Below are 56233 nucleotides of genomic sequence, written 5' to 3' on the forward strand. Positions count from 1 at the left end.
GCAAAGGCTTTTCGAGGTTACCGACCCGGTTGTTTGCGTTGCCGCTTGCCGTGTCGATGGAGGCGCATTATAGGGAGTGAATTCGTTCTGGCAAGCGGATAATTTCAAAAAGATGGCTTTCACCATTCGTTCGCTCACAAAGCCACCAATCGGCATATTAAACCGGCGAAATCAGCTTGCTGCAGGCACCGCGATGGCAAAATCATGCAGGTTGTCATAGATGGCATCTGCCAGTGCGCTACCCGTTTCGGTAATCGGCTTACCGGTTCTGACCATGATCTTGTGACCGACCCCGGCATTGCTCGCTGCTTTCAGATCGGAAGGCTTGTCACCCACCATATAGGAACGACTCATGTCGATGTTCAGTTCCTGCTTGGCGAGCAACAACATTCCCGGTTCCGGCTTGCGGCAGTCACAGGGAGCACCGTGATCCGGATGGTGTGGGCAGAAGTAGATACCATCAAGGTCCACATCGCGATCGGCCAGCGACCAATCCATCCACTCGGTCAGGTTCATGAAATCATCTTCGGTGAAATAACCGCGGGCAATCCCTGACTGGTTGGTCACTACAACCAGCAGATAGCCTTTCTTTTTGAGGAGCTGCAGGGCGTCTATGACTCCGGGCAGAAAATGGAAGTCATCGACCTGGCTGACATAACCTGTGTCTTCATTGATGACACCGTCACGATCCAGAAAAATGGCGGGTTTGCTCACGAAAACTACCTCTATCAATGATTTTGCCCAGTATCTCACAGGGCAGATAAAGCCCAAAAACAAAAGGGGCGGCCGAAGCCACCCCTTTCATGTGTGCATTTAAAGTATCGATTAAGCGATAACTTTAGCTACAACACCAGCACCTACGGTACGGCCACCTTCACGGATAGCGAAACGCAGGCCGTCGTCCATCGCGATCGGCGCAATCAGGGTAACAACCATCTTGATGTTGTCGCCCGGCATTACCATCTCTACGCCTTCCGGCAGTTCGATGGTACCGGTCACGTCAGTAGTACGGAAGTAGAACTGCGGACGGTAGCCTTTGAAGAACGGGGTATGACGACCACCTTCTTCTTTGGACAGCACGTACACTTCAGATTCAAACTTGGTGTGCGGCTTGATGGTGCCAGGCTTGGCCAGTACCTGACCACGCTCTACGTCTTCACGCTTCACGCCACGCAGCAGTGCACCGATGTTCTCGCCTGCACGACCTTCGTCCAGCAGCTTACGGAACATTTCAACGCCGGTACAGGTGGTCTTGGTGGTATCTTTGATACCAACGATTTCCACTTCTTCACCAACTTTAACGATACCGCGCTCTACACGACCGGTTACTACGGTACCACGGCCAGCGATAGAGAATACGTCTTCGATAGGCATCAGGAACGGCTGGTCAATCGCACGCTCCGGCTCCGGAATGTAGCTGTCCAGGTGGCCAGCCAGTTCCAGGATCTTCTCTTCCCACTGAGCTTCGCCTTCCAGCGCTTTCAGTGCAGAACCACGGACTACCGGCAGGTCATCACCCGGGAAGTCGTACTCGGACAGCAGTTCGCGAACTTCCATCTCGACCAGTTCCAGCAGCTCTTCGTCATCTACCATGTCACACTTGTTCATGAACACGATGATGTACGGAACGCCTACCTGACGACCCAGCAGGATGTGCTCACGAGTCTGCGGCATCGGGCCGTCAGTCGCTGCTACTACCAGGATCGCGCCGTCCATCTGGGCAGCACCGGTGATCATGTTTTTAACGTAGTCGGCGTGACCCGGGCAGTCTACGTGGGCGTAGTGACGGGTAGCGGTGTCGTATTCTACGTGGGAGGTGTTGATGGTGATACCACGCTCACGCTCTTCCGGTGCCTTGTCGATCTGGTCGAAGGCGAAAGCTTTACCACCGAAGTGCTTGGCCAGCACGTTGGTGATAGCTGCAGTCAGGGTGGTTTTACCGTGGTCAACGTGGCCGATGGTGCCGACGTTTACGTGCGGTTTATTACGCTCAAATTTTTCTTTAGACACGACGTAGTCCTTCTAGGTTAAACCCGCCTACCGTCGTAGGCGGGGAATCTTAAATTACTTGGATTTGCGCTCTTCGATCACAGCCTGAGCAATGTTGTTCGGGGCATCAGCGTACTTACCGAATTCCATTGCGTAGGAGGCGCGCCCCTGAGTGGCAGAACGCAGGTCAGTGGCGTAACCGAACATCTCGGCCAACGGAACCATGGCACGAACAATCTTGCCAGACGGACCGTCTTCCATACCTTCGATCAGGCCGCGACGACGGTTCAGGTCACCGATAACGTCGCCCATGTAATCTTCCGGAGTTTCGACTTCTACTTTCATGATCGGTTCGAGCAGAACCGGGTTGGCCTTCATGAAGCCAGCCTTGAATGCCATGGAAGCAGCGATCTTGAACGCCAGTTCGGAAGAGTCGACATCGTGGTAAGAACCGAAGTGCAGACGCACGCCCAGATCCATAACCGGGTAACCAGCCAGCGGACCAGATTTGAGCTGCTCCTGGATACCTTTGTCAACGCCCGGGATGAATTCGCCAGGAATGACACCGCCTTTGATGTCGTTGACGAACTCGTAACCCTTGCCTTCTTCCAGCGGGTACATGTCGATCACAACGTGACCGTACTGACCACGACCACCAGACTGCTTGGCATGCTTGCCTTCGATGTCTTTAACGGTGGCGCGGATGGTTTCGCGGTAGGCAACCTGCGGCTTACCTACGTTGGCTTCAACCTTGAACTCGCGACGCATACGGTCAACGATGATGTCCAGGTGCAGCTCACCCATACCGGCGATGATGGTCTGGCCAGACTCTTCGTCAGTCCATACGCGGAAGGACGGGTCTTCCTGAGCCAGACGGCCCAGTGCCAGACCCATCTTCTCCTGGTCAGCCTTGGTTTTCGGCTCAACCGCGATGGAGATGACCGGCTCCGGGAATTCCATACGCTCGAGGATGATCGGCGCTTTTTCGTCACACAGGGTGTCACCAGTGGTCACGTCTTTCAGACCGATGGCAGCAGCGATGTCACCTGCGCGAACTTCTTTGATCTCTTCACGTTTGTTGGCGTGCATCTGAACGATACGGCCGAAACGCTCGCGCTTGTCCTTGACGGAGTTCAGCACGGAGTCACCGGAGTTAACAACACCGGAGTAGACGCGGAAGAAGGTCAGGTTACCAACGAACGGGTCGGTAGCGATCTTGAACGCCAGAGCAGAGAACGGCTCGTCATCAGAAGCATGACGCTCGTCTTTGGTCTCGCCGTCCATCTTCAGGCCGTCGATAGCAGCTACGTCGGTCGGAGCAGGCAGGTACTCAACAACAGCATCCAGCATTGCCTGTACGCCCTTGTTCTTGAACGCGGAGCCACAGGTTACCAGGATGATTTCGTTGTTCAGCACGCGCTGACGCAGAGCTTTCTTGATCTCTTCCTCGGTCAGCTCTTCGCCGCCCAGGTATTTTTCCATCAGGTCTTCAGACGCTTCAGCAGCGGCTTCAACCAGATTCATGCGCATTTCTTGCGCCTGTTCCAGCAGCTCGGCCGGCACATCTTCGTAGTCGAAGGTGACGCCCTGGTCAGCTTCGTTCCAGTTGATGGCCTTCATCTTGATCAGGTCAACAACACCCTTGAAGTTCTCTTCAGAGCCGATGTTCAGCTGAAGCGGAACCGGGTTGCCTTTCAGACGGGTCTTGATGTGCTCAACACAACGCAGGAAGTTGGCACCGGTACGGTCCATCTTGTTGACGAACGCGATACGGGGAACCTTGTACTTGTTAGCCTGACGCCATACGGTTTCAGACTGTGGCTGTACGCCACCTACGGCACAGTAAACCATCACGGCACCGTCCAGAACACGCATGGAGCGCTCTACTTCGATAGTAAAGTCAACGTGGCCGGGGGTATCGATGATGTTGATACGGTGCGGTTGGAACTGTTTACCCATACCGGACCAGAAAGCAGTGGTCGCGGCGGAGGTGATGGTGATACCACGCTCTTGTTCCTGTTCCATCCAGTCCATGGTGGCAGCGCCATCGTGAACTTCACCGATTTTGTGGCTTACACCGGTGTAAAACAGTACACGCTCGGTAGTAGTAGTCTTACCGGCGTCAATGTGAGCGGAGATACCGATGTTACGATAACGCTCAATGGGGGTTGTACGAGCCATTGTCATCCTCTTACTAAGGCGCTTGTCCCTAGATAATTAAAGGTGCGCAGAGCCCAAAGACCCTGCGCAAGCGGATTACCAGCGGAAGTGAGCGAAGGCTTTGTTCGCTTCAGCCATACGGTGTACGTCTTCACGTTTCTTGACAGACGAACCCTTGTTCTCAGCGGCATCCAGCAGCTCGCCAGCCAAACGCTGAGCCATTGATTTTTCACCACGTTTACGAGCGGCATCAACCAACCAGCGCATTGCCAGGGCATTGCGACGTACCGGACGAACTTCTACCGGCACCTGATAGGTTGCACCACCGACGCGACGAGATTTAACCTCGACCGCCGGACGAATGTTATCCAGAGCTTCTTCGAATACGGCCAGGTGCTCTTTGCCAGATTTGGTGGCAATGATGTCCAGGGCGCCATAAACAATGGCTTCTGCAACAGATTTCTTACCGTCAACCATTACTACGTTGACAAATTTAGCCAGCAGCTCTGATCCGAACTTGGGATCTGGCAGGATTTTACGCTGACCAACAACACGACGTCTTGGCATTTCAAATTCTCCGTAACTTCAGGGATTACCCAAAACTAGAAAGCTATCTAACTAGAAACGAATTAACGTTTGGCCTTACTTAACGGAGAACCATTAAGCTTTAGGACGCTTCACGCCATACTTGGAGCGAGCCTGCTTACGGTCTTTAACACCGGCACAGTCCAACGCACCACGAACGGTGTGATAACGAACACCTGGCAAGTCTTTTACACGACCGCCACGGATCAGAACAACAGAGTGCTCTTGCAGGTTGTGACCTTCACCGCCGATGTAGGAGGTGACTTCGAAGCCGTTGGTCAGACGTACACGGCACACTTTACGCAGTGCAGAGTTAGGCTTCTTCGGGGTGGTGGTATATACACGAGTGCATACGCCACGCTTCTGAGGGCACGCTTCCAGCGCCGGCACGTTGCTTTTCACAACGAGCTTGATGCGTGGCTTGCGAACCAACTGGTTAATAGTTGCCATCAAAAGGCTCCTGATAATGACTTCATAAACGTGTGGAAAATCCTCCCCGCAGATACGGGGACGCGAAATTTTATGCCCTGTTGTCTGGGGAGTCAAGATTTATACAATTTGCGTCACAAAAGGGCAATTCGGATCCGTTTGCTTTCACGACATCACCTTGAATTTTCTTGAAAATATGCTTCTCAGCCACCCCAGGTGCGCGGGGAACCTTTTTGCGCAATCAGAGCCACCAGATCCGCCATATCGAGCACATTACCCACCCGATGCTGCAAACCGCGAGCTTGCAGATCTTCCTGCATCACATAAAGCGGGAGACCCGCCAGCCGCGCGCTCCACTGGGGAACCGATGCCGCAATCACGGCATCCTGCATCAGTACCAGCTCATCCTCGGGCTGAAGGTATGAGAGCGCCTCTGCCAGAGCCTGACTCTGAAAGGGAGAGTTCAATATCAGATGCAACATGGAGACCTCAAAAGCTGATGTGAGTCGAACACTGTGCCCAGCGCCGAGCCAGTTCCTGGCGCGGCAGACTCTCGACGGGGATCAGCAGATCATCCACTGTCACGCCACGCTCTGCCAGCGAGTCAGCACAAACATAGACCTCTTCGATGTCGTAGAGTTCCAGCATTTTGAAGGTGGGCGCGTAGTGGCGCTGCAAAATGGCGGCAGGCTGCTGCTCCTTGAGCAGTTGCAGCACGCCGTCCCCAATCAGGAAGAGGGCCAGTTCATCGGTCATGGCCGAGGTGGCCAGCAGGGCATCCAGTCCTTCCCGGCCGGCGGCATGGCCATGGGGGCCACGACTGCATATAAAGGCAATTTTCTTGTTCATGACTCCCCCTAGAACTGAACCAGTCGATCGGCGGTGAGCGCAGCCTCGGCCAACTGGCCCAGACCGCTCAGGCAAAATGGCGCTTGCAGATTGAAGTGCACCTGCCCTGCCCCCTTGGCCTCCTGCTCATCGAGCACACCGCGCCGCATGGCGGCGGCGACACAGACGTCGATACGGATCCCCTGCTCTTCTGCCAGCTCTCGCCACAGACGCACCAGGTCAGTCTCATCGGATGCAGGCAGATGCAAACCGTTGCCGTTGCAGACCCCATCCTGATAGAAGAACAGGTGGGACAAGGTATGCCCCTGTGCCAACAGGTTGCGGGCAAAACGATAGGCTGTGCTGGCCGATTGGGTGCCATAGGCAGGCCCCGTGACCAGGATGGCAAAACTCAGACTCATAGCAGGACTCCTGTGCTGACCCGGTCCATTTTACGCCAAAAACAAAAAAGCCCCTGCCAGGAGGGGCTTGATTCGATCTGTTGATCAGAGATGGGCAATCGCCTCGACCTCGACCAGCACATCTTTCGGCAGACGGGCCACCTCCACGCAGGAGCGGGCTGGCGCCGCGTCGCCAAAGTAGCGGGCATAGACCTGATTGAAGGCAACGAAGTTGTTCATGTCGCTCAGGAAGCAGGTGGTTTTGACCACTTTGCTGGCATCGGCACCCGCAGCGTGCAACACGGCAACCAGATTCTTCATCACCCGTTCTGCCTGCTCTTCGATGCCGCCAGCCACGATCTCCATGGTGGCAGGATCGAGCGGGATCTGCCCGGAGGTGAAGATCATCTCGCCAACCTTGGTAGCCTGAACATACGGACCAATCGCGGCAGGCGCCTTGTCGGTTGCAATCACTTCTTTAGCCATTCATCTATCCCCTTCTGAAATGAGTTACTCGTTCTCGTCTTCACCCTGCTTGCGCTGTCGGATGTAAAGATAAACGGTATGTTTTGAAATATTGAGTTTGTCCGCCACCAGATTAATCGAATCCTTGATGTCGAAAATGCCCTTCTCGAACAGCTGGGTCACGATGAAGCGGTTCTTGGCATTGTTGGCCACGGTGGGATCGCGGTTGATCTCGTCGATGGTGTTATCCACCGTCTGTGCAACCAGCTCTTCCACGCTATTGGCGAAGGTCTCTGGTGACTGACGCGCCGCCTGCTGGGGCGTCGGGAAAAATTCGGCCACGAACTCGTGGAAAGGCGCATTGATGTGCAGGTTGATGCAAATAAGCCCCACTACTTGCCGCTCGCTGTTGCGAATGGCGATGGTGCTCGACTTCATCAGCGCGCCGGTACGGCTGCGAGCGAAATAGCTCTGGGTGTAATCCTGGCCTGTGCTCTCGATATCCTTGAGCATGCGCAGGGCGAGATCGGTGATGGGCGCCCCGAGGGTGCGTCCGGTATTGAAGCCGTTGGCGATCTTGATCACCGACTCGTGCAGATTTTCCAGGGAGTGGAGTACCACTTCACAATGCTTGCCGAACAGCTCGGCCAAGCCATCGATGAGCCCATCGTATGAGCGCAACAATTCCCTGTCTTCATCTGTAAAAGTGCGGCTGATCAGCTGTTCTTCGGGAAGCATGGCTTCCTCGATACCGACAGTCATGTTCTACCCCTGTAATAACCATTCAACTTTCCCGAGTTTTAAATTGCAGGGGAGTAAAGTCAACTTTTTTTGATTTTTTACTCTACAACTTTGCTCTGGATCATCCTGAAACCCGCGCTGCGTCTACCTTTGCCGAGGAATTGGCCAACAAAAAGGGCTCCTTGAAGGAGCCCTTTTTAATCACGGATGACGAGTTACTCTTCGTCGAAGCTACCGGCTGCGTTCAGCAGATCCGCCAGGTTCTGCTCCGCTTCATCAGCGGTCACCTGCGGGGTACCAACAGCACGAGCTGCGGCAGCACGCTGGTTGATCCGGCTATGGTGGTAGGCAAAGCCGGTACCAGCCGGGATCAGACGACCCACGATGACGTTCTCTTTCAGACCACGCAGTTCATCACGCTTACCACCAACGGCGGCTTCGGTCAGAACGCGAGTGGTTTCCTGGAAGGAAGCCGCGGAGATGAAGGACTCGGTGCTCAGAGATGCCTTGGTAATACCCATCAGAACATGACGGTAGGTCGCAGGGGTCTTGCCCTCGGCAACCAGCTTACGGTTGGCAATCTTCACACGAGCCACTTCAACCTGTTCGCCTTCGATCAGATCGGTATCGCCAGCGCTCAGGATCTCGCACTTGCGCAGCATCTGACGAACGATGACTTCGATGTGCTTGTCGTTGATCTTAACGCCTTGCAGACGGTATACGTCCTGCACTTCGTTGGCGATGTAGTTGGCGACCGGGCTGATACCGCGCAGACGCAGGATGTCGTGAGCAGACTCAGGACCATCCGCCAGCACTTCACCCTTCTCAACTTTTTCACCTTCGAACACGTTCAGGTTACGCCACTTCGGAATCATCTCTTCGTAGACGTTGCCACCATCGGTCGGGGTAATGACCAGACGGCGTTTGCCCTTGGTCTCTTTCCCGAAGGAGATGGTACCGGAGATCTCGGCCAGAATTGCCGGTTCCTTCGGTTGACGTGCTTCGAACAGATCCGCAACGCGCGGCAGACCACCGGTGATGTCCTTGGTACCGCCGGACTCTTGCGGGATACGCGCTACCGCGTCACCCACGCCCACGTTGGCACCATCTTCCAGGTTCACGATCGCCTTGCCCGGCAGGAAGTACTGGGCGGCTACATCGGTACCCGGGATCATCACGTCTTTGCCGTTCAGGTCGACCAGTTTAACGGTCGGACGCATCTCTTTACCGGCGCTCGGACGCTCGTTGACGTCCAGAACAACGATAGAAGAGAGACCGGTCAGCTCGTCGGTCTGACGAGTGATGGTCACGCCATCGATCATGTGTTCGAACTGCAGGCGACCTGCCACTTCGGTGATGATCGGGTGGGTGTGCGGATCCCAGTTGGCAACGGTCTCGCCAGCACTCACGGCCTGGCCGTCCTTCACTTCCAGCACGGAACCGTAAGGCAGCTTGTGGCTTTCCTTGGTACGGCCCATGTCGTCCATGATGGTCAGTTCGGTAGAACGTGAGGTGATAACCAGTTTGTCATCGCTGTTGTGAACGAACTTGGCGTTCTGCAGCTTGATGGTACCTGTGTTCTTGACCTGGATGCTGCTTTCAGCAGCGGCACGAGATGCAGCACCACCGATGTGGAAAGTACGCATCGTCAGCTGGGTACCCGGTTCACCGATGGACTGGGCGGCGATAACACCGACAGCCTCACCCTTGTTAACCAGGTGACCACGGGCCAGATCACGGCCATAGCAGTGAGCACAGTTACCGAAGTCGGTTTCACAGGTGATGGCAGAACGCACCTTCACACGGTCAACGGAGTTGCGTTCCAGCAGGTCACACAGCTGCTCGTCGAGCAGGGTGTTGCGAGCAACCAGGATCTCGTCCTCGGTACCCGGCTTGATGACATCTTCTGCCACCACACGACCCAGCACGCGTTCACGCAGCGGCTCGACCACGTCGCCACCCTCGATCAGCGGAGTCATCCACAGACCGTCGGTAGTGCCGCAATCGTCCTCGGTGATCACCATGTCTTGCGCCACGTCTACCAGACGACGAGTCAGGTAACCGGAGTTCGCAGTCTTCAGTGCGGTATCCGCCAGACCCTTACGAGCACCGTGGGTAGAGATAAAGTACTGCAGTACGTTCAGGCCTTCGCGGAAGTTCGCGATGATCGGAGTCTCGATGATGGAGCCATCCGGCTTGGCCATCAGGCCACGCATACCGGCCAGCTGACGGATCTGGGCGGCGGAACCACGCGCACCAGAGTCAGCCATCATAAAGATGCTGTTGAACGAGGCCTGCTCTTCTTCTTCACCCAGCGAGTTGACGTTACGCTCTTTGGACAAGTTCTCCATCATGGCCTTGGAGACGCGCTCGTTGGCGCTGGCCCAGATATCGATAACCTTGTTGTAACGTTCGCCCGCAGTTACCAGACCGGAAAGGAACTGGTCCTGGATCTCGGCAACTTCGGCTTCGGCAGACGCGATGATGTCTTTCTTGGCATCCGGGATGACCATGTCATCGATACCAACGGAAGCACCGGACAGCGCCGCGTAGTGGAAACCGGTATACATCAGCTGGTCAGCGAAGATAACGGTGTCCTTCAGCCCCTGCTTGCGATAGCAGGTGTTCAGCAGACGGGAGATGAGCTTTTTGCCCAGCGCCTTGTTGGATACGCATTTGATCCAGTTCTGCGGATTGGCTTCCAGATCGGCCTGCTCGGCAGCAGTCAGCACCTTCGGCTCGTCGATCAGGGCGTATTCCATACCTTTCGGCAGGATCAGGCTCAGGATCGCACGACCAACGGTGGTGTTCTTCATCTCGGTCTTGGCAACCAGCTCACCGGCTTCGTTCTTCACGTACTCGGTGATGCGGCACTTGACGCGAGCATGCAGGTCGGCCAGACCAGCACGGTACACTTTCTCGGCCTCTTTCGGGCCGGACAGCACCATACCTTCACCCTTCGCATTGATGCGGGCGCGGGTCATGTAGTACAGACCCAAGACCACGTCCTGAGAAGGAACGATGATCGGCTCACCGGAGGCTGGCGACAGGATGTTGTTGGTAGACATCATCAGCGCACGCGCTTCCAGCTGGGCTTCCAGGGTCAGCGGTACGTGAACCGCCATCTGGTCACCATCGAAGTCCGCGTTATACGCAGCACAAACGAGCGGGTGCAGCTGGATTGCCTTGCCTTCGACCAGAGTCGGTTCGAATGCCTGGATACCCAGACGGTGCAGAGTCGGTGCACGGTTCAGCAGAACCGGATGTTCGCGGATCACTTCGTCCAGGATATCCCAAACGACAGCTTCTTCGCGCTCCACCATCTTCTTGGCGGCCTTGATAGTGGTCGCCAGACCGCGGGTTTCCAGCTTGCCATAGATGAACGGCTTGAACAGTTCCAGCGCCATCTTCTTCGGCAGACCGCACTGATGCAGACGCAGAGTCGGGCCTACGGTGATAACGGAACGACCGGAGTAGTCGACACGCTTACCGAGCAGGTTCTGACGGAAACGACCCTGCTTACCCTTGATCATATCGGCCAGGGATTTCAGCGGGCGCTTGTTGGAACCGGTGATGGCACGACCGCGACGGCCGTTATCCAGCAGCGCATCGACGGACTCTTGCAGCATACGCTTTTCGTTGCGCACGATGATGTCCGGAGCAGCCAGATCCAGCAGACGCTTCAAGCGGTTGTTACGGTTGATCACGCGACGGTACAGATCGTTCAGATCGGAAGTCGCGAAACGGCCGCCGTCCAGCGGTACCAGCGGACGCAGGTCCGGCGGCAGCACAGGCAGCACTGTCATGATCATCCACTCCGGCTTGTTGCCGGACTGCAGGAAAGCTTCCATCAGCTTCAGACGCTTGGTGGTCTTCTTGCGTTTGGTCTCGGAGTTGGTCTGATCCAGCTCCTCACGCATCGCTTTGACTTCACCTTCCAGATCGATGGCGCGCAGCAATGCCAGGATTGCTTCGGCACCCATCTTGGCGTCAAATTCGTCGCCCCACTCTTCCAGCGCATCCAGGTACTGCTCTTCGGAGAGCATCTGGCTGCGTTCGAGGTTGGTCATGCCCGGCTCGATAACTACGAAAGATTCGAAGTAGAGCACGCGTTCGATGTCGCGCAGGGTCATGTCCAGAAGCAGACCGATACGGGACGGCAGGGACTTCAGGAACCAGATGTGGGCAGTCGGGCTGGCCAGCTCGATGTGGCCCATACGCTCACGACGGACCTTGGTCTGGGTCACTTCAACGCCGCACTTCTCACAGATCACACCACGGTGTTTCAGGCGCTTGTACTTGCCGCACAGACACTCGTAGTCCTTCACCGGTCCGAAGATACGGGCGCAGAACAGACCATCACGCTCCGGCTTGAAAGTCCGGTAGTTGATGGTCTCAGGCTTTTTGACCTCACCGAATGACCAGGAGCGGATCATGTCAGGAGAGGCCAGACCGATCTTGATGCTGTCAAACTCTTCGGTCTTGGTCTGAGCCTTCAAAAACTTGAGTAAGTCTTTCACGTGTTTCCCCTGTCAGGAGTCTAACCTCGGCGCCCCGGCTGCCAAAACAGCGGGGCGCCCACGTCAATTCTCGAACAATAAGAGCGAGCTCTTACTCTTCGTCCAGCTCGATGTTGATACCCAGAGAGCGGATTTCCTTCAGCAATACGTTGAAGGATTCGGGCATGCCCGGCTCCATACGGTGGTCGCCATCCACGATGTTCTTGTACATCTTGGTACGGCCATTCACATCGTCAGACTTGACGGTCAGCATCTCCTGCAGGGTATATGCCGCACCGTAAGCCTCCAGGGCCCACACTTCCATCTCACCGAAACGCTGACCACCGAACTGAGCCTTACCACCCAGCGGCTGCTGGGTAACCAGGCTGTAAGAACCGGTAGAACGCGCGTGCATCTTGTCGTCGACCAGGTGGTTCAGCTTGAGCATGTACATGTAACCAACGGTTACTTTACGCTCGAAGCGGTTACCGGTACGGCCGTCGAACAGATCAATCTGACCGGATTCCGGCAGATCGGCCAGCTTCAGCAGGGCTTTGATTTCGCGCTCTTTGGCACCATCAAACACTGGAGTAGCAACCGGCAGACCCTTACGCAGGTTACCCACCAGGGTACGTACGTCGTCGTCAGACAGTTCGGCGATGTTCACTTGCTGGGTGTCCTTCTCGCCCAGGTCATAGACCTGTTGCAGGAAGTTGCGCATCTCGTGCAGCTCGCGCTGCTCTTTGACCATGCGATCGATCTTCTCGCCGATACCCTTGGCCGCAAGGCCCAGGTGCACTTCGAGGATCTGACCGATGTTCATACGGGATGGTACGCCCAACGGGTTCAGTACGATGTCGACCGGACGGCCGAACTCGTCATGAGGCATATCCTCGACCGGACAGATCTTGGAGATAACACCCTTGTTACCGTGACGGCCCGCCATCTTGTCACCCGGCTGGATGCGACGCTTGACTGCCAGATAAACCTTGACGATTTTCAGTACGCCCGGTGCCAGATCATCACCCTGGATAATCTTGCGACGCTTGTTCTCGAATTTCTTGTCGAACTCGGCTTTCAGCTCAACGTGCTGTTCAGCGATCTGTTCCAGTTCGGTCTGCTTGCCTTCGTCTTCGATGGCCAGTTCAAACCACTTGGAGCGATCGAGCTTGTTCAGACGATCTTCGCTGTAACCGGCGGCCAGCAGCAGGTTGCGGGAGCGGCCGAAAATGCCGTCTTCCAGGATCTTGAACTCTTCGGTCAAGTCCTTCTTCGCTTCCTTCAGCTGCATCTCTTCGATTTCTTTGGCGCGCTTGTCTTTTTCCACGCCATCGCGGGTAAAGACTTGCACGTCAACCACGGTACCGTACACACCGTTCGGTACACGCAGGGAGGAGTCCTTCACATCGGACGCCTTCTCACCGAAGATGGCGCGCAGCAGCTTCTCTTCCGGCGTCAGCTGGGTTTCACCTTTCGGGGTTACCTTACCGACCAGAATGTCGCCGCCCTTCACTTCGGCACCCACGTAGACGATACCGGACTCGTCCAGCTTGGACAGAGCGGCTTCACCCACGTTCGGGATGTCAGCAGTGATCTCTTCCGGACCCAGCTTGGTGTCACGGGAGATACAGGCCAGTTCCTGGATATGGATGGTGGTCAGGCGATCTTCCTGAACAACACGCTCGTTCACCAGGATCGAGTCTTCGAAGTTGTAACCGTTCCACGGCATGAACGCGACGCGCATGTTCTGACCCAGCGCCAGTTCACCCAGATCGGTGGACGGGCCGTCAGCCAGTACGTCGCCAGCCATGACCGGCTCACCCAACATCACGCAAGGACGCTGGTTGATACAGGTGTTCTGGTTGGAACGGGTGTATTTGGTCAGGTTGTAGATGTCGATACCGGCTTCGCCTGGCATCAGCTCATCTTCATTGACCTTCAGGACGATACGGGAGGCATCGACATAGTCGATTACGCCGCCACGCTTGGCCACTACGGTTACACCGGAGTCAACGGCCACAGCGCGTTCCATACCGGTACCTACCAGCGGCTTGTCAGCACGCAGAGTCGGTACAGCCTGACGTTGCATGTTTGAACCCATCAATGCGCGGTTCGCGTCATCGTGTTCCAGGAACGGGATCAGAGCGGCTGCCACAGATACGATCTGCTGCGGGCTCACGTCCATATACTGGATCTGGTCGGCGTTCATAAAGGTGGATTCACCTTTGTGACGGCACGGGATCAATTCATCTTTCAGACGGCCATCTTCGGTGGTCGCGGCGTTAGCCTGTGCGATCACGTACTTGCCTTCTTCAATAGCAGACAGGTAGTCCACTTCGTCGGTGATCACACCGTCAATGACCTTGCGGTACGGGGTCTCGAGGAAACCGTACTCGTTGGTACGAGAGTACACGGACAGAGAGTTGATCAGACCGATGTTCGGACCTTCAGGAGTCTCGATAGGGCACAGACGACCGTAGTGGGTCGGGTGTACGTCTCGGACTTCAAAGCCGGCACGCTCACGAGTCAAACCGCCCGGGCCCAGCGCGGAAATTCGACGCTTGTGGGTCACTTCGGAGAGCGGGTTGTTCTGGTCCATAAACTGGGACAGCTGGCTGGAACCAAAGAACTCTTTGACTGCGGCGGAGATCGGCTTGGCGTTGATCAGATCCTGCGGCATCAGGGTGTCCAGGTCGCCCAGGGAGAGACGCTCCTTGACCGCACGCTCGACACGCACCAGACCGACGCGGAACTGGTTTTCAGCCATTTCACCGACAGAACGGATACGACGGTTACCCAAGTGGTCGATATCGTCCACTTCGTCGTTACCGTTACGGATGTCGATCAGGCGCTTCATTACATCGACGATATCGTCTTTGGTCAGTACGCCAGCGCCAGTCTCGTCTTCACGACCCAGACGGCGGTTGAACTTCATCCGACCTACGGTAGACAGGTCGTAACGCTCGGCAGAGAAGAACAGGTTTTCGAACAGCTGCTCTGCTGCTTCACGTGTCGGCGGCTCGCCCGGACGCATCATGCGGTAGATTTCTACCAGCGCTTCCAGACGGTTGGTGCTGGAATCGACGCGCAGGGTCTCGGACATGTAGGCACCGTGATCCAGTTCGTTGGTGAACAGAACCTCGAAATGCTTGAAGCCGGCCTGGGACAGGTTGGCAATCGCTTCCAGACTCAGCGCCTGGTTGGCTGCCACTACCAGTTCGCCAGTTTGCGGATGTGCGTAGTCCTTGGCTGCAACTTTGCCAACAACGTACTCAACCGGTACCTCAATCTGGGTAACGGCGTCTTTTTCCAACTGACGGATGTGACGGGCAGTCACACGACGACCGGTTTCAACAACCACGGCACCATTGGCCACGATGTCGAAGGTCGCAGTTTCGCCACGCAGGCGCTCCGGCACCAGATCCATCATCAACTTGCCATCTTTGACCTCGAAACCGATGGTTTCGAAGAAGGTGGCCAGGATTTGTTCGGAAGTGAAGTCCAGGGCGCGCAGAATAATGGATGCCGGCAGTTTGCGACGACGGTCGATACGGACAAACAGGTTGTCTTTCGCATCGAACTCGAAGTCCAGCCAGGAGCCACGGTAGGGGATAACGCGAGCGTTATACAGCACCTTACCGGATGAATGTGTTTTGCCTTTATCGTGGTCGAAGAAGACGCCCGGGCTGCGGTGCAGCTGGGAAACGATAACCCGCTCGGTACCATTGATAACAAAGGTGCCGTTCTCGGTCATGAGCGGAATTTCGCCCATGTATACTTCTTGTTCCTTGATGTCTTTGACGGTGCCGGCAGCTGCTTCACGGTCGTACAGAACCATACGAAGCTTGACACGCAGCGGCGCGGAGTAGGTCACTCCACGGATCTGGCATTCTTTTACGTCAAATACCGGCTCACCCAGGCGATAGCTGACATACTGAAGCTCAGCACTACCGGAGTAACTGGTGATCGGGAAAACGCTACGGAAAGCGGCCTCTAGGCCATATTCACCTTCCGGGTCAGCCTCGATGAACTGCTTGAAGGAGTCCAGCTGAATGGACAACAGATAAGGCGTGTCCAGTACCTGGTCTCGCTTACCGAAGTCCTTACGAATGCGTTTTTTTTCGGTATAAGAGTAAACCATAGGGTTCCTCAGCTCGCTGATAAGTGACCCACTCTGTCCCGCGGGACAGCTCTGTCTCAACACCGTTTTGTGTTGGCCCGGACGAAAGAAGACAGTCCGGATTGCTGGTGCACCGAGAGTCGTAAACGGTGTGAAATGCTCTCAGTCTACAGCGCAAAAAGGCTGGTGAACAAAAATTCACCAGCCCTAGCCTGTTTTATCAGGCTAATCTACATAAATGCAGATTATTTGATCTCAACAGAAGCACCGGCAGCTTCCAGCTCTTTCTTCAGAGCTTCAGCTTCGTCTTTGGAGACGGCTTCTTTCAGGTTAGCCGGAGCAGCTTCTACCAGATCTTTGGCTTCTTTCAGGCCCAGACCGGTAGCGCCACGAACGGCTTTGATGACGGCAACTTTGTTGGCACCGGCAGCAGTCAGAACTACGTCGAACTCGGTCTTCTCTTCTACTGCTTCAGCGGCCGGACCGGCAGCAACAGCAACAGCGGCAGAAACACCGAATTTCTCTTCCATAGCTTCGATCAGCTCAACAACTTCCATTACGGACATGGAAGCAACGGCTTCGATGATTTGGTCTTTAGTGATAGACATGACAAAAATTCCTGATGTTGAATAAACTCAAACAGCCTAAATAGGCGAGAATCAAGCAGCAGCTTGCTTCTGATCACGCACAGCAGCGATGGTACGAACCAGCTTGCCAGCAGAGGCTTCTTTCATAGTAGCCATCAACTTCGCAATTGCTTCGTCGTAGGTCGGCAGCGTGGCCAGACGATCAATTTGTGCTGCGGCGATAAACTCACCGTTAAAAGCGCCAGCCTTGATTTCGAACTTTTGGTTCGCTTTGGCAAACTCTTTGAACAGACGAGCAGCAGCGCCCGGGTGTTCGTTAGAGAAAGCAATCAAGGTAGGACCGGTAAATGCGTCGTTCAGGCACTCGTATTCGGTACCTTCTACCGCGCGACGCAGCAGGGTGTTACGCACAACGCGCATGTACACACCGGCTTCACGAGCGGTTTTACGCAGGACGGTCATCTTGTCTACAGTGACACCGCGAGAATCGGCAACAACTGCAGAAAGAGCGCCTTTGGCAGCTTCGTTGACTTCAGCAACAATTGCCTTTTTGTCTTCGAGTCCCAATGCCATTGGCTTAACTCCTGGATTGAATCCGGGTCAAATGACCCAGTACTGACACATCCCCCCTACCTTTACAACAGAGGGGAACGATGCGGTAGCAGGATTCCAGAAGAGAAAGAATCTTTCTCGCTGGGTTTCCGGCACCGTCTACGCAGGAAACATTAAGGCTTTACAGCCTCCTGCGGTCTTGGACGGAGGTCGAAACCCCCAACCAATCAAGGCGCAAAATTATAGATTAAATTTTGCGCCTTGTAAAACCCATCAATTAGGCCTGAGCTTCCAGAGAAGCTTGGTCTACGGCAACACCGGCACCCATGGTGGTGGAGATGCTGACTTTCTTGATGAATTGACCTTTGGCGGAAGAGGGCTTGCCTTTTTTCAGGGCAACCAGCAGAGCTTCCAAGTTTTCTTTCAGCTGAACTTCGTTGAAAGAAACCTTACCCAGAGTGGTATGGATGATACCATTCTTGTCGTTACGGTAACGAACCTGACCAGCCTTGGCGTTCTTGACAGCTTCGGCAACGTTAGGAGTTACAGTACCAACTTTCGGGTTCGGCATCAGGCCGCGCGGGCCCAGGATTTGACCCAGTTGACCAACAACGCGCATGGCATCCGGGGATGCGATAACTACGTCGAAGTTCATCTCGCCTTTCTTAACCAGATCGGCCAGGTCATCCATACCTACCAGGTCAGCACCGGCAGCTTTAGCTGCTTCGGCATTGGCACCTTGGGTAAATACGGCAACGCGTACATCACGACCGGTACCGTGCGGCAGTACAGTAGCACCACGTACGTTCTGGTCAGATTTACGAGCGTCGATACCCAGGTTGACAGCAACGTCAACGCTTTCAACGAACTTGGCGGTAGCCAGTTCTTTCAGCAGGGCAATGGCTTCGTTGATGGAGTACTCTTTGGTACCGTCAACTTTTTCGCGAATAACGCGCATACGCTTGGAAAGTTTAGCCATTGTCTTAATCCTCCACTACCAGACCCATGGAACGAGCGGAGCCTGCGATGCAACGTACTTTTGCATCCAGATCGGCACCGGTCATATCCGGTTCTTTGGTCTTGGCGATTTCTTGCAGCTGGGCTACGGTCACCTTACCAACCTTGTCTTTGTTCGGCTTGGCAGAACCAGACTTGATGCCAGCAGCTTTCTTCAGCAGGAAGGAAGCAGGCGGAGTCTTGGTTTCGAAGGTGAAGGAACGGTCGCTGTAAACGGTGATCACGACCGGGGTCGGTGAACCTTTTTCCAGCTTTTCTGTACGAGCGTTGAACGCCTTACAGAATTCCATGATGTTAACACCGTGTTGACCCAGTGCAGGACCAACGGGAGGAGACGGGTTGGCTGCACCAGCAGCAACCTGCAGCTTGATATAAGCTGTGACTTTCTTAGCCATTAGGAAATTACCTCAAAAATGGGTTCTAGCGCCTCGGAGACATGCTCCTGCAAACGGCTCCCCAACTAATAAAGGGGCAGCGAATTATAGAGATATTCGCTGCCCCTGACAACTGTTGAGTGAACAGAAATCAATCAGCCCTTTTCGACCTGACCGAAATCCAGCTCAACGGGAGTAGAACGACCGAAGATCAGTACAGAAACCTTCACGCGGCTCTTCTCGTAGTCCACCTCTTCAACGGTTCCATTGAAGTCGGCAAACGGACCATCGGCAACCCGCACCATTTCACCCGGTTCAAACAGGGTTTTCGGACGCGGCTTGTCGTGGGCATCCTGCAGACGGTTCAGGATGGCATCGGCCTCTTTGTCGGAGATCGGTGCCGGACGGTCGGAAGTACCGCCGATGAAGCCCATGACGCGCGGTACGTTACGCACCAGGTGCCATGTGGTTTCATCCATGATCATCTGAACCAGGACATAGCCCGGGAAAAACTTGCGCTCACTCTTGCGCTTCTGGCCTGCACGCATCTCGACCACTTCTTCGGTCGGGACCAGTACTTCACCGAACATGTCTTCCATGCCATGCATCTTGATATGCTCGCGCAGGGATTTGGCGACACGGCCTTCATAGCCGGAAAACGCCTGCACGACATACCATCTCATACGCTGTTCACGTTGTTCAGTCATGGCTTATCCTTACACACCGGTAATCAGGTTGACCAACCAGACCAAGGCGCCGTCCAGAACGAACAGCAGCAGCCCCATCACGGCGGTCACCGCCAGCACAATCAGGGTTGTCTGAATGGCTTCCTGACGGGTTGGCCATACGACCTTGCGGACTTCCAGGCGAGACTCACGGGCGAATGCCAGTGTTGCCTTCCCTTTGGTGGTTTGCAGGGCTACTGCACCGGCAGCAGCGATGACAATGACCACACCCAAGGCGCGGACGGCAGCAATAACATCGCTCAGTAGATAATTACCTACTACAGCGGCCACCAGGATAATGAAAACCAGGCCCCAAAGCAGGGTATCCTTGCTTCCGCCCTGGTTCTCAGAACTAACACTCATACAACCCACCTGTATCTGACGTAACCAAAGACACAAAAGCCCCGTACGAGACGAGGTATATGGCAGGGGCGGCAGGACTCGAACCCGCAACCATCGGTTTTGGAGACCGCTGTTCTACCAATTCGAACTACGCCCCTGCATAAGAAAGCCCCTATTATAGGGGCTTTGCTTTATTTATGTAAGCCAAAGATTAAGCGATAACTTTAGCTACAACACCAGCACCTACGGTACGGCCACCTTCACGGATAGCGAAACGCAGGCCGTCGTCCATTGCGATCGGTGCAATCAGGGTAACAACCATCTTGATGTTGTCGCCCGGCATTACCATCTCTACGCCTTCCGGCAGTTCGATGGTACCGGTCACGTCGGTAGTACGGAAGTAGAACTGCGGACGGTAGCCTTTGAAGAACGGGGTATGACGACCACCTTCTTCTTTGGACAGCACGTACACTTCAGATTCAAACTTGGTGTGCGGCTTGATGGTGCCCGGCTTGGCCAGTACCTGACCACGCTCTACGTCTTCACGCTTCACGCCACGCAGCAGTGCACCGATGTTCTCGCCTGCACGACCTTCGTCCAGCAGTTTGCGGAACATTTCAACGCCGGTACAGGTGGTCTTGGTGGTATCTTTGATACCAACGATTTCCACTTCTTCACCAACTTTAACGATACCGCGCTCTACACGACCGGTAACTACAGTACCACGGCCAGCGATAGAGAATACGTCTTCGATCGGCATCAGGAACGGCTGGTCAATCGCACGCTCCGGCTCCGGAATGTAGCTGTCCAGGTGGCCAGCCAGTTCCAGGATCTTCTCTTCCCACTGAGCTTCGCCTTCCAGCGCTTTCAGTGCGGAACCACGGACTACCGGCAGGTCATCACCCGGGAAGTCGTACTCGGACAGCAGTTCGCGAACTTCCATCTCGACCAGTTCCAGCAGCTCTTCGTCATCTACCATGTCACACTTGTTCATGAACACGATGATGTACGGAACGCCTACCTGACGACCCAGCAGGATGTGCTCACGAGTCTGCGGCATCGGGCCGTCAGTCGCTGCTACTACCAGGATCGCGCCGTCCATCTGGGCAGCACCGGTGATCATGTTTTTAACGTAGTCGGCGTGACCCGGGCAATCTACGTGGGCGTAGTGACGGGTAGCGGTGTCGTATTCTACGTGGGAGGTGTTGATGGTGATACCACGCTCACGCTCTTCCGGTGCCTTGTCGATCTGGTCGAAGGCGAAAGCTTTACCACCGAAGTGCTTGGCCAGCACGTTGGTGATAGCTGCAGTCAGGGTGGTTTTACCGTGGTCAACGTGGCCGATGGTACCCACGTTAACGTGCGGTTTATTACGCTCAAATTTTTCTTTAGACATGATCGTCCCTCTAAACTAACGCTGAGTACGCGGTGGCAAGCTAACCACAGAACAGTTTATATGATGGATTTGAATCTGGTGGGAAAGAGAGAGGTACTGATGGCTGGTTCGCTTGCCGAACTCACCCTAGGGTGCGGCTCTGCTAACGCCTGAGCCATATCAGCATCTTGGAGCGGGCAGCGGGAATCGAACCCGCATCATCAGCTTGGAAGGCTGAGGTAATAGCCATTATACGATGCCCGCATTTCTCTAACCCAAAGAACTCAAACCGCAGAGAAATATGGTGGAGGGAGAAGGATTCGAACCTTCGAAGGCAGAGCCGTCAGATTTACAGTCTGATCCCTTTGGCCGCTCGGGAACCCCTCCAGACGCCAGATTGTCACAACGGTAATTCTGCTTGCACCCGTTGTGTTTATCGCTTTTGCACCGCAAATAGACGACAGACAGTCAAGCGTCGCGCATTTTATTGTAAGGTTTTGGGGGATGCAACCATTGAACCCGGCAAAATATGCTTTATTGCTGGGAAGTTTGCAAAAAAGCGGGGGCAAACAAGCCAATCCTGCTGCGTCCCTTGTCGCTCCCCCACCCTTGGTGTATGGTCGCCGTGCCCAAGAAACAGTGATGACACCATGACGACAGAGCATAACCCCTATCTGCAATTCACCCGCGAACAATGGGCGTTATTGCGCGATTCGGTCCCCCTGACCCTGACCGAACACGATCTGCAGACCCTGCGCGGGATCAACGAGAAGGTGTCATTGCGGGAAGTGGAAGAGATCTATCTGCCTCTCTCCCGCCTGCTCAATCTCTATGTCAAAGCCAAACAGCGTCGCAGCCGGGTGCTGGAGCAGTTTCTCGGCCAGTCCCGCGGCAAGGGCACCTATATCATCAGCATTGCCGGCAGCGTGGCGGGGGGCAAAAGCACCACGGCCCGTATTCTGCAGGCCCTGTTGGAGCGCTGGCCGGAACATCCACGGGTGGAGCTGGTCACCACCGACGGCTTCCTCTATCCCAACAAGGTACTGGAAGAGCGCGGCCTGATGCGCCGCAAGGGGTTCCCGGAATCCTACGACATCCGCCATCTGGTGGAGTTTGTCGCCAACATCCGCGCTGGTCACGAGAAGGTCGAAGCGCCGGTTTACTCCCACCTTATCTACGACATCATTCCCGATGAGAAGAAGGTGGTGGAGCAGCCGGACATCCTGATCCTGGAAGGGCTCAATGTGCTGCAAAGCGGCATGGATTACCCTCAGGAGCCCCATCGGGTCTTCGTGTCGGACTTCGTCGACTTCTCCATCTATGTGGATGCCGATGCCGAACTGCTGCGCACCTGGTATATCGAACGCTTCCTGAAATTCCGCAGCGGCGCCTTCTCGGATCCCGACTCCTACTTCCATAACTACGCCAAGCTGGCGGAGAGTGAGGCGACCCAGATCGCCAGCAACATCTGGCAAGATATCAACTATCTGAATTTGCAAGAAAATATCTTGCCAACGCGTGAGCGAGCCAACCTGATCATGACCAAGGGCCATGAGCACGCCATCGAGCAGATCAAACTGCGCAAATGATGACGGCGGTTGCCGGATAACGAAGAGGGGGCCCGCGGGCCCCCTCTTCTTGTTTGGCATCATGAGCGGCCTTGCTGACCCTCAGTCGCCCCGGCGCAGGGAGAGCTCGCCCCCCAGATAGTATTTGATCCCTTCACCTGTCTCCAGTCGCAGGGCGCCGCGATCGTCGATGCCACGAGCGATGCCGCGGATCTCCTGATCCCCCATCAGCAGGCGCACAGGGCGACCGGCAAAGTGATCGAGCCGGTTCCACTCATCGACAAAGCTTGCCAGCCCCTGCTGCTCAAAGGTGTGCAGCGCCCGCTGCAGATGGACGATCATCCGGGCCGCCAACTGATTGCGATCCACCAGTTCCGGATTGATGTGACGCAGCTCAGCCCAGGCCTGATCAATCTTCTCACCTTCGCGGGCAGGCATCGCCAGATTGAGACCAATGCCGATCACCAGATGACAACTGGCCCCGGCGCTACCGCTCATCTCCACCAGTATTCCCGCCAGCTTGCGGCCCTGATAGTAGAGGTCGTTCGGCCACTTGAGCTCGACGCCTTGATAGCCAAGGGACTCCAGCGCTTCAACCACTGCCACGCCGACCGCCAGACTCAGCCCCATGGCCGCCGCCATGCCTTGTTCGAGTCGCCAGTACATGCTGAGGATCAGCTGGCAACCAAACGGCGAAATCCAGGGTTTGCCACGACGACCGCGCCCGGCTGTCTGACACTCGGCCAGACAGCTCTCGCCAGAGCGCAGCTCATTGACCCGATCCAGCAGGTGTTGATTGGTCGAGCCAATGACCGGAAAACAGTGCACCGGTGCCATCGGGGCCAGTGCCTGCAAGGTAGCCTGATCATAGAGCGCCATCGGCACCGCCAACCGGTAGCCCTTGCCGGTCAGGCTAAAGAGATCCAACCCCAGCTCCTTGAGCGCCGCCATGTGTTTGCTCACCGCCGCCCGGCTGATGCCGAGCTGCTCACCCAGCTGTTCGCCGGAGTGAAACTGGCCGTCGCTAAGCAGGGTGATCAGGGTCTGTCTGATGGGAGTCAACGTCATGAGAGCACCTCGTCGAGCCAGGTTTCACCATGCGCCCCCATAAAGCGCACCTCGTGCTCCAACACCACGCCAAACGTCTGCTCCACGCTGTCGCGGACATGGGCCGCCAGCGCGATCAGCTCCATGGCACTGGCGCCCCCCAGATTGACCAGCACCAGCGCCTGCTCCTGATGAACGGCGGCACGGCCAATGGCGAAACCTTTCAGACCGCACTGATCGATGAGCCAGCCCGCCGCCAGCTTGGCCTGCCCTTCTCCAGCCGGATAGCAGGGCATCTGCGGGTAGCGCGACTTGAGCGACTCCGCCAGCGCGGCAGGTACCACCGGATTCTTGAAGAAGCTACCGGCATTGCCGAGCACCGCAGGATCCGGCAGTTTGGCCATGCGGGTGGCACAGACGGTATCGAAGATGACCTGCGCCGAAGGCGCGTCACCGAGCGCCGCCAGTGGGCCATAGCCGAGCACCGGTTGCCACGCCTTGGGCAGTTTGAGCCCGACGGCAGTGATCAGGTGGGAATCCTGATACTCGTGTTTGAAGATGCTGTCGCGATAACCGAAGCGGCACTCTGCCGCCGCGATCCGTTCAATCTCGCCACTCTGCCAGTTGAACGCCTCGACATAGGCGCAGAAGTCGGCCAGCTCAACGCCATACGCACCGATGTTCTGCACCGGCGCCGCACCGACCGTGCCGGGAATAAGCGCCAGATTCTCCAGCCCGAACCAGCCCTGTTGCAAGGTATGGCGCACCAGCTGATGCCAATCTTCACCGGCCGCCACATGGAGCAACCAGTGATCCCCGCCATCTTCAGCGGTAATTCCCTTGAGCCGGTTGAGCACCACCAGACCGAGAAAATCCGTGGTGAAGAGCATGTTGCTGCCGCCGCCCAGATTGAGGTGTGGCAACTGGTTGAGCTGTGGATCGGCACGCAGGGTCGCCAGATCGGCAACCTGCTCCACCTCGGCCAGCCAGAGGCAATACGCATCGAGGGCAAGGGTGTTGAGCTTCAACAAGGAGGCGTTGGCATTCAGTTTCATCGGTCTATCCCGGCTTGGTGCAAGGGCGCAGTCTACCTCAAGTTGCCCCATGACGAAAAACCCGAGCCCTTTTCGGGGGAATAGCAGTGGTTTAGAGTAGGCGACTTCAACTGCTGAGGAATAACTCATGAACAACCAGTTTGCCGTCATCGGCCTGGGCCTGTTTGGCAGCGCGCTGTGCGAAGAGCTGCAACGGCAAGATGCCGAAGTACTGGCCATCGATATCGACGAGAGCAAGACCCGGCAAATCGCCGCCCTCTGCAATCACGTTATCGTGGCGGATGCCACCGATGAGGCCACCGTGGCCGAGCTGGGACTGGCCAATTTCGATATCGTCTTCGTTGCCATCGGTGACAACCTGGAGACCAGCATCCTCACCACCCTCGTCTTGAAAGAGGCAGGCGTGAAGAAGGTGTGGGTCAAGGCGCGCGACAAGTTCCACGCCAAGATCCTGCAGAAAGTGGGCGCCGACAAGGTGATCAACCCGGAGTGGGACATGGGCCGCCGGGTCGCCCAGAGCATGCTGGACAACCGGCTGTTCGACTATCTGGAGCTGGGCCACGACATGGTGCTGACCGAGTTCGTGATTGGCCTGCAACAGAACGGCCGGGAACTGGGCGACTTCCACCTGCTGCAACAGAGCGATTTCCAGCTGCTCGCCATCAAGCGTGGTGATGTGCTGCACAACGTGCTGACCGGCAAGATGGAGCTGCAACTGGGCGACATCCTGATCCTGGCGGGCAACAAGCACGCTATCGACCACTGGCTCGAAACTCTATGATCAACTGGCGCAGCAGCTACGCCTTCGCCCTCCATCGGGAGCAGGACTCTCGCTGGAGCGAAGCCCGGCTGATCCTCGGCAGCTTTCTGATCATTCTGCTGATTGGCACCATCTTTCTGGTGCAACCCTCCAGCCACAATGGCGAGGTTACCTTCGTCAACGCCCTGTTTACCGCCACCTCGGCCATCAGCGTGACAGGTCTTGGCGTGGTGGATACCGGCACCGCCTTCACCCTGCAGGGGCAGATTTTCCTGTTGATGCTGATGGAGATCGGCGGTCTGGGCCAGATGACCATGACCCTGCTGCTGATCGCCATCTTCAGCAAGCGGGTCGGTCTGCGCCAACAGGTGCTGGCCAAGGAGGCGCTGGGACAGGAGGGCTCGGTCAACATCATCCAGCTGGTCAAACGGATCGTGCTGTTCGCCTTTATTGCCCAGCTGATCGGCACCGGCATCATGGCGATCCGCTGGGTGCCCGAGATGGGGTGGGTGCACGGCCTCTATGTCAGCTTCTTCCACGCGGTCTCGGCCTTCAACAACGCCGGGTTTTCGCTGTTTGCCAACAATCTCATGGACTATAGGGACGACCCCATCATCAGCCTGACCATCGCCGGCCTGCTGATCCTGGGGGGGATCGGCTTTACCGTCATCGTCGATCTGGTGCGCAACCGCCGCTGGCGCAAGCTCAAGCTGCACAGCAAGCTGATGCTGCTGATGACCCCGGCACTGCTGCTGGCCGGTACCCTGATGTTCTGGCTGCTGGAACACAACAACCCCGGCACCCTCGGCAAGGCCGGTGTCGGTGGCCAGCTGCTGGCTGCCTTCTTCCAGTCTGCCAGCGCCCGTACCGCCGGTTTCAATACCATAGATATCGGGCTGATGACCCCGGCGGCGTTGCTGTTCCTGATGATGTTGATGTTTATCGGTGCCGGTGCCACCTCGACCGGTGGTGGTATCAAAGTCACCACCTTCGCAGTCGTGCTGCTGGCGACCAAGGCATTTCTGACCAAACGGCCCCATGTCACCGCTTTTGGCCGCACCCTGTCGCCCCAGATCGTGACCCGATCGCTGGCCATCATCATCGTCAGCACCATGGTGCTGATGCTGGCGATGTTCCTGCTGATGGTGACCGAGGATCTGCCGTTCGACAAAATCATGTTCGAGACCATCTCGGCATTTGCCACCGTCGGCCTCTCCACCGGCATCACCGCCTCCCTGAGCGAGCCGGGCAAGCTGATCCTGGTGCTGGTGATGATTTGCGGCCGTCTCGGCCCCCTGACCCTGGCCTTTATGCTGGCCCGCCCGGTCGAGACTCGCATCCGTTATCCGGAAGAGAACGTCTATACCGGCTGACCGGTTATGAAAACGGGGCTGCCACTGGCTGCCCCGTTTTTTATTCGGCTTGTTGCTGCGCCTTGAGCCAGCGCCCCGGGCTCACCCCCAGCTCCCGCTCGAATGCCCGACCAAAGGCGACACTGCTGCTGTACCCCGCCCCCAGCGCCACCTGCACCATGGGCTCCCCCACCAGCAGTTGCTGGCAGGCTCGGGCCATGCGCCAGTGGGTCAGATAACCCACCGGCGCTTGACCGACCCGCTCCTGAAACCTCGCGGCAAAGCGGGCCCGCGACATGCCGGCCTCCCGCGCCAGCGTGGCCACCGTCCAGGGTTCATCCCCACGCTGATGCATCACCGAGATCGCCTTGGCCAACTGGGGATCGGAAATACCTGCCAGCATCCCCTGCTGACACACTCCTTGCTCGACCAGATGACGCAGCAGCAGGATCAACAGTACCTCCAGCAAGCGGGAGATCAGCGGATCCTGCCCGTAGCGTGGGTGAAACGCCTCGTCAAACAACTGGTTCAGCACCGGCGTCAGGGCAGGCAACTCCCTTAGCGGCAGCACCAGCGAGCCCGGTAATGCCAGTTGCAACGGCGATGATCCCCCCTTGCCGAATGCGACATTGGCACACACCAGATCGCAACCCCCCAACGTTCTGGGTTCAAGCTTGTGAGGACGTCCCCGAGGGAACAGGATCAGGGTCGGCTCCTCGAGCAGCAAGCTGGCGACCCCCTCTTCACGCAACATGACGGCACCGCTGCGCAGCAGATGAAGATGTCCGCCACTCGGATAATCATCACTGGAGGAGTTCTGGCACAGGTTGCCGGCGAAGAAGATCTTGGCTTCGGGGGCGGCATGAACCAACAGGGCAGAGAGCGGATCCATATTTGAGACGAATAGTATTTATTTGCAGACGATGAGTGATAAACCGTATCACGAATGACGGCACACTGTCTCCCGTACCTTCACTACCACAGGAGAAGATCATGAGCCGTATCCAACCCGTATCCCAACCGCAACCCGCAGCCGCCCAGACCCTGGCCACCCTGCAACGCAATCTGGGTATGGTGCCCAACCTCTACGCCACCCTGGCCCACTCGCCAGCCCTGCTCAATGGCTTCCTGGCCTTTGCCGAGGCGCTTGGCAAGGGGCGTCTGACTGCCCCACAACGGGAGTTGCTGGCACTGGCCATAGGTCAAGCCAACGCCTGCCAATACTGTTTGTCTGCCCACACACTACTGGCGAGCAAGGCCGGATTCTCGGCCCAAGAGATCCGGGCAGCCCGACTCGGCCAGGCCTCGGCTCCCCTTGATCACGCCCTGCTGCAACTGGCAACAGCGCTGGTCAACCAGCGCGGGGTGATCAGTGACGAGCAGCTTGCTAGCGCCCGTGCCGCAGGCGTAGATGACGAGCTGCTGCTGGAGGTGCTCGGCCAGGTGGTGGTCAATACCCTGACCAACTATGGCAACCACCTGGCGGCGACCGAGATCGACTTCCCGCCCGTCACTCTGACCCCTTAAACAAGGAGCCCCCCCATGCAACAACATGACAAAGGCTTTCTGGTCGCCCTGGCGGGCGTGGTATTGACCCTGCTCTGGATCGGCGTCTTCAAGTTTACCCCGACAGAGGCAGCCGCCATCAAACCACTGGTAGCCAGCCACCCCTTGATGAGCTGGCTCTATGGCCCCCTGTCGGAACAGAGCGTATCGAACCTGATCGGGGTGGTCGAGATAGTGATCGCCATCGGGCTGGTCGTGGGCCTGTGGCAACCTCGCATCGGTTACTGGTGCAGCATGGGGGCTATCGTCACCTTCCTGGTGACGCTGAGCTTCCTGCTGACCCTGACAGGTGTCTGGAAAGTGGTTGATGGCGTGCCAGTCACCGAGTTCTTCCTGTTCAAGGATCTGGTGTTTCTCGGTGTGGTTCTGCACTACCAGCACAGGATCCGTGCCAGCTTGTCCACTCAGGCAGCCTGACAACAATGCCTTTGGCGCCCAGGATGGGCGCCTTTTTTCGTTATGCAGCCCTGGTCTGGCGCTTGCTGGTCGTCTTGCGCGGTCGGGGTCCGCCAGTCGTGCTGGCCGCCGGACTCTTGCGCCTGGTAAAACGCCGCTTGCCGGCACCCGGCGCCTCCTTGGGCAGGGCGCTGAAGCTGGCGCCGGAGTCCTGCCGCGCCCCCTCGATCAGACCGTTGAGCTGCTCGGTGAGCGGCCCCATAAACTGCTGATAGCTGCCGTGGCGCTCGGCGATCTGGCCGAGGCTCTGCTCCCACAGCGCCGTCATATCCGGCGTGGTGGCCGTCGCAGGCAGCGCCTGTACCAGCGCCCGCCCGGTCGGGGTCGCCTTGATGCTCTTGCCCTGACGCACCAGAAAGCGACGCTTGAACAGCAGGTCGATGATACCCGCCCGGGTCGCTTCTGTGCCGAGGCCATCGGTGTCGCGCAGGGTCTTGCGGATCTCGGGATCCTGCACATAACGAGCGATGCCGGTCATAGCCGCCAGCAGGGTGGCATCGGTGAACGACTTGGGCGGCTGGGTCATCTTCTCCTGCAGTTCGCCCCGCTCGCACAGCAGTTGCTCTCCCTCTTTCAGGGCAGGCAGCGTGCCCGCCTTCTCTTCGTCGTCATCCTCCTCCACTCCGAGCAGCGCCTTCCAGCCCGCCTTGAGGATTCGCCGCGCCTTGGCCTGAAACAGGCCACCGGCGATGCGCAGCAGCACCTTGCTGTCGTTGTATTCGAACGGGGGATAGAACTGTAGCAGATACTGGCGGGCAATCAGGCCATAGAGCTTCGCCTCGTCGGCCCCCAGTGTGGCGGGGTTGCCCTGCTTCTCGGTGGGGATGATGGCGTGGTGGGCATCCACCTTGCTATCGTTCCACGCCTTACTGCGGATCTTGCCATCAGCCTCGCTCACCGCCTTGGCCAGTGCAGGCGCTGTAGCGGCGATGGCACCGCGCACCTGCTCGGCCCGCTTGAAGTGGTCGGTCGGCAGATAGCGGCTGTCGGAACGCGGATAGGTGATGAGCTTGTGACGCTCGTAGAGGCTCTGGCAGATATCGAGCACCCGCTTGGCATCCATACCGAACCGTTTGGCGGCATCGATCTGCAGGCTGGAGAGGTTGTAGGGCAGCGGCGCCGCCTGCTTGCGGGCCTGCTCCTCCACCGATTCGACCTGTGCCGGTTGGCCGTTAATCCGACTCACCACCTTGTCGGCCAGCGCCCGGTTGAGCACCCGCCCCTCCTCATCTTGCCACGGCAGGCAGGCTTCCGATGGCAGCCACTTGGCGGTGAAGCGCTCGTTGCTATCGGTCAGCAGATGGGCCAGCACCTCGTAGAAGGGTTTGGGGACGAAGGCCTCGATCTCGAGATCCCGCCGCACCACCAGCCCCAGCAGCGGGGTCTGCACCCGACCGACCGAGAGCAGCTCGCTACAACCGGCCTTGCGGCCGAGCAGGGTATAGGCGCGGGTCATGTTGATGCCGTAGAGCCAGTCGGCCCGACTGCGGGCCAGCGCCGAGACCGCCAGCGGTACGAATTCCTTGTTGTCCCTCAGCTTCTCGAGAGCGCGGCGCACCGCTGGCGGGTTGAGATCGCTGATGAGGCAACGCTGCACCGGCTTGGTTTTCGGGTAGCCGAGAAAGTCGATCACCTCGTCCACCAGCAACTGCCCTTCCCTGTCCGGGTCACCGGCATTAACCACGCAGTCCGCCTGCTTGATCAGCCGCTTGATGACGGTGAGCTGGGCTTTGGTCTTGGGCTTGGCCACCAGCTGCCACTGGGCGGGGATGATGGGGAGATGCTCCATCCGCCACTGCTTGAAGGCGGCGTCATAGGCATCGGGCTCGGCCTGCTCCAGCAGATGGCCGATACACCAGGTGACCACATCACCCTGGGCGGTTTCGATAAAACCGTCGCCCTTCTTGTGGGGCTTGGGCAGGGCATCGGCAATGGCACGGCCCAGCGTGGGCTTCTCGGCGATAAAGAGTCGCATCGGTGGCTACCTGCAATACTGTATATGCAGACAGTATACAACTGCCACCGCGAAAGCCCAACTGCCCCTACTCGTCGAACGGGTGATCGTGGATGGCGGCAAACAGCCGCGCCTGATTGAGCAGCGGCGCATAGTGGAAGGCATTTTCGCCATCTTCCGCCAGCAGGTAGTCGGTCAGCTGTTCGCGCACCGCCTCTTGCAGGGTCTCCAGCTTCCACGGTTTGGCAAGGTAGTAGTGCAAACCGCCGCGGTTGACCGCATCGACGGTGGCCTCCAGCCCCGCTTGTCCGGTCAGCAGCAATTTGCGGCTGGCCCGGGTGGAGGCTCGCCGGTTCAGCTCCACCAGAAAATCGACCCCCAGGGTTCCCGGCATGATGTGGTCACAGAGGATCAGCGCCAGCTTGTTGCCGTCGTGCTCCCACTCCTCCACCACCGCTCGCGCCTCATCGACGCTCTCGGCGGCTTCCAGTTCGAAGTGGGAACGGAACGGGGCGAGATCGTGGATCACCGCATCCAGCACCTCCCGCTCATCGTCCACACACAGGATCAGATAGTGTTTGTTCATTGCTCCTCCTTGGCGACATGGTTTGGCACGCCGCGCGATTGATGCTGGCGACGGCTCAGGCCGCATGCTCCTTGTTGTGATGAGGTTCGCCCCCGTAACCGGCCTGCCCCATGCCGTCCAGCGGTAGACAGACCCGCATCCGGGTGTAACGGCCCGGTTCGGAGGCCACCTCGATCCGGCCGTGGTGCTGCTGAACTATCTGCAACGAGACACTCAGACCAATCCCGAGGCCGAAATGGCCCTCCCGCTTGGTGGTGAAGTTGAGATCGAAGATCCGCTGCCACAGCTCGGGCTCGATGCCGCAACCGCTATCCTCTATCTCCACCATGACCCACTCGGGATCCAGCAACCCGGTGCGAATGGTGAGTCGCCCCGGGCCGCTCATGGCATCCAGACTGTTGGCGATCAGGTTGGTCCACACCTGCTGCAGGGCGATGGGGTGACAGCGCACCAGCGGCAGCGGCTGGTACTCCTTGCAGAGCTCATGATGCTTGAGGCGGTTTTCGAAAATCATCAGGGTATCTTCCAGCCCCTCGTGCAGGTCCACCAGCGAGGGCTCGTCCCTGTCCTGCCGGGCATACTGCTTGAGGCTCTTGACCAGATCGCCGATGCGACGGGCACACACCTCGATGTTGCGCAGGAAGCTGCCGGTCTGCTGGAACAGCTCCAGCCGGGAGAGCAGCGCCTCCCGCTCGTCGGCAGTGCGGCTGGCAAACCAGCGCTGCCAGTTCAGCTCGTCATCCAGATTCATCTGCACCGCCAGCCGCGCCTGCTGACGATCACCAAAGCGCCCCTCTGCCTGCCGGGTCTTGTCACGGATCTCGCTGGTCGAGACCGGCTGGGAGGAGAGCGCCTGACAGAGGGTCTGGTTGCCCAGCCCCTTGATGGGGACAGGCAGCTCGAGATTGACCAGATCGGGGATGGCGGCCCGCAGGGTCTCGCTGCCACGGATAATGGCCGCCACCGGGTTGTTCAGCTCGTGGGCGACACCGGCCACCAGTTGACCCAGCATCGCCATCTTTTCGCTCTCCACCAGCTGGGCGTGAGCGGCATCGAGGGAATTGAGGGTCTGTTGCAGCCGCATCTCGGTGCGGATGCTGTTTTGCAGGCGGCGATTGAAGTGGCGCAGCAGCAGGTTGGTAAAGGAGGGGAGCAGTTCGCTGCGCGCCTGCATCACCCGGGAGAATTGCAGCTTGTCGAGCTTGATCACCTCGGCACCGGTCAGGGTCACGCCGGTGGTGAAAGCGGGTTCGCCAGTCACAAATGACATGCCCCCCACCAGCGAACCGGTACGGTAGTGCACCACCTCCTGATCGATCCCCTGCTCGTCCCGCTTGCGCAGCACTACCTCCCCCTTGGCGATAAACCAGAGAAAGCTGTTGGGCTCCCCCTCGCGTGTCAGCACATGGCCCGGGCTGTAGTGGCGGCAGACCCGCTCCTCGTCATTGCCCTCGAAAAACTGGTAGAGGCCGTCGATCACCACCCGCGACAGTTCTTCATCGCTGCAGTGGGTGTAATTCATAAAGCCCTGCCGATAGGCGGCCAACTGGCGATCGACGTGGGCTCGCAGCAGTTTCTGGTTGTCGAGCACGGCGGCATAGCTCAGCAGGTCCGCATCGGGACGCTGCAATACAAAGTGGCTCGCCTGCTCGATCACCGCCCGGCGCAGGCTACCATCGCGCCAGGGGCGTTGCAGGTAGTAGTCGAGACGACCGAGGTTCACCGCCTCGATGATCGATTTCATCTCCGGCTGGCTGCCCAGCAGGATCTTGCGGCACGCCTCGTGACGACTGCCGAGGCGGATCAGAAAATCGGCCCCTCGCCCATCCCCCAGCTCGCTGTCACACACCACTACGGCGGGTGGCTGCCCCTTGCGATCCAGCTCGTCCAAGGCCAGCTCCGCCGACCCCTGACCGACCACCACCACCAGCGCGAAATGGCCGAGCAGCGGAGCCAACTCCTGTTCGAATTCGGCCAGCAGTTGCACGTTGGCGGCGACACACAGCAGCGAGAAAGGGCTCATCAGCGACACTCCGTTGAGGCTCACTGCTCACTATATCAGCGAATCTTGTGGGGTTTTGCGAGGGGGCTAACAGCTGTCGCGGAAAGTGCACAAATAGATAAAACAGAAAAAGAATGAATTTAATTCGATAATTAAATCAATAACAAAACAAAAGACAAGATGTGACAACAATCAAAAATATAAACCATGATGAAGGTCAACGCCTTATCCCTATCATTACTACTACTATTGGACTAGTACTATGTAGGTAATTATTGACCGTAGGAAAACGCCGCCATGATTGGAAAACTGATAAGAAAAACCTGGTTCTGGCTCCTGCTGCTCGGGGCCCTGCTGGGTGTCGCGGCACTGGGTGTCACCGTGACAGTGCTGCACAAGACCAGCTCCACCGAATTCTGCGTCTCCTGCCACTCCATGCAGACTCCGCTCGCCGAGTATCAGGGCAGTGTCCACTTCCAGAACACCAAGGGGATCCGCGCCGAGTGCGCCGACTGCCACATCCCGGGCGACCCCACCTCCTACCTGTGGACCAAGATCCGCGCCGTGAAGGATATCTATCACGAGGCGATCGGCACGCTGGATACCCCGGAAAAGTATGAAGCCCACAAGCTGCGGATGGCTCAGTCCGTCTGGGACGAGCTGAAAGCCAACGACTCCGCCACCTGCCGCAGCTGCCACAGCTACGAGGCGATGGACATTCTGGCCCAGCGCCCCAATGCCCGCGCCGAGCACCCGGTCGCCATCAAGGAGGGTCAGACCTGTATCGACTGCCACCGCGGTGTCGCCCACATCATGCCTGACATGAGCGGCCTGGCTGCCGCCGGTGCCAGCGAGCTGGCGCAGGCTGCGGCCCAGACCCCGGCCAACGTCACCACCCGTTACGCCATCGCTACCACCCCGCTGTTCCTCGATGCCGCCGCCAAGACCGACGAAGGCACCCTGATGCCCTCCACTAGGGTGGAAGTGCTGGCCAACGAAAACGGCCGCGCCAAGGTGCAGATCGAAGGCTGGCAACAGGATGGTGTGAGCGAAGTGTTCTACGCCGCACCGGGCAAACGGATCCTCAGCGTACTGGTCGGCGATGCCGCCAAGAAAGCACTGGTCACCGGCCAGAGCGAAACCGACAGCGCCACCAACCTCACCTGGCATCAGGTCAAGCTGACCGCCTGGGTCGACCAGAGCCAGCTCATCGGCGATCAGGGCAAGCTGTGGCAATACGCCTCCACCCTGATGTCCAACAACTGTACCGGCTGCCACGGCCTCACCGCGCTGGATCACTTCAATGCCAACCAGTGGATCGGCGTCATCAAGGGGATGGAATCTCGTACCTCCCTGACCCCGGAGCAGGCTCGCATGTTGACCCAGTATGTCCAGAAACACGCCAGTGACATGAGCGCGGCCCACTAAGGCTGGCACAGAGGAAAACCGTTATGACTTTTTTCAATGACAAGAAGACCAATCTGTCCCGCCGCAACCTGCTCAAGGGGCTCGGCGCCTGCGCAGCCCTGCCCCTGCTCGGCGGCATTTTTCCCAAGAGTGCGCTGGCGCAAGCCATCAGCACCGCATTGAGTCAGTTCTCGACCCTGGTGCCAGCCCAGAAGGGCATTCTGACCGGCGCCCACTGGGGTGCTTTCGAGGCGATCGTCGAAGATGGCCGCATGGTGCGCGTCCAGCCGGTGGCCGATGATCCGGCGCCGAACGATCTCATCGACATGGCGCCGTTCCAGGTGCACGCCAAGAACCGCATCAAATACCCCATGGTACGCAAGAGCTGGCTGGAGCATGGCCCGGGAGCCAAACCCGAGCTGCGCGGCGCCGACGAGTGGGTGCGAGTGAGCTGGGACAAGGCGATCGAACTGGTGGCCGGCGAGATCCAGCGCGTGCAGAGTGACTTCGGCCCGCAGGCGATCCACGCAGGATCCTACGGCTGGAAGAGTGTCGGCATGTTCCACAACAGCCGCACCCTGCTGCACCGCCTGATGAACCTCTCCGGTGGCTTCACCGGTTATGCCGGTGACTATTCCACCGGTGCGGCTCAGGTGATCATGTCCCATGTGATGGGCTCCATCGAGGTGTACGAGCAGCAGACCGCCTGGCCCAACGTGGTGGAGAACGCCGAACTGGTGGTGCTGTGGGGGGTCAACGCTCAAGTGACCCTGAAGAACAGCTGGAACATGCCGGATCACGAAGGTCAGGCCGGTTTCATGGCGCTGAAGGAGAAAGGCACCCGCGTCATCAGCATCGATCCCATCTACAACGAGACCGCCAAGCTGGTCGGTGCCGAGTGGATTGCGCCGAACGCCTACACCGACGTGGCCATGATGCTGGGTGTGGCTCACACCCTCTACAGCGAGAAGAAGCACGATCAGGCTTTCCTAGATCGCTACACCGTCGGCTTCGACAAGTTTCTGGACTATCTGCTCGGCAAGGATGACGGCCAACCGAAGAGCGCCGAATGGGCGAGCACTGTCTGCGGTGTCGATGCCAAGGTGATCCGCCAGCTGGCCCTCGACATGGCCGCCAAGCGCACCATGATCATGGCCGGTTGGGGCATGCAGCGTCAGCAGCACGGCGAACAGCCGAACTGGATGCTGGTCACTCTGGCCTCCATGCTGGGCCAGATCGGCCTGCCGGGCGGCGGCTACGGCTTCAGCTACCACTACTCCTCCGGTGGCAGCCCCACCGCCAAGGGCGGCATTCTGGCCGGTATCTCCGCCGGTAACGCACCGAAGAACAGCCCGGCCCCGATCCCGGTGGCCCGCATCGCTGACTGTCTCGCCAACCCGGGCAAGACCATCGACTTCAACGGCCGCAAGGTGACCTATCCGGACATCAAGCTGGTCTACGTGGCGGGCGGCAACCCCTTCCACCACCATCAGGACACCAACAACCTGCTGCAGGCGTGGCGCAAACCGCAAACCGTGATCGTCCACGAGCCCTACTGGACGGCGACTGCCAAGCACGCCGATATCGTGCTGCCGGTCACCACCAGCTACGAGCGCAACGATCTGGAGATGGGCGGCGACTACTCCCAGCGCTATGTGTTCCCGATGCATCAGTGCGTGCCGCCCCAGTTTGAAGCCCGCAACGACTTCGACATCTTCAGCGCCATCGCCGCCAAGCTGGGCGTGCAGGAGCAGTACACAGAAGGGAAGGACGAGATGCTGTGGCTCAAACAGATGTACGACGGCATGGCAGCGCAGGCCCGCGGCGCCCGCGTGGCGCTGCCGCCGTTCAATATGTTCTGGGAGTCCAACAACTACATCCGCTTCCCGATCCCCGAGGCCAACCGCCAGTGGATCCGTCACGCCGATTTTCGCGAGAATCCGCTGCTCAACCCGCTCGGCACTCCGTCCGGCAAGATCGAGATCTTCTCCAACACGGTGGCGGGGATGGGTTACGCCGACTGTGCCGGCCATCCCAAGTGGTATGAGCCCAAGGAGTGGGTGAAGAGCGAGGTGGCGGCGCGCTATCCGCTGTCGCTCAACACCTCCCACCCGACCCAGCGGCTGCACTCCCAGCTCGACAACACCCCGCTGCGGGACAAGTTCGCCATCGCTGACCGCGAGGCGATCATGATCCATCCGCTGGATGCCAAGGCTCGTGGCATCGCCCAAGGGGATCTGGTGCGCGCCTTCAACGAACGGGGCCAGATTTTGGTGGGCGCCCTGCTCTCCGAGGATGTGCGCCAAGGGGTGGTGCGGATCTGCGAAGGGGCCTGGTACGACCCGGCCAAGCCGGGCGAAGCGGGCAGCATCTGCAAAAACGGCAACGTCAACTGCCTCACCTTCGACGAAGGCTCGTCCAGTCTGGCGCAAGGCAACTGCGGCCACATGGCCCAACTGCAGATCGAGAAGTACACAGGCCCTGTGCTGGCCAACACCGCCCACGCGGTACCGGCCAACGGCTAAGGCGATTGCCACCCAATAAAAACGGCGCCATCAAGGCGCCGTTTCTTTATCCGTCTGCCAAAGCGCAGGCATGGGGATGGGTTTAGAACTCCCCCTCCTCCATATACTCCTGCGCGCACTCCACCAGTTGCGGCCACAGCTCTTCCGGCACCCAAGCGTCCGGGTCATCTTCATCCCCGTCGTACTGGCTCCAGAAATAGCGGCGCAGGCCGGAGGCAAACTCGTCGCTGATCTCGGCCAGCTCCGAGAGCGGCCCCAACCAGGCGATGCGACGCAGGCCGGAGGCGAGATCGTTGATGGCATCCATCAGGGTGCGATCGTCGAAGCTCTGCTCCACCAGCAGGGTGAAGCGCTCGCGCGCCTGCTCGGTCTGCTCCTCGTCCAGCTCGCCCACATCGGCCAGCAGGTCGACAAAATCTTCCAGAAGGAACGCGATGAGGCCATCCCTGTCTTCAAACCACTGGATCTGGGCGCCCTTGACCCCCAGCACAGAGGCATCAAACGAATCGTCAAGGTGACACAGTGCCCACGGATCGTCGGTCATGCTTCTCTTCCTCAGGCTAAAACAAATGCCATATGTTATGCCTAGCTCTCGACTCTTGCCACCTTGGGCAACGAGAGGGAGGCGGCCAGACCGCCCAGTTCGGCGCGGCCCATGATGAAACTTCCCCGATAGGCTTCCGCCAGATCGGAGACGATATTGAGGCCCAGGCCCGAGCCCGGTACCTTCTCGTCGAGCCGCACCCCGCGCAGCACCGCCTTGGCAATCTGATCCTCGCTCATGCCGGGACCGTCATCCTCGATACGCAAGGTGATCCAGCCTCCCAGCTCGGCGCTGGAGATGCGCAGCTCGCTGGCAGACCACTTGAAGGCGTTCTCCAGCAGGTTGCCCACCATCTCATCGAAATCCTGCTCTTCCACCCCGACCGCCAGATTGGCGGGCACCTGCAGATCCACCGTTTTGCCCGGATAGAGGCGGGAGAAGGCGCGGCAGATATACTCCACCCGCGCCCGCACCGGGGTCGAGACCCCGAGGATCTTGGCGGCGCCGGTCACCCGCGCCTTGCCGAGGTGGTAATCGATATGGCGCTGGATCTGGTCGAGCTGCTCGCCGATGGCAGCCTGATCCTCCGGCGGCAACTGTGCCACCTGATTGCGCATGATGCTGAGCGGCGTCTTGAGGGCGTGAGCAAGATTGCCGGTGTGGGCACGGGCCCGCTGCAGCAGCTCGCCGTAGTGGTGCAGCAGCCGGTTGATATCCTCCACCAGCGGCTGGATCTCCAGCGGATAGCGCAGCCGAAATCCCTCCTGATGACCCTCGTGAACCCGCCCCAGTTCACGGCGTAGCAGGTGCAGCGGCCGCAAACCGTAGACGATCTGGAACATGAAGCCGAGCACCAGACCGGCGGCGGCAAAACCGAGACCGAGGAACAGGCTGATGCGGGTTTTCTTCAGGGTCTGGATCAGGGTGCTGCTGTCCTTGGCCATCACCAGGGTAAAGACCCGATCCGAACCGGGCAACAGCACGGTACGGGTCATGATCAGCAGCGGCTCCTTGTTGGGTCCCTTGCCAAAAAAGAGGTCAGGATCGCCAAAGGCAGACTTGAGGCCATGGCTCACCAGATGGGTGTCCCACAGGGAGCGGGAGCGGCCCACCACATTTTCCCCCAGTTCCAGCTGCCAGTAGTAGCCGGAGTAAGGTTGGCTGAAACGGGGATCGGCCATCGGTTCGATCACCACAGGCAGACCACTCTTCTCCACCTCCAACCGGGAGAGCAGATCGTAGAGTTGCAGGCGCAAGCCGTCAGCCTCTGCCTCCTGCCAGTAGTTGCGCATCATGGTCTGCAGGCTGAAGCCGGTAGCGAACAGAAACAGCCCGCACCACACCAGCGCAATGGCAAGCAGCCGCCCCCGAAGGGTTCGGACCAACCTCATTCGTTGATCCGGTATCCGAGACCACGCACTGTCTCAATCAAGTCTGGATGGGTCTTCTTGCGGATCCGGCCGATGAACACCTCAACGGTGTTGGAGTCACGATCGAAATCCTGGGCATAGATGTGGTCGATCAGCTCGCTGCGCGATACCACCTTGCCCCTGTGCTGCATCAGATAACCCAGCACCCGGAACTCGTGGGCGGTCAGCTTGATGGGGGTCCCTTCGTACCACACCTGGGAGGCCGCCATATCGAGCCGCACCCCGCCAATCTCCAGAACGGAGCTGGCATTGCCGGCAGCCCGTCGCACCAGCGCATGGACCCGCGCCACCAACTCGGCCACCTGGAACGGCTTGGTGAGGTAGTCATCGGCACCGGCGTTTAGCCCCTCAATCTTCTCGTGCAGTTGGCCACGGGCGGTCAGCACCAGCACCGGCGTATCGATCCCCTTGCTGCGCCACTCCTTCAACACGCTCAGGCCATCGCGTCCAGGCAGGCCGAGGTCGAGAATGATGGCATCGTAGGGTTCGGTCTCGCCGAGAAAACCGGCCTCGTTGCCATCATGGCAGAGGTCGGTGACAAAGCCGGAGAGGCGCAACTGCTCAGCCAGCTGGCCGGCCAGGATTTTTTCATCTTCAACAATCAGAATTCGCATGAACAGATTTCCACTCTGGGGTTATTCATCATCCTCGATCGGAGAGACAGGCGGTTCGAACAGACGCTCCAGGTGGTGGCCCTTGGCCCACACCAGCTCAAGGTTGTCGGCCCGATAGGCTACCTTGATCACGCTGTTTTCCCGATCGATGACGCGCAGTTCATAGAGCCAGATACCATCCTCTTCTCCCAGATCCACCCGCAACACCCGTACCGGCAACCTGGCCGCCACCTCCATCATTTCATGGAAGGGCCGAACCCGTCCCTCATGGACAGCTTGCTGCAGCTGGGCTTCATCAGGCGTGACCGCCTGTGCCAGCACCGGCAGCAATAACCCGAGCAGAGGGAGCGCTCTATTCATGGATGATTCATCTCCAAAAACCTAACATAATGGCGTTTATAGTCTGCCAGCCATGAATCCGGAATGAATATGATCCCGCGCAGTTTCCTGCTGATCCTTTGCCTGTTGAGCGCCACAAGCTGGGCGGCACAGAGCCGTCTCGATATGGCCGGGCTGGTCAAACTCCTGCTGGCGCAAGGGTATCACGACATTCGGGAAGTGGAGCTGGAAGGGGACAAATTCGAGGTCAAAACCCTCAATCGCCAGGATCAGACGGTATATCTCATCGTCGATGCCTACACCGGCGAGATCAAACAACAAGAGGCCGATTAGGCCTCTTTTGCATTCCAGCGTCCCCGCATGGGGCGCAGCAGCTTCTCCCGTCTCGGCCAGAGCAGGGCGCAGGCCAGCAGCAGGTAGACGAGGGGCTCCCCCCAACCGCTCTTGAGCGACCACCAGTAGTGCACCGGCACCAGCAGGGCGATGGCATAGACCCAGTTGTGCAGCTTCTGCCATGCGGCGCCCATGCGGCGCTGCAATGCGGGCAGCGAAGTGATGCTGAGGGCGGCCAGCAGCAGCAATGCCACCATCCCCACCACTATGTAGCTGCGCTTGATCAGCTCGCCGCCAATCAGCCCCCAGTCAAACTGCAGATCCAGCCCCAGCCACGCCATGAAGTGGAGCAGCGCCCAGGCAAAACACCAGAGCCCGAGGGGGCGGCGCAGCTTGATGAGCTGCCCCTGCCGCCAGCGCTTGGCCAGCGGCGACACCAGCAGGGTGAGCAGCAGCAGGTTGAGCGCCCCCTTGCCGAGGTAGTGGATAAGCTCTGGCACCGGATCGCCCCCCAGCAGACCTGCCGGAATGGCAAACCACAGCCAGAGCAGGAAGCCGAGAGCGCCCAGATGCACCAGTGCCCGCAAGCCGTTGATATGGGCCGGTTTCAATCTCAGTACCATTGGCGCAGATCCATCCCCTGATAGAGCGAGGCGACTTCGTCACCATAGCCGTTGAACATCAGGGTCGGCTGACGCTTGGCGCCAAACACCCCGCCCTCGCCGACAAAGCGCTCGCTGGCCTGACTCCAGCGCGGATGATCCACCTGCGGATTGACGTTGGCGTAGAAGCCATATTCGTTGGGAGCCAGCAGATTCCAGGTGGTCGGCGGCATCTCCTCCACCAGCCGGATCGAGACGATGCTCTTGATGCTCTTGAAGCCGTACTTCCACGGCACTACCAAGCGGATCGGCGCGCCATTCTGGGCGGGCAGGGTCTTGCCGTAGAGCCCCATCGCAAGGAAAGAGAGAGGGTGCATCGCCTCGTCGATACGCAGCCCTTCGACGTAGGGATACTCGATGCCGCCCCCCAACCTGGAGGCCTGCCCCGGCAGCTGTTTCGGATCAAACAGGGTTTCGAAGGCAACAAACTTGGCGCGACTGGTGGGCTCGGCACGGCGGATAATCTCCGCCAGCGAGATGCCGTTCCAGGGCAGTACCATGGACCAGGCTTCGACACAGCGCAGTCGGTAGATCCGCTCCTCCAACTCGCTCTTGTTGATGAGGTCCCACACATCGAGGGTAAAGGGCTTGGCCACCTCCCCCTCCACCTTGAGGGTCCAGGGTTCGGGCTTGAGGTAATGGCCGTTGCGAGCCGGGTCGGACTTGTCGGTGCCGAGCTCATAGAAGTTGTTGTAACTGGTTGCCTTCTCTTCCGGTGTCAGCACCATATTGGCCGGGCGCTCGGCAGGCTTGCTGTTGAGCGGCCTGGTGGCTAACAGGGGAGCATCCTCTTTGCCGCGCAGCAGGTCGAGCACTCCGGCCTGAGTGGGAAACGCCAGGGTGGCCGCGCCCAGACCCAGCCCCTTGAGAATAAGGCGGCGGTCCTGATAAACAGCTTCCGGGGTGACATCCTGTTCGGTGAGGGGGTGGGCGGTACGACGCTTGATCAACATGAAAAACTCCCGGGGCTGAGTGAGGCACTACGGATAAGACCCGCCCCGGCAGATTTTTATTTCACACAAATTTACATCATGTGGTGCAGGGGCAGTGCCTTGGCCATGGTGCCGACCAGAAACAGGACTACGAACACCAGCAGGGGAACGATCACATTTGGCGCCATCAGACTCACTCCATGAGCAGGACAGGGCCTCTAACTATGGCCGACTGTCAGGCCGGTCACCAATGAATTTTTTTCGCGAGCGCAAGCGTATTCCTGAGTTGAAAAGGGTGATGAAGATCACACACAATTCTGCCCCCGCTTGCCGCCCCGATTGCCGGGGGTAGGCTGCCCATTTTGCGAAGCCAACTGAAGAGTCGCCCCATGAGCCCACTGATCGCCATCGCCATCACTACTGGAATTCTCTCCGCCGTCTGGGGCTGGGTTGCCGTCGCGTTCGGCCTTATCTCCTGGGTCGGCTTTCTCGGCTGCACCAGCTATTTCGCGTCAAGCGGCGGCTACAAGGCGCTGCTGCAGACCATCTTCTGCAACACCAGCGGCATGCTGTGGGCACTGCTGCTGATCCATGGCGACAGTCTGTGGGGAGCGGGTGTGGCGGGTTATGTGATGACGGGGGTGGTCGCCACCCTGATGTGCGTACAGGCCAAGCAGCAGTGGCTCGGCTACATTCCCGGCACCTTTGCCGGTTGCTGTGCCACCTTCGGGGCGGCTGGCGAGTGGCGGCTGATCCTGCCCTCCCTCATCATTGGCGCCTTGTTCGGTTACCTGATGAAGGCGAGCGGCCTCTGGCTCTCCCATAAAACTCAAAAAGCCGATGCCGCTCCGGCGGTGGTTGATCCCGCCTGATTTATCCCTTCGATTTGAAGTTTGCTGCTTCGATACCGTGCCGATTCAATAACTTGTAAAAATCGGTGCGGTTTCTACCCGCCAGGTTGGCCGCCAGAGTCACGTTGCCCTCGGTAGTGCGCAGCAAACGGATCAGATATTCCTTCTCGAATTCGGCACGAGCCTCATTGAAGGAAGGGATGCCACCACCGCCGCCGCTCAGGGCGGACTCCACCATGGAGACCCCGATCACCGGGCTGCAACAGAGGCTGGCGAGTTGCTCCACCAGATTGCAGAGCTGACGCACGTTACCGGGCCAGGCAGCTGCGGCCAACATCGCCAGCGCCTCCGGCGAGAAGCCCATGGCGGCGCAGTCGCTGTGGCGGCAGCGATAATCATCCAGCGCCTGTCTGGCCAGCAGCGGAATGTCTTCACTGCGGGCACTGAGAGACGGTAAGGTGATATTGGCGACGTTGAGACGATAGAAGAGATCTTCCCGAAAGCGTCCCTCCTCCATCGCCTTGACCAGATCCTGATGGCTGGAGCTGAGCACACGCACCTCCGGCGTGCCCTGGCCATACTCCTCCATCACCTGCAGCAGCTTGGCCTGCAAGGATTCCGACAGGCTGCCAATTTCGTCGAGAAACAGGGTCGCCCCCTTGGCCTGCTCGAACAGCCCGGACTGACCATCTTCACCAAACAGTTGCAGATCGAGGGAAGCCCAGGGAATGGCGGCGCAGTTGATGGTATGGAGCGGCTTGTCGCGGCGCTGGCTGGCCTGGTGCAGCGCCTGCGCCATCGCCCCCTTGCCGGAGCCTGACGGCCCCATGATCAGTACCGGCACCTCCATGGTGGCGATGCTGTGAGCCTGGATCAGTAACTGTTCCAACTGGGGATTGCGGGTCAGGATCAGTGACTGCCACTCCTGCTGCTGTTTCGGCCGGGTCAGGCTGAGAGCATGCTCTATGGTGGCCAGCAGCTCATCCTTGTCAATGGGCTTGGTCAAAAAGCTGAAGACGCCGGAGCGGGTCGCCTGAATGGCATCCGGGATGGTGCCGTGGGCGGTCATGATGATCACCGGCAGCCCCAGCCACTGGGCCTGGATCCGCTCGAACAGCGCCAGACCGTCCATGCCCCCCATCCGCAGATCGCTCAGCACCAGATCGGCCCGCTGCTGGCGCAGCCGGTCGAGGGCTCCCTCCGCACTGTCGGCAGTATCCACCTCATAACCCTGACTGCGCAGCCGCATGCTCATCAGTTTGAGCAGGCTGACGTCATCATCCACCAGCAAGATCCGGCTCATGGTATTACCTCACGATGCTCGTTGAGCTTGCGCTGGTTGAGCTGGTCATCGATGGCGGTCAGCTGTTCGATCTGGCGACGCAACCGCTGGATCTCCTGACTCTGATCATCGCGTCGGCTGTCGCGAGCCAGCAGCTGTTCGCCGAGGGCGATCCAGCTGCGCAAAAAAGCCTGTGCATCAAGACCCAGCTCGGGCAGCATCTGCTTCAGGCGCACCAGCCCGGCAGTACGATTGGCCACCGATTCGGCCGGGTGGGAATCCACCATCGCCAGACTGACCCGGCTCTCAAGATCTCCCGCCCCTTTCAGGCGTTGACGCTCCTGCACACGCTGCTGGGGATGGCTGGCCAGCAACCAGTCGGAGTATTGCAGACGTACCTGCATCTCCTTGTTGGCAAACTCCATCCGCTTGGCAAAAGCGATATCGGAGGAGTTCTGCTGCTCGTGCTGTGGCAGCAGGCCGCAACCCGCGAGCAACCCCATCATCAGGGCTGGAAATACGCGCTGTATCTTCATAGTTCTCTTTTCAACGTCAACCTGAAGCAGACATCTGCCTGTTCATCTCTTACCAGAACCAACTCACCTCCGAGGCTATGGGCAGACTCACGGGCGATAGAGAGGCCCATACCAGAGCCTTTCAATACACCTTGCCGCACTGTACTGCCCTGTTCGAAGGGTTCAAAAATACGTTGCTGATCGGCAGCGGGGATCTCTGGCCCCTCGTTGGCTACCTCCAGCCAGCTTGTCTGTTCATCCTGCCCTGCCCTGATCCAGATATTGCCCCCGCTGGCGCCGTAACTGACTGCGTTGGAGAAGAGGTTATCGAGGATCAGTCTCAACCGGTAGGGCTCCGCCCACAGGGTAACCGGCCCGGTCGGCAAGTGTACACGGATCTGCTTGGACTCCAATGCCAACCGGTACTCGATGGTGAGTTCTGACAGCATGGGCAGCAGGGGGACGGGCTCCAGTTCGAAGGCCTCCTGCTGACTGAGCCGGTTGAAGTCGAGCAGCCGCTCGATCAGGGTCTGCAAACGCCGACTGCTCTCGTCCAGCATCTGGCAGATCTCCAGCTGATCCGGCGTCAACGGCCCGACCAGCTGCTCGCAGAGCAGATCCGCCCCCTCCCGCAGCACCGCTAGCGGGGTCTTGAGCTCGTGGGAAACATGACGCAGAAACTGGTACTTTTGCTGCTCCAGCTCCTTGAGCTTGTCGTAAAGCCAGAGGATCCGCTCCCCCAGCAACACCAGCTCGGCGGGGCCATCTACCGGCCTTGGATCCGGCTCGACCCCCGCCCCTAGGCTCAAGATGCGCGACTCAATCTGTCGTACCGGGTGGATGATCAGGTAGGTGAAGATAAAGACCATCAGCAGGCTGAGCGCCGCTACAGCGCCGCTCACCCACCAGAGCTCCCTGGTCAGTCCGGCGATGGTGAGTCGCACCCGCTCCATGTGTTCGTCAACCCGGCTGCGGGTGACCATCTCAAGCTGCTTGTTGGCATCGTTAAACAGCTCTAGCTTGTCCCCCGCCACCGCAGCCTGGGCCAGCGCGGCATCCTGCAAGCTGTCGAGCCAGGCCAGCCCCTGATCGAGCCCCCTGTAGAGCTGACCGTCGGAGATAGAGCTGCGATGTTCTGCCAGCAACACCCGATACCCGTCGAGTTGCTGCTGGTAGCTGGTGAGGCTGCGGCGATCACCCAGCACCGCGAAGCGGCGCAAGGTGCGTTCGATATCGATGGCCTGCGCCGTCAGCAGGGTGGCGCGGCGGGTATCCTTGACCGCCCGCTCCATCTCGTCGCTGGTGAGTTGGCTGAGGTGGGCAAGGGAGGTGCTGTTGTGCCAGATCATGCCGCCCAGCGGCATCAATACCAGCACGAATCCCATCAATACCACCTGCAGCAGGGAGCGTGGGCGAACCTTGGTCATCATCTCTTCTCTTGCGTTCTCACCGGTGCGCCAGCATAGCTGCACCGCCCAGAAAAACAAAACCGGCCAACAGGCCGGTTTGGATTATCTGGATTGTGGTGATTCACGCCAACGCGACAGAGGCCAGACAGATAATCATGATCAGCGCCAGCGCACCCGAAGCGGTCAACAGCGCCCATTTCAGCTCCACACTCATGCAAACCTCCTTTCTGCCAATCAGTGCCGGATCACAATAGATAAGACAATGTTAAGCCATAGTTAATCCGATAACCGTGAGCTGCGTATACATTTCAGATGAGCCCAACCCCGGGAAGGTGAGCATGTTCTATCTGTGTAGCATTGGTTCCAATATTGACCCGCATATCCATGTCAGCCGCGCGCTGGCCGAGCTGTTTGAGAACGTCGGTCCCCTTCGGCTGAGTTCGGTGATCCTCACCAAGCCGGTGGGAATGCACTCCAGCCACGACTTTCTCAACTGCCTGCTGGTGGTGGAGAGCCCGCTCGATGCCGCCCGCCTCAAGCAGCACTTTGTCGCCCTCGAGGTGGCTCACGGCCGTGATCGCAGCGATCCGCTCTGCAAGGTGCACGACCGGCCACTCGACATCGATATTCTGGCCAGCAACAGGAGCGGTGACTTTGCCTCGGCAGAGGTCGATTCCTATCTGGCGGAGCTGCTGGCAGAGCTCTACGGCCATGGCGAGGTGCATGACCCCAAGGTGGCGCTGCAAGTGACGCTCCCCGCCCAGTCGGGCAAGCTCAAACCCGGCAAGGGCTTGCTGACCCGGCAGGTCGGGCTGGGGCCGCTGGTGCTCGGCAACCCCTCAGAGGTTGGCCAGAGCACGCCCGCCATCTACCTTGATGCTGGCACCCGTCATATAACTGTTCCCCACCAGTAGCTGCACCGCCTGCCAGATGGGCTCCAGTCCCCCCTCCCGCGCCAGCGGCGTTTTCGCCAACACCTGCTGGCGCCAGCTCTCGTCATGTTCATCGAGAAACAGGATCGGCCCTGGCTCTATGGTGTTGACCCGAACCGTGGGCGCCAGCTCGCGGGCAAAGCTCATGGCCAGCGAATGGGCTCCCGCCTTGGTGGCCACATAGCTGGCAAAACGGGGGGCCGGGGCATGGATATAGATATCGGTGATGTGAATGATGCTGGCGTTGGGGTTGCTGGCAAGCTGAGGGGCCAGCGCCCGGTTAAGCTGGAAGGGGGCCGCCATGTGTACCCGGTAGAACTGCTCGAACTGGGCCAGTTGCGCCGCCGGATCAGTTGCCTGAGGTTCGAAAGCAGAGGCGTTGTGGATCACCAGCGCCAGATCCTGATGGGCAGCCAGCACATCGATCAGCTTGCCAACGTCCTCTTCCCGGCCAAAATCCGCCTGCACCAGTTCGACCCCCAATGCCGCCAGCGTGGCCAGCTCCGGCCGCTCGCTGCGATAGCTGCCCGTCACCTGCCAACCCGCTGCCACCAGCTGTTCACAGAGATAAAATCCGAGTCGACGGCCACAGCCCGTTACCAATGCACGCATATGATCTCCTTTCCCTTTCATGGTCTTGCATGAACGAAGCCCGCCTGCCAGCGGATCACCGCCGATGGCCGGTGCCTATCAATCTCTGCGGCACAAGCCATTGGTCGCGGGCCACCCACCCGCGTCATAGTGGCGGCATCCCCCTCTTGCGGAGTCACCACCATGCTGAAAGTACACCACCACATGGGTCGCCTGACCCACTCCCTCACTGCCGGACTCGGCCTGGCCGAGGCGCTGGATCGCCTGCATCAATCGGGTCTTGGCGGCCTGCCGGTGCTGGATGAGCAAAAACGGCTTATCGGCTTTCTTTCCGAACAAGACTGCATTCCCAGCCTGCTCACCGGCAGCTACCACTGCGATACCCGCACCAGGGTGGAGGATCTGATAAACCGCTCGCCCCTCTCGGTCGGGCCGGATGAGAGCATTCTGGATCTGGCTCGCCAGATGGCCGATGCCAAGCCCAAGATCTACCCGGTGCTGCAACAGGGCAAGGTGATCGGCATCATCAGCCGCCGTCAGGTGATGCAGGCCCTCAACCAGCAGATGAAGGTGTGCCAGCAGACCTAGATCTGGTAACGCCCCTTGTCACCGATATCGAAGTGCAGGGGCATCCGCCACTTGGCCAGCGCCAGCAAGGTCAACAGGGCCCCGCATACCAGCGCCACCAATGCGGCGGCCCACTCCACCCGCAACCACTCCAGCAGCCATAACGCCGGCAGCAAAATGGGCACCAGTTTGATGCCGGGAATCGAGAAGCAAAACTGCTCCTTGAACGCCAGCCCGGAGAGGGTCGCCAAGGCCGCTCCCAGCACCAGCGCATCCGGCGCTCCTACCGCAGCCAGGGCCAGCGCGCCCCAACCAAATCCCTGCAGAATCAGGCGAATCCGCTTGTCGTAGATATGCAGCGAGAAGCCGCAGATTGCGCTTGCCACTGCCAGCGACATCAACCATTGTGCCGACGGAAGCAGTGCCATCCCGCTCAGCAGCGCCGCACCGCGGCAAAGCAGCAACAGGGCAGCCGCACTCAAGCCAAGGCGGTAGAGCGAGACGGTCAACTTGTCGATCCCGTCCAGCGGGCTCTCGATTTCAGGATTTGCCATAAACAGTCGCTTCTAACGGATCAGGTGCCATCCAATATACTGGAATCAGGTCTTGGAATATCTTCAAACGGGCTCAGGAGACGTAGTTTGCGTGTGATCCCCCTGTTTTGGTTGCTGTTTCCACTCGGATTGCCCGCCAAAGAGCTGGTGATCTGCGGCACCATGGAGCCCCCGCTCAAGTTTCTCGATGCCGATCAGAAACCCCGCGGACTCGATATCGACATCGTCACCGCCATCTTCGACAAGCTGGAGACGCCCTTTCGGATCGAGCTGGCCGACTCCGGCGCCCGCCTCACCCGTAATGCCGAAACCGGCGCCTGCGACCTGGTGATGACCCACTCCTACAAGGCGGAGCGGGAGAGTTATCTCATCTATCCCCAACAGGCCCATCTTCGCCACAGCTGGCACTTCTTCGTGCGTAAGGCGGACCTGATGAAGATCCGCTACGAAACGCTGGCCGATCTCAAACCCTGGCGCATCGGGGTAACTAAGGATTTCTCCTACACCCCTGAACTGGCAGCGGCCATGACCGACCCGGCCTATCAGTTTCAGGAGATCACCATGAACCAGCTGCAACTGCGCAAACTGCTGGCCGGACGCATCGATACCGTGCCCATGCCGCTGGTCACCGCCTTCACCCAGATCAAGGAGGAGGGGCTGACGGGCAAGGTCGATTACCTGCCCAAACCGCTCAAGAGCAGCCCCTACTTCAACACCTGGGCCCGCGCACGAGCGGATGCACAGACCCCAGCCCTGATGGCCGCCTACGATGCCGAACTGCTGCGCATGAAGCGCAACGGCAGCCTCAAGGCCCTCTACGACAAGTACGCCATCCCCTATATCGAACCCTGATCAAGGGGTCAGGGTTTCGCACGGGAGATGGATCTCTACGCCCTACCCCTTATACAACCCACCTCAAGGCTTCACATCCCGCAGGATAGGGTTTTGCAGCGAGATCAGGGTTTCAGTGGACTGGATCTCGTCGATGGTCTGGATCTTGTTGATCAGCACTATCTGCAGCTCGTCGATGGAGCGGGTCATCACCTTCATGAAGATGCTGTAGTGGCCGGTGGTGTAGTAAGCCTCCACTACCTCGTCCAGCGCCTGCAGCTTGGCCAGTGCCGAGGGATAATCCTTGGCACTCTTCAGATTGATCCCGATAAAGCAGCAGACGTCGTAACCCAGCTTCTTGGGGTTAACCTGCACCCGTGTCCCCTCGATGATCCCCGCCTGTTTCATCTTCTCCACCCGCACATGGATGGTGCCCGGGCTGACCGCCAGTTGTTTCGCAAGTTCAGCGTAAGGGATCCGCGCATTCTCCATCAGAGCGGTGAGGATGGCCTGATCGAGATTATCGATCCGGTAATTTTCCGGCATTTTTTTGCACTCCCGTTGACGATACCTCATTAAAAACCGGCTTATTTTGAAGAAAAAAACACACAAAACCTATTTATATTATCGAATATTGAATTTGGTTGGCATTCCGTTGAAGAATCACCACATCCAACGGGGTTTGAAACAGGAATTCAGCATGAAACAGCACTACATTCGCAGCCAACAGCAGATCAGCTTCGTCAAAGAGATGTTCTCCCGCCAACTCGCCCAGCAACTGGGTCTGATGGAGGTGCAAGCCCCCATTCTGAGCCGGGTCGGTGATGGTACTCAGGACAACCTCTCTGGCCACGAGAATGCAGTGCAGGTCAAAGTGAAGACCCTGCCGGAGCACCGCTACGAAGTGGTCCATTCACTGGCCAAATGGAAGCGCCAGACCCTGGGTCGCTTCGGTTTCGGCCCGGGCGAAGGGATCTACACCCACATGAAGGCACTGCGTCCGGATGAAGACAAGCTCACCCCCATCCACTCCGTCTACGTGGATCAGTGGGACTGGGAGAAGGTGATGCCGAGCGAGCGCCGCGATCTGGCCTATCTGCAGGAAACCGTGCGCGGCATCTGGGCCGCCATCAAGGCCACCGAGCGCGCAGTCTGCGCCGAACATGAGCTGACCCCCTTCCTGCCAGCCGAGATCCAGTTCCTGCACAGCGAAGAGCTGCTGGCCCGTTACCCGGACCTCGATGCCAAGGGGCGCGAGCGCGCCATCGCCAAAGAGCTGGGGGCCGTGTTCCTGATCGGCATCGGCGGTGCCCTCTCCCACGGTGAGCGCCACGATGTGCGCGCCCCGGACTACGACGACTGGAGCAGCCACAGCGAGCTGGGTCTGGCGGGTCTGAACGGTGACATCCTGGTGTGGAACCCGGTGCTGCAAGACAGCTTCGAGATCTCCTCCATGGGGATCCGGGTCGATGCCGAGGCGCTGCGCCGCCAGCTGGCCATCACAGGCGACGAGGATCGCCTGCAGTACGACTGGCATCAGGATCTGCTGGCCGCACGGATGCCGCAGACCATCGGCGGCGGCATCGGCCAATCCCGTCTGGCCATGCTGCTGCTGCAAAAAGAGCACATCGGCCAAGTCCAGGTCGGCGTCTGGCCGGCCGAGATGAAAGCCGCCGTGCAAGGCATGCTGTAACGAATGAAAGCCATGCCGGCGTCATCGCCGCCGGCATGGCAACAGGCAGGTGGCCGTCGGGGTTGAGCGAGCGCATCCCCGGCAGGCTGTAAGAGGCGAGGCCAGCAGTGGCCGCGCTTCGCAATCGGGGGCTTGCCCCTGCGACCCGCTCAACCCACGCAAGGTCGCGTCACTACATTCCTCCCGGCAATCTTCGGATTGCCGTTTTTTTTACGCCGAAAAACTGTGCTCAAAACCGGCCCCGATCTGGCACTGGTGCGGCAACTCCGCCTTTCTGCTGCCGGTGCAGTGACAGGCAAACAACCGCTCCACCGCCTCTTCCTGCAGATAGGCACCGAGCACCTCCGCCCGCTCTGGGCCGGAAAACTTCAGGTGCAGGCCGCCGATGACGGCGTGGATCCGCTCGTCGCCACACACCTCCTTGGCCCGCTCGATGATGTTCTCGACCCCGGCGTGGCCGCAGCCGATAAAGACGATGAGTCCCTGCTCACTCTTGTAGGCCAGCGCCGAGTCGTCGCTGATCGGATCTTTCTCTACCCGTCCGCCCCGCACTATGTAACCAAGCAAGGAAGGTGCAGCCCGGTCACGCCGCATGATGCTACCGAGAAACACCAGACGATCCGAAAGCCACACCGGCTCGGCCGAGCAATGGGGGAGCAAACCTCTGGCCGGCAGCGACTCCCGAGCCAGCGCCCCCGACAGGCGATAGAGGTTGCGTCGCCAGAAGGGCAGCGACAGGAAGTAGCCCCGCTCGCAAAACACGTCCGGACAGGCGATGAGCGGGATGGGTCTTGGATAGACGGGCAGCGAGCCGACCCCGCCCACATGGTCATAATGACCGTGGGAGAGCACCACATGGGTGAGCGAGGCGAGATCGATCCCCATCACGGCGGCGTTGTGGCACAGCGCCCGGCCACGGCCGCTATCAAACAGCACCCTGAGGCCGTCACACTCCAGCAGCAGCGCCAACCCTCGCTCGGGCAGACAGCCTGGCAGATGAACGTCGTCATCCACCAGCACGGAAAACTTCAGCATCTCGCTTCCCCTGAAAACAAAACGCAGGCACAAGGCCTGCGTTTTTCATCGACAATCCCGTTACTGGGTCATGGTGAGGCCGTTGCTGTCGGCCCCCAGCACCAGTTTTTTGCCCGGCACGATGCGGCCGGAGAGCAGGGCCTGCGCCAGCGGGTTCTCAACCTTCTGCTGGATCGCCCGTTTGAGAGGCCGCGCCCCGTAGACGGGGTCGAACCCGGCATGCACCAGCTTCTCGAGCAGCGCTTCGCTCACCTCCACCTCGTAACCCTGAGCCTCCAGTCGGCCCATCAGGCTCTTGAGCTGGATCCGGGCGATGGACTTGATGTGATCCTCGCCAAGCGGATGGAACACCACGGTCTCGTCGATCCGGTTGATAAATTCCGGCCGGAAACTGCGGGTCAGCACATCCATCAGCATGGCCTTCATCTCGTCGTAATCCTTCTCTGAGTGGTGCTCCTGAATCAGATCCGACCCGAGGTTGGAGGTCATGATCACCACCGAGTTACGGAAATCGACGGTCCGACCCTGACCATCTGTCAGACGGCCATCATCGAGCACCTGCAACAGGATGTTGAACACATCCGGATGCGCCTTCTCCACCTCGTCCAGCAGGATCACCGAGTAGGGACGACGGCGCACCGCCTCGGTCAGATAACCACCCTCTTCATAACCCACGTATCCGGGAGGCGCCCCCACCAGACGGGCCACGCTGTGTTTCTCCATAAACTCGGACATATCGATCCGCACCATGGCATCCTGGGTATCGAACAGGAACTCCGCCAGCGCCTTGCACAGCTCGGTCTTGCCCACCCCGGTGGGCCCCAGGAACAGGAAGGAGCCGATGGGGCGATTCGGATCGGAGAGACCGGCACGAGAGCGACGAATGGCGTTGGAGACCGCATCGACCGCCTCCTCCTGACCAATCACCCGGCTGTGCAGCTGATCTTCCATCCGCAGCAGCTTGTCGCGCTCCCCTTCCAACATGCGGGCGACCGGAATACCGGTCCAGCGGGCCAAGACGTCTGCAATCTCCACGTCGGTGACGCGGTTGCGCAGCAGACTGGTCTCCTGCATCTCGGCCTGAGTGGCGAGATCCAGCTGTTTCTCCAGCTCCGGAATGCGGCCATATTGCAGCTCGGACATCCGACCCAGGTCGCCTGCCCGGCGCGCCACATCGAGATCCTGACGGGCCTGCTCCAGCGCAGCCTTGATATGCTGGGTGCCGGCGAGGGCGGCCTTCTCGGCCTTCCATACCTCGTCCAGCTCGTTGTATTCCCGATCCTTCTCGCCAATCTCCTGATTGATCAGCTCCAGACGCTTGCGGCTGGCGTCATCGTCCTCCTTCATCAGCGCCTGCTGCTCCAGCTTGAGCTGGATGATGCGCCGCTCGAGACGATCGAGCGCCTCCGGCTTGGAGTCGATCTGCAACCGGATGCTGGCTGCCGCCTCGTCGATAAGGTCGATGGCCTTGTCCGGCAACTGACGATCCGCAATGTAGCGGTGCGACAGCTGGGCCGCCGCCACAATCGCGGGGTCGGTGATCTGCACATGGTGGTGCAGCTCGTAACGCTCTTTCAGGCCGCGCAGGATGGCGATGGTGTCCTCCACGCTCGGCTCTTCCACCAGCACCTTCTGGAAACGGCGCTCCAGCGCGGCATCCTTCTCGATGTACTGACGGTACTCATCCAGGGTGGTGGCGCCGACGCAGTGCAGGTCGCCACGGGCCAGCGCAGGTTTGAGCATGTTGCCCGCGTCCATTGCCCCTTCGCCCTTGCCGGCGCCGACCATGGTGTGCAGCTCGTCGATAAAGAGGATGACGTTGCCCTCCTCCTTGGCGAGATCGGTCAGCACGGCCTTGAGCCGCTCTTCAAACTCACCGCGATACTTGGCCCCCGCTACTAGCGCCCCCATGTCCAGCGACAGCACCCGCTTGTTTTTGAGCCCTTCCGGCACTTCGCCGTTGATGATGCGCTGGGCCAACCCCTCGACGATGGCGGTTTTACCGACACCGGGAGCACCGATCAACACAGGGTTGTTCTTGGTGCGGCGTTGCAGCACCTGAATGGTACGGCGGATCTCATCATCACGGCCGATCACCGGGTCGAGCTTGCCGAGTTCGGCCCGCTCGGTCAGATCGATGGTGTACTTCTCCAGCGCCTGACGGTTCTCCTCGGCGTTGGCATCTTCCACCTTCTTGCCGCCACGCACCTTGTCGATGGCCGCTTCGAGTTTTTCCTTGGTCAGCCCCTGAGCGCGCAACAGCTCGCCCAGCGTTCCCTTGTCGTCGAGGGCAGCCAGCACGAACAGTTCGGAGGAGATGAACTGATCCTTGCGCTGCTGGGCCAGTTTGTCGCAGACGTTGAGCAGGCGGCCGAGGCCGTTGGAGAGCTGCACGTCCCCTTCCACGCCGCTGACGCGCGGCAGGCGATCCAGCTCCTCACCGAGACGGGAGCGCAGGGCGTTGATATCCATCCCGGTCAGGGTGAGCAACGGACGGATGGAGCCGCCATCCTGATTGACCAACGCGGTCATCAGGTGAACGGGTTCGATGAATTGGTGGTCACGACCCAGCGCAAGAGACTGGGCATCGGAAATAGCAATCTGGAATTTGCTGGTAAGGCGATCGAGGCGCATTGCACTCCCCCTTCAAACAGGCAGACGCCGCTTGCGCGGCAAACAACATAACTTTCTGAGATGAAAGATGAGGCCCGTACGGGCTATTTCAAGGGCATGGGCTGGTTATTTTTTCTGCAAAGCGGGGAGAGGGCAGGATCCCCGCCTCTCTCATACGGATCTGTTCTTGAGAGAGACGGGGTATTAGTTGGCGGGTGATTGCTTAGCGGGCCAACCAGATGAGGGAGGCCATACGGCCGGTCTGGCCGTCGCGACGATAAGAGTAGAACTGCTCGCTATCGCTGAAGGTGCAGTATTCGCCGCCATAGACGGCGGTGACACCGGCGCGGGCGAGGCGCAACCGCGCCAGCTGGTAGATATCCGCCAACCATTTGCCATCGTTGGACGAAGGGACGAACGCCGCTTCTGCTTCAGCCTGCTCAGCCATAAAGGCTTCGCGCACCTCGCCACCCACTTCAAACGCTGTGGGGCCGATGGCTGGGCCAAGCCAGGCCAGGATCTCACCCGGCTCGCAACCCATGGCAGCGATACTCGCCTCCAGCACGCCCTCTTTCAGTCCACGCCAGCCCGCGTGGGCGGCAGCCACTACGGTACCGGCCCGATCGCAGAACAACACCGGCAGACAGTCAGCAGTCATCACGATGCAGGCCTGCTCCGCCTCATGGGCGCAGGCAGCATCAGCATCCGGCGCCTGCTGATAATGGCTGCTGACCTGATGAACCACGGTGCCGTGCACCTGATTAAGCCAGTTGAGGGGCCCCGGGATGGCAGCCGCCTGCTGCAGCCGGGCCCGATTGGCCTCGACTCGCACCGGTTCGTCACCCACGTGGGCCCCCAGATTGAGGCCGGTAAAGACCCCTTCACTTACTCCGCCATCCCGGGTGGTCGAAAGGGCACGGACGCACGCTGGTGCCGGCCAGTCGGGTTCAAGCCATTTCATTGCTCACTCCTTCACGCTCTATCGTTCAAATGGAAACGGGGCGCTTGGCTGCAACCAGTCAAGACGCCCCGTTTCAAG

Annotated in this window: 54 protein-coding genes and 3 tRNA genes; 13 read left to right on the top strand and 44 right to left on the bottom strand. The window is 59.0% G+C overall.

Going from position 1 to position 56233, the window contains the following annotated elements; genetic code table 11:
* Window positions 1-171 precede the first annotated feature (171 nt).
* From gmhB to G5221_RS11225, 22 genes are all read right to left on the bottom strand, one after another.
* Window positions 172-714 carry a D-glycero-beta-D-manno-heptose 1,7-bisphosphate 7-phosphatase gene (gene gmhB / locus G5221_RS11120; protein ID WP_421255871.1) on the bottom strand — a complete coding sequence of 181 codons (543 nt, stop codon included), beginning with the start codon at window positions 712-714 and terminating at the stop codon, window positions 172-174.
* Window positions 715-825: 111 nt separating this feature from the next.
* A complete protein-coding gene (gene tuf, locus G5221_RS11125; protein ID WP_074042664.1) occupies window positions 826-2010 on the bottom strand; it encodes an elongation factor Tu in 1185 nt (394 codons plus the stop codon).
* 54 nt (window positions 2011-2064) lie between these two features.
* Window positions 2065-4170: an elongation factor G gene (gene fusA / locus G5221_RS11130; protein ID WP_270906240.1), complete on the bottom strand. Its 2106-nt coding sequence runs from the start codon at window positions 4168-4170 to the stop codon at window positions 2065-2067.
* Window positions 4171-4245: 75 nt separating this feature from the next.
* Window positions 4246-4716, bottom strand: coding sequence for a 30S ribosomal protein S7 (gene rpsG / locus G5221_RS11135; RefSeq protein WP_040067654.1), 471 nt, complete (start codon window positions 4714-4716; stop codon window positions 4246-4248).
* Window positions 4717-4809: 93 nt separating this feature from the next.
* The gene (rpsL, locus tag G5221_RS11140) at window positions 4810-5184 is read right to left on the bottom strand and encodes a 30S ribosomal protein S12 (RefSeq protein ID WP_005306278.1); all 375 of its coding nucleotides are present in this window, start codon (window positions 5182-5184) and stop codon (window positions 4810-4812) included.
* A 182-nt stretch (window positions 5185-5366) separates the two neighbouring features.
* The gene (gene tusB, locus G5221_RS11145; RefSeq protein ID WP_247823810.1) at window positions 5367-5645 is read right to left on the bottom strand and encodes a sulfurtransferase complex subunit TusB; all 279 of its coding nucleotides are present in this window, start codon (window positions 5643-5645) and stop codon (window positions 5367-5369) included.
* 7 nt (window positions 5646-5652) lie between these two features.
* Complete coding sequence (gene tusC, locus G5221_RS11150) at window positions 5653-6012, bottom strand: sulfurtransferase complex subunit TusC (RefSeq protein ID WP_021229316.1); 360 nt, start codon at window positions 6010-6012, stop codon at window positions 5653-5655.
* A gap of 8 nt (window positions 6013-6020) precedes the next feature.
* On the bottom strand, window positions 6021-6413 hold the full coding sequence (gene tusD / locus G5221_RS11155; protein ID WP_107683271.1) for a sulfurtransferase complex subunit TusD: 393 nt from the start codon (window positions 6411-6413) through the stop codon (window positions 6021-6023).
* Between the two features lie 84 nt (window positions 6414-6497).
* Entirely contained in the window at window positions 6498-6878 is a 381-nt protein-coding gene (locus G5221_RS11160; RefSeq protein WP_005339904.1) for a RidA family protein, read from the bottom strand.
* A 24-nt stretch (window positions 6879-6902) separates the two neighbouring features.
* Complete coding sequence (locus G5221_RS11165; protein WP_005339902.1) at window positions 6903-7619, bottom strand: helix-turn-helix transcriptional regulator; 717 nt, start codon at window positions 7617-7619, stop codon at window positions 6903-6905.
* Between the two features lie 194 nt (window positions 7620-7813).
* Entirely contained in the window at window positions 7814-12118 is a 4305-nt protein-coding gene (gene rpoC, locus G5221_RS11170; protein ID WP_100647045.1) for a DNA-directed RNA polymerase subunit beta', read from the bottom strand.
* A gap of 91 nt (window positions 12119-12209) precedes the next feature.
* Window positions 12210-16238: a DNA-directed RNA polymerase subunit beta gene (gene rpoB / locus G5221_RS11175; protein WP_421173225.1), complete on the bottom strand. Its 4029-nt coding sequence runs from the start codon at window positions 16236-16238 to the stop codon at window positions 12210-12212.
* A 224-nt stretch (window positions 16239-16462) separates the two neighbouring features.
* A complete protein-coding gene (gene rplL / locus G5221_RS11180) occupies window positions 16463-16825 on the bottom strand; it encodes a 50S ribosomal protein L7/L12 (RefSeq protein WP_005341840.1) in 363 nt (120 codons plus the stop codon).
* Window positions 16826-16876: 51 nt separating this feature from the next.
* The gene (gene rplJ, locus G5221_RS11185; protein WP_216952230.1) at window positions 16877-17377 is read right to left on the bottom strand and encodes a 50S ribosomal protein L10; all 501 of its coding nucleotides are present in this window, start codon (window positions 17375-17377) and stop codon (window positions 16877-16879) included.
* A gap of 256 nt (window positions 17378-17633) precedes the next feature.
* A complete protein-coding gene (gene rplA / locus G5221_RS11190; protein ID WP_005339888.1) occupies window positions 17634-18335 on the bottom strand; it encodes a 50S ribosomal protein L1 in 702 nt (233 codons plus the stop codon).
* Between the two features lie 4 nt (window positions 18336-18339).
* Window positions 18340-18768 (bottom strand): 50S ribosomal protein L11, encoded by a 429-nt coding sequence (gene rplK / locus G5221_RS11195; protein WP_026456244.1) that lies wholly within the window; start codon window positions 18766-18768, stop codon window positions 18340-18342.
* Between the two features lie 134 nt (window positions 18769-18902).
* A complete protein-coding gene (gene nusG / locus G5221_RS11200) occupies window positions 18903-19430 on the bottom strand; it encodes a transcription termination/antitermination protein NusG (protein ID WP_019840195.1) in 528 nt (175 codons plus the stop codon).
* 33 nt (window positions 19431-19463) lie between these two features.
* Complete coding sequence (gene secE / locus G5221_RS11205) at window positions 19464-19835, bottom strand: preprotein translocase subunit SecE (protein WP_005341843.1); 372 nt, start codon at window positions 19833-19835, stop codon at window positions 19464-19466.
* Between the two features lie 60 nt (window positions 19836-19895).
* Window positions 19896-19972: transfer RNA gene (locus tag G5221_RS11210), tRNA-Trp, on the bottom strand.
* Window positions 19973-20025: 53 nt separating this feature from the next.
* Window positions 20026-21210, bottom strand: a complete 1185-nt coding sequence (tuf, locus tag G5221_RS11215) for an elongation factor Tu (protein ID WP_074042664.1) — start codon at window positions 21208-21210, stop codon at window positions 20026-20028.
* Between the two features lie 168 nt (window positions 21211-21378).
* A tRNA-Gly gene (locus G5221_RS11220) sits at window positions 21379-21453 on the bottom strand.
* A 38-nt stretch (window positions 21454-21491) separates the two neighbouring features.
* Window positions 21492-21576, bottom strand: a tRNA-Tyr gene (locus G5221_RS11225).
* A 263-nt stretch (window positions 21577-21839) separates the two neighbouring features.
* On the opposite strand from G5221_RS11225, the gene coaA reads away from it, so the two are divergent.
* Window positions 21840-22778 (top strand): type I pantothenate kinase, encoded by a 939-nt coding sequence (gene coaA / locus G5221_RS11230; RefSeq protein WP_005339877.1) that lies wholly within the window; start codon window positions 21840-21842, stop codon window positions 22776-22778.
* An 81-nt stretch (window positions 22779-22859) separates the two neighbouring features.
* On the opposite strand, the gene birA is transcribed toward coaA, so the two are convergent.
* Window positions 22860-23825, bottom strand: a complete 966-nt coding sequence (birA, locus tag G5221_RS11235) for a bifunctional biotin--[acetyl-CoA-carboxylase] ligase/biotin operon repressor BirA (RefSeq protein WP_227341803.1) — start codon at window positions 23823-23825, stop codon at window positions 22860-22862.
* A complete protein-coding gene (murB, locus tag G5221_RS11240) occupies window positions 23822-24859 on the bottom strand; it encodes a UDP-N-acetylmuramate dehydrogenase (protein ID WP_421263252.1) in 1038 nt (345 codons plus the stop codon). Before murB ends, birA begins: the two co-directional genes overlap by 4 nt.
* Window positions 24860-24986: 127 nt before the next feature.
* Between murB and G5221_RS11245 the strand changes: the two genes are divergently transcribed.
* Together G5221_RS11245 and G5221_RS11250 are read left to right on the top strand one after the other, a co-directional pair.
* Entirely contained in the window at window positions 24987-25640 is a 654-nt protein-coding gene (locus tag G5221_RS11245) for a potassium channel family protein (RefSeq protein WP_005339863.1), read from the top strand.
* A complete protein-coding gene (locus tag G5221_RS11250; RefSeq protein WP_042082855.1) occupies window positions 25637-26992 on the top strand; it encodes a TrkH family potassium uptake protein in 1356 nt (451 codons plus the stop codon). The genes G5221_RS11245 and G5221_RS11250 overlap by 4 nt, the downstream gene beginning before the upstream one ends.
* 40 nt (window positions 26993-27032) lie before the next feature.
* On the opposite strand, the gene G5221_RS11255 is transcribed toward G5221_RS11250, so the two are convergent.
* Window positions 27033-27863, bottom strand: coding sequence for an AraC family transcriptional regulator (locus tag G5221_RS11255; RefSeq protein WP_158110831.1), 831 nt, complete (start codon window positions 27861-27863; stop codon window positions 27033-27035).
* 101 nt (window positions 27864-27964) lie between these two features.
* Here G5221_RS11255 and G5221_RS11260 point away from each other — a divergent pair, with 101 nt between their 5' ends.
* Both G5221_RS11260 and G5221_RS11265 read left to right on the top strand, forming a co-directional pair.
* Window positions 27965-28498: a carboxymuconolactone decarboxylase family protein gene (locus G5221_RS11260; protein ID WP_127007072.1), complete on the top strand. Its 534-nt coding sequence runs from the start codon at window positions 27965-27967 to the stop codon at window positions 28496-28498.
* A 15-nt stretch (window positions 28499-28513) separates the two neighbouring features.
* Window positions 28514-28954 (top strand): DUF417 family protein, encoded by a 441-nt coding sequence (locus G5221_RS11265; protein ID WP_123173957.1) that lies wholly within the window; start codon window positions 28514-28516, stop codon window positions 28952-28954.
* 40 nt (window positions 28955-28994) lie between these two features.
* Here G5221_RS11265 and G5221_RS11270 read toward each other — a convergent pair whose 3' ends face one another.
* The 3 genes from G5221_RS11270 to G5221_RS11280 form a co-directional block, all read right to left on the bottom strand.
* On the bottom strand, window positions 28995-30968 hold the full coding sequence (locus G5221_RS11270; RefSeq protein ID WP_323893356.1) for a DNA topoisomerase III: 1974 nt from the start codon (window positions 30966-30968) through the stop codon (window positions 28995-28997).
* A gap of 67 nt (window positions 30969-31035) precedes the next feature.
* Window positions 31036-31533 carry a response regulator gene (locus G5221_RS11275; RefSeq protein WP_227341800.1) on the bottom strand — a complete coding sequence of 166 codons (498 nt, stop codon included), beginning with the start codon at window positions 31531-31533 and terminating at the stop codon, window positions 31036-31038.
* Between the two features lie 55 nt (window positions 31534-31588).
* Window positions 31589-33556 (bottom strand): ATP-binding protein, encoded by a 1968-nt coding sequence (locus G5221_RS11280; RefSeq protein WP_421263253.1) that lies wholly within the window; start codon window positions 33554-33556, stop codon window positions 31589-31591.
* 276 nt (window positions 33557-33832) lie between these two features.
* Between G5221_RS11280 and G5221_RS11285 the strand changes: the two genes are divergently transcribed.
* Window positions 33833-34963 carry a NapC/NirT family cytochrome c gene (locus tag G5221_RS11285; RefSeq protein ID WP_042012259.1) on the top strand — a complete coding sequence of 377 codons (1131 nt, stop codon included), beginning with the start codon at window positions 33833-33835 and terminating at the stop codon, window positions 34961-34963.
* A gap of 23 nt (window positions 34964-34986) precedes the next feature.
* A complete protein-coding gene (gene torA / locus G5221_RS11290) occupies window positions 34987-37467 on the top strand; it encodes a trimethylamine-N-oxide reductase TorA (RefSeq protein ID WP_421263254.1) in 2481 nt (826 codons plus the stop codon).
* An 82-nt stretch (window positions 37468-37549) separates the two neighbouring features.
* On the opposite strand, the gene G5221_RS11295 is transcribed toward torA, so the two are convergent.
* From G5221_RS11295 to G5221_RS11310, 4 genes are read right to left on the bottom strand one after another with little or no spacing between them, the layout of a single operon-like run.
* Window positions 37550-38011 (bottom strand): hypothetical protein, encoded by a 462-nt coding sequence (locus G5221_RS11295; protein ID WP_005339830.1) that lies wholly within the window; start codon window positions 38009-38011, stop codon window positions 37550-37552.
* Window positions 38012-38052: 41 nt separating this feature from the next.
* Entirely contained in the window at window positions 38053-39402 is a 1350-nt protein-coding gene (locus G5221_RS11300) for a sensor histidine kinase (protein WP_236347911.1), read from the bottom strand.
* The gene (locus tag G5221_RS11305; protein ID WP_005341873.1) at window positions 39399-40055 is read right to left on the bottom strand and encodes a response regulator transcription factor; all 657 of its coding nucleotides are present in this window, start codon (window positions 40053-40055) and stop codon (window positions 39399-39401) included. The genes G5221_RS11300 and G5221_RS11305 overlap by 4 nt, the downstream gene beginning before the upstream one ends.
* 21 nt (window positions 40056-40076) lie before the next feature.
* Window positions 40077-40415 carry a PepSY domain-containing protein gene (locus tag G5221_RS11310; protein WP_139741269.1) on the bottom strand — a complete coding sequence of 113 codons (339 nt, stop codon included), beginning with the start codon at window positions 40413-40415 and terminating at the stop codon, window positions 40077-40079.
* Between the two features lie 63 nt (window positions 40416-40478).
* Between G5221_RS11310 and G5221_RS11315 the strand changes: the two genes are divergently transcribed.
* Complete coding sequence (locus G5221_RS11315; protein WP_041234022.1) at window positions 40479-40727, top strand: PepSY domain-containing protein; 249 nt, start codon at window positions 40479-40481, stop codon at window positions 40725-40727.
* Here the strand turns inward: G5221_RS11315 and msrQ are convergent.
* Window positions 40724-41350 carry a protein-methionine-sulfoxide reductase heme-binding subunit MsrQ gene (gene msrQ, locus G5221_RS11320; protein WP_421263255.1) on the bottom strand — a complete coding sequence of 209 codons (627 nt, stop codon included), beginning with the start codon at window positions 41348-41350 and terminating at the stop codon, window positions 40724-40726. The two genes, G5221_RS11315 and msrQ, sit on opposite strands and share 4 nt — an antisense overlap.
* A complete protein-coding gene (gene msrP / locus G5221_RS11325) occupies window positions 41341-42342 on the bottom strand; it encodes a protein-methionine-sulfoxide reductase catalytic subunit MsrP (RefSeq protein ID WP_227341795.1) in 1002 nt (333 codons plus the stop codon). Before msrP ends, msrQ begins: the two co-directional genes overlap by 10 nt.
* Before the next feature lie 368 nt (window positions 42343-42710).
* Here msrP and G5221_RS11330 point away from each other — a divergent pair, with 368 nt between their 5' ends.
* On the top strand, window positions 42711-43193 hold the full coding sequence (locus G5221_RS11330) for a DUF1097 domain-containing protein (RefSeq protein WP_201937441.1): 483 nt from the start codon (window positions 42711-42713) through the stop codon (window positions 43191-43193).
* A gap of 1 nt (window position 43194) precedes the next feature.
* Here the strand turns inward: G5221_RS11330 and G5221_RS11335 are convergent, their stop codons facing one another.
* From G5221_RS11335 to G5221_RS11350, 4 genes are all read right to left on the bottom strand, one after another.
* Window positions 43195-44475 (bottom strand): sigma 54-interacting transcriptional regulator, encoded by a 1281-nt coding sequence (locus tag G5221_RS11335; RefSeq protein ID WP_216952241.1) that lies wholly within the window; start codon window positions 44473-44475, stop codon window positions 43195-43197.
* Window positions 44472-44990: a hypothetical protein gene (locus G5221_RS11340; protein WP_421263256.1), complete on the bottom strand. Its 519-nt coding sequence runs from the start codon at window positions 44988-44990 to the stop codon at window positions 44472-44474. Before G5221_RS11340 ends, G5221_RS11335 begins: the two co-directional genes overlap by 4 nt.
* On the bottom strand, window positions 44987-46396 hold the full coding sequence (locus G5221_RS11345) for a sensor histidine kinase (protein WP_421263293.1): 1410 nt from the start codon (window positions 46394-46396) through the stop codon (window positions 44987-44989). Before G5221_RS11345 ends, G5221_RS11340 begins: the two co-directional genes overlap by 4 nt.
* Before the next feature lie 103 nt (window positions 46397-46499).
* Window positions 46500-46592, bottom strand: coding sequence for a YnhF family membrane protein (locus G5221_RS11350; RefSeq protein WP_216952243.1), 93 nt, complete (start codon window positions 46590-46592; stop codon window positions 46500-46502).
* A 124-nt stretch (window positions 46593-46716) separates the two neighbouring features.
* On the opposite strand from G5221_RS11350, the gene G5221_RS11355 reads away from it, so the two are divergent.
* Window positions 46717-47292: a 2-amino-4-hydroxy-6-hydroxymethyldihydropteridine diphosphokinase gene (locus tag G5221_RS11355; RefSeq protein WP_421263257.1), complete on the top strand. Its 576-nt coding sequence runs from the start codon at window positions 46717-46719 to the stop codon at window positions 47290-47292.
* On the opposite strand, the gene G5221_RS11360 is transcribed toward G5221_RS11355, so the two are convergent.
* Window positions 47218-47922 (bottom strand): SDR family oxidoreductase, encoded by a 705-nt coding sequence (locus tag G5221_RS11360; protein WP_421231100.1) that lies wholly within the window; start codon window positions 47920-47922, stop codon window positions 47218-47220. The genes G5221_RS11355 and G5221_RS11360 overlap by 75 nt on opposite strands.
* Window positions 47923-48084: 162 nt before the next feature.
* Between G5221_RS11360 and G5221_RS11365 the strand changes: the two genes are divergently transcribed.
* Complete coding sequence (locus G5221_RS11365; protein ID WP_421263258.1) at window positions 48085-48489, top strand: CBS domain-containing protein; 405 nt, start codon at window positions 48085-48087, stop codon at window positions 48487-48489.
* Here the strand turns inward: G5221_RS11365 and G5221_RS11370 are convergent.
* Entirely contained in the window at window positions 48486-49022 is a 537-nt protein-coding gene (locus G5221_RS11370; protein WP_213388076.1) for a DUF2301 domain-containing membrane protein, read from the bottom strand. The genes G5221_RS11365 and G5221_RS11370 overlap by 4 nt on opposite strands.
* Before the next feature lie 87 nt (window positions 49023-49109).
* Here G5221_RS11370 and G5221_RS11375 point away from each other — a divergent pair, with 87 nt between their 5' ends.
* Entirely contained in the window at window positions 49110-49874 is a 765-nt protein-coding gene (locus G5221_RS11375; RefSeq protein WP_139741276.1) for a substrate-binding periplasmic protein, read from the top strand.
* Between the two features lie 63 nt (window positions 49875-49937).
* Here the strand turns inward: G5221_RS11375 and asnC are convergent, their stop codons facing one another.
* Entirely contained in the window at window positions 49938-50399 is a 462-nt protein-coding gene (gene asnC / locus G5221_RS11380; protein ID WP_005339783.1) for a transcriptional regulator AsnC, read from the bottom strand.
* 154 nt (window positions 50400-50553) lie between these two features.
* Between asnC and asnA the strand changes: the two genes are divergently transcribed.
* Entirely contained in the window at window positions 50554-51546 is a 993-nt protein-coding gene (gene asnA / locus G5221_RS11385) for an aspartate--ammonia ligase (RefSeq protein WP_421263259.1), read from the top strand.
* A gap of 210 nt (window positions 51547-51756) precedes the next feature.
* Here asnA and G5221_RS11390 read toward each other — a convergent pair whose 3' ends face one another.
* The 3 genes from G5221_RS11390 to pgeF all read right to left on the bottom strand — a co-directional run bounded on the left by G5221_RS11390 (window position 51757) and on the right by pgeF (window position 56155).
* Window positions 51757-52581 (bottom strand): MBL fold metallo-hydrolase, encoded by an 825-nt coding sequence (locus G5221_RS11390; protein WP_216952250.1) that lies wholly within the window; start codon window positions 52579-52581, stop codon window positions 51757-51759.
* Between the two features lie 60 nt (window positions 52582-52641).
* Window positions 52642-55215: an ATP-dependent chaperone ClpB gene (clpB, locus tag G5221_RS11395; protein ID WP_371154380.1), complete on the bottom strand. Its 2574-nt coding sequence runs from the start codon at window positions 55213-55215 to the stop codon at window positions 52642-52644.
* 202 nt (window positions 55216-55417) lie between these two features.
* Window positions 55418-56155, bottom strand: coding sequence for a peptidoglycan editing factor PgeF (gene pgeF / locus G5221_RS11400; protein WP_421206357.1), 738 nt, complete (start codon window positions 56153-56155; stop codon window positions 55418-55420).
* Window positions 56156-56233 lie beyond the last annotated feature (78 nt).

This window comes from Aeromonas sp. 602200, from assembly GCF_049173895.1.
In the GTDB taxonomy this organism is placed as follows: Bacteria; Pseudomonadota; Gammaproteobacteria; order Enterobacterales; family Aeromonadaceae; genus Aeromonas; species Aeromonas veronii_A.

Excerpts from the sequence above, each read along its gene's own strand:
- fusA (WP_270906240.1), bottom strand. The coding sequence starts at position 4,170 with ATGGCTCGTACAACCCCCATTGAGCGTTATCGTAACATCGGTATCTCC.
- rpsG (WP_040067654.1), bottom strand. The coding sequence starts at position 4,716 with ATGCCAAGACGTCGTGTTGTTGGTCAGCGTAAAATCCTGCCAGATCCC.
- rpsL (WP_005306278.1), bottom strand. The coding sequence starts at position 5,184 with ATGGCAACTATTAACCAGTTGGTTCGCAAGCCACGCATCAAGCTCGTT.
- tusB (WP_247823810.1), bottom strand. The coding sequence starts at position 5,645 with ATGTTGCATCTGATATTGAACTCTCCCTTTCAGAGTCAGGCTCTGGCA.
- tusC (WP_021229316.1), bottom strand. The coding sequence starts at position 6,012 with ATGAACAAGAAAATTGCCTTTATATGCAGTCGTGGCCCCCATGGCCAT.
- tusD (WP_107683271.1), bottom strand. The coding sequence starts at position 6,413 with ATGAGTCTGAGTTTTGCCATCCTGGTCACGGGGCCTGCCTATGGCACC.
- G5221_RS11160 (WP_005339904.1), bottom strand. The coding sequence starts at position 6,878 with ATGGCTAAAGAAGTGATTGCAACCGACAAGGCGCCTGCCGCGATTGGT.
- G5221_RS11165 (WP_005339902.1), bottom strand. The coding sequence starts at position 7,619 with ATGACTGTCGGTATCGAGGAAGCCATGCTTCCCGAAGAACAGCTGATC.
- rpoB (WP_421173225.1), bottom strand. The coding sequence starts at position 16,238 with ATGGTTTACTCTTATACCGAAAAAAAACGCATTCGTAAGGACTTCGGT.
- rplL (WP_005341840.1), bottom strand. The coding sequence starts at position 16,825 with ATGTCTATCACTAAAGACCAAATCATCGAAGCCGTTGCTTCCATGTCC.
- rplJ (WP_216952230.1), bottom strand. The coding sequence starts at position 17,377 with ATGGCATTGGGACTCGAAGACAAAAAGGCAATTGTTGCTGAAGTCAAC.
- rplA (WP_005339888.1), bottom strand. The coding sequence starts at position 18,335 with ATGGCTAAACTTTCCAAGCGTATGCGCGTTATTCGCGAAAAAGTTGAC.
- rplK (WP_026456244.1), bottom strand. The coding sequence starts at position 18,768 with ATGGCTAAGAAAGTCACAGCTTATATCAAGCTGCAGGTTGCTGCTGGT.
- nusG (WP_019840195.1), bottom strand. The coding sequence starts at position 19,430 with ATGAGATGGTATGTCGTGCAGGCGTTTTCCGGCTATGAAGGCCGTGTC.
- secE (WP_005341843.1), bottom strand. The coding sequence starts at position 19,835 with ATGAGTGTTAGTTCTGAGAACCAGGGCGGAAGCAAGGATACCCTGCTT.
- tuf (WP_074042664.1), bottom strand. The coding sequence starts at position 21,210 with ATGTCTAAAGAAAAATTTGAGCGTAATAAACCGCACGTTAACGTGGGT.
- coaA (WP_005339877.1), top strand. The coding sequence starts at position 21,840 with ATGACGACAGAGCATAACCCCTATCTGCAATTCACCCGCGAACAATGG.
- birA (WP_227341803.1), bottom strand. The coding sequence starts at position 23,825 with ATGACGTTGACTCCCATCAGACAGACCCTGATCACCCTGCTTAGCGAC.
- murB (WP_421263252.1), bottom strand. The coding sequence starts at position 24,859 with ATGAAACTGAATGCCAACGCCTCCTTGTTGAAGCTCAACACCCTTGCC.
- G5221_RS11245 (WP_005339863.1), top strand. The coding sequence starts at position 24,987 with ATGAACAACCAGTTTGCCGTCATCGGCCTGGGCCTGTTTGGCAGCGCG.
- G5221_RS11250 (WP_042082855.1), top strand. The coding sequence starts at position 25,637 with ATGATCAACTGGCGCAGCAGCTACGCCTTCGCCCTCCATCGGGAGCAG.
- G5221_RS11255 (WP_158110831.1), bottom strand. The coding sequence starts at position 27,863 with ATGGATCCGCTCTCTGCCCTGTTGGTTCATGCCGCCCCCGAAGCCAAG.
- G5221_RS11260 (WP_127007072.1), top strand. The coding sequence starts at position 27,965 with ATGAGCCGTATCCAACCCGTATCCCAACCGCAACCCGCAGCCGCCCAG.
- G5221_RS11265 (WP_123173957.1), top strand. The coding sequence starts at position 28,514 with ATGCAACAACATGACAAAGGCTTTCTGGTCGCCCTGGCGGGCGTGGTA.
- G5221_RS11270 (WP_323893356.1), bottom strand. The coding sequence starts at position 30,968 with ATGCGACTCTTTATCGCCGAGAAGCCCACGCTGGGCCGTGCCATTGCC.
- G5221_RS11275 (WP_227341800.1), bottom strand. The coding sequence starts at position 31,533 with ATGAACAAACACTATCTGATCCTGTGTGTGGACGATGAGCGGGAGGTG.
- G5221_RS11280 (WP_421263253.1), bottom strand. The coding sequence starts at position 33,556 with ATGAGCCCTTTCTCGCTGCTGTGTGTCGCCGCCAACGTGCAACTGCTG.
- G5221_RS11285 (WP_042012259.1), top strand. The coding sequence starts at position 33,833 with ATGATTGGAAAACTGATAAGAAAAACCTGGTTCTGGCTCCTGCTGCTC.
- torA (WP_421263254.1), top strand. The coding sequence starts at position 34,987 with ATGACTTTTTTCAATGACAAGAAGACCAATCTGTCCCGCCGCAACCTG.
- G5221_RS11295 (WP_005339830.1), bottom strand. The coding sequence starts at position 38,011 with ATGACCGACGATCCGTGGGCACTGTGTCACCTTGACGATTCGTTTGAT.
- G5221_RS11300 (WP_236347911.1), bottom strand. The coding sequence starts at position 39,402 with ATGAGGTTGGTCCGAACCCTTCGGGGGCGGCTGCTTGCCATTGCGCTG.
- G5221_RS11305 (WP_005341873.1), bottom strand. The coding sequence starts at position 40,055 with ATGCGAATTCTGATTGTTGAAGATGAAAAAATCCTGGCCGGCCAGCTG.
- G5221_RS11310 (WP_139741269.1), bottom strand. The coding sequence starts at position 40,415 with ATGAATAGAGCGCTCCCTCTGCTCGGGTTATTGCTGCCGGTGCTGGCA.
- G5221_RS11315 (WP_041234022.1), top strand. The coding sequence starts at position 40,479 with ATGAATATGATCCCGCGCAGTTTCCTGCTGATCCTTTGCCTGTTGAGC.
- msrQ (WP_421263255.1), bottom strand. The coding sequence starts at position 41,350 with ATGGTACTGAGATTGAAACCGGCCCATATCAACGGCTTGCGGGCACTG.
- msrP (WP_227341795.1), bottom strand. The coding sequence starts at position 42,342 with ATGTTGATCAAGCGTCGTACCGCCCACCCCCTCACCGAACAGGATGTC.
- G5221_RS11330 (WP_201937441.1), top strand. The coding sequence starts at position 42,711 with ATGAGCCCACTGATCGCCATCGCCATCACTACTGGAATTCTCTCCGCC.
- G5221_RS11335 (WP_216952241.1), bottom strand. The coding sequence starts at position 44,475 with ATGAGCCGGATCTTGCTGGTGGATGATGACGTCAGCCTGCTCAAACTG.
- G5221_RS11340 (WP_421263256.1), bottom strand. The coding sequence starts at position 44,990 with ATGAAGATACAGCGCGTATTTCCAGCCCTGATGATGGGGTTGCTCGCG.
- G5221_RS11345 (WP_421263293.1), bottom strand. The coding sequence starts at position 46,396 with ATGACCAAGGTTCGCCCACGCTCCCTGCTGCAGGTGGTATTGATGGGA.
- G5221_RS11350 (WP_216952243.1), bottom strand. The coding sequence starts at position 46,592 with ATGAGTGTGGAGCTGAAATGGGCGCTGTTGACCGCTTCGGGTGCGCTG.
- G5221_RS11355 (WP_421263257.1), top strand. The coding sequence starts at position 46,717 with ATGTTCTATCTGTGTAGCATTGGTTCCAATATTGACCCGCATATCCAT.
- G5221_RS11360 (WP_421231100.1), bottom strand. The coding sequence starts at position 47,922 with ATGCGTGCATTGGTAACGGGCTGTGGCCGTCGACTCGGATTTTATCTC.
- G5221_RS11365 (WP_421263258.1), top strand. The coding sequence starts at position 48,085 with ATGCTGAAAGTACACCACCACATGGGTCGCCTGACCCACTCCCTCACT.
- G5221_RS11370 (WP_213388076.1), bottom strand. The coding sequence starts at position 49,022 with ATGGCAAATCCTGAAATCGAGAGCCCGCTGGACGGGATCGACAAGTTG.
- asnC (WP_005339783.1), bottom strand. The coding sequence starts at position 50,399 with ATGCCGGAAAATTACCGGATCGATAATCTCGATCAGGCCATCCTCACC.
- asnA (WP_421263259.1), top strand. The coding sequence starts at position 50,554 with ATGAAACAGCACTACATTCGCAGCCAACAGCAGATCAGCTTCGTCAAA.
- G5221_RS11390 (WP_216952250.1), bottom strand. The coding sequence starts at position 52,581 with ATGCTGAAGTTTTCCGTGCTGGTGGATGACGACGTTCATCTGCCAGGC.
- clpB (WP_371154380.1), bottom strand. The coding sequence starts at position 55,215 with ATGCGCCTCGATCGCCTTACCAGCAAATTCCAGATTGCTATTTCCGAT.
- pgeF (WP_421206357.1), bottom strand. The coding sequence starts at position 56,155 with ATGAAATGGCTTGAACCCGACTGGCCGGCACCAGCGTGCGTCCGTGCC.